Raw genomic sequence first — 57,416 nt, forward strand, 5'->3', positions numbered from 1 at the left:
AGCGACAACGGCCCCAGCTACATCGCCGGCGAACTGGCGGAATATATCGAGGCCAACAAGATGAGCCACGTCCGCAGCGCCCCGATGCATCCCCAGACCCAGGGCAAGATCGAGCGCTGGCACCAGACCCTCAAAAACCGCATCCTGCTAGAAAATTACTTCCTGCCCGGCGACCTCGAAGCCCAGATCGAGGCCTTCGTCGACCACTACAACCACCAGCGCTACCACGAGAGCCTGGCCAACGTGACACCTGCCGACGCCTACTTCGGCAGGGCTCCGGCCATCATCCAACAGCGCGAAAGGATCAAGCGACAGACCATCAAATATCGGCGCTTGCAGCACCGCAAGCTCGCCGCTTAAAATCCCCCCAGACGAGGCCCGAACTCCGCTAATCTACGCCGCCAGTTGCGCCAAATGTTCTGACGACGGACATTAAGCACATCGTGGACGCTCAAGTTGATGGCGGCGGCGGGAAGGTTGCGCTCTTTCCGTTGATCGCGGTCGCCCAGATATAGCTCGTGATGAAGAAGTTTGGGCCCGACGCGATGAGGGGCTGGTGCGGCGGGGGAGGCTGAGAGAAATCGGAAGCCCAAGCTGGCGTTAGCAATGATGCCGAAATCAACCCGATGGCGAGATTGCGCACGGTTTTCCCTTGGCATTTCACCGTCGCCGACACGCTCCCGCGAGCAGGGGCCGTTGCACGAGGGGGCATGGCCGACCTCCCCGGGAGGCAGATCGTTAGCGCAAGCCGACACCCGCGCCCGGCCGATCGTCTCGGACCGACAGATGGACCTTGTCCGGGTCATTTCGGACATTGGCCGGTCGCCGGTCTTGCCATTTCGCGCCAATCGTCAAAGCGTTTGCGGTTGGAAGCAAGCGCCAGGAGTTGCAAAGGTTGTGTTGCAAACTTTCTGGAAACCCTCTGATGCCATGAGGCCAACTCCATTTTCGGAGCGTGTTTCATGTTCAATGGCCGCCATTTCGATCGCTCCGTGATCCTGCTATGCGTGCGGTGGTATCTGACCTATGGCTTGAGCTTGCGGGATCTGAAGGAGATGATGGCCGAGCGCGGCATCAGCGTCGACCATTCAACAATCCACCGCTGGGCGAGCAATTACATTTGTAGTGCTCTTTATCTGCAGGAACTATCATCCGTCTTCGCTACAATCCAATGCCGCCCCGTCTAAGCCACCTTCGTAGTCTACAACGAACAGGGGAGACGCAACTCAGGTTCTCGTAGAGAGTAGCCAAAAACATTGCAGCGCGCTTCTAGAAGCCGCTCGGTGCCAATTGACAAGCCTGACATATCGCGTTTCCAGTCGTCGAAATAGCGTTTATTGATCCCGGTATGAACGCTTTGCCTCAGATCAATAGAAGGCACATCCAACCAAGAAAAGATTCTATTTAGATGTAACTTTGGATTATCAACCAGATCTTCATAATGCAAAACATAATAATGACGCAAATGAGATCGATCCCGTAGAAACCGCTCATAGCATACCAAAGCGTGTTCGATAAGCCAAGGAACAGGTTTAGTGTTCCAACCTCGCTGCCTAAGGGCATATGAAGTCGCGATAGGATGGCGTAAAATAATCAAGAACCGCGAATCGGGAAAGCAATATTGCAGATAACGCGTCCGGATCAGATTTGCTGGTGACTTCTCTACGAACAATGGCCTCGATGAATCCCAATGAATTCCCCATTGCTGCCACAACCGTTCGGCATCAACCGGATTTGCTAGAGAATGACTTTCGTCCATCGCCGAGCCCGTGTAAAATCCGAAATTTCCTACACCGCCGAGCTCCTGATCAATCGGATATACAGTTTGCAGATGTTGCCCTTCATCGTGCGATGCGCCGGTGCTCTCAAAACCGCTGATCATCGGATGAGAGCGCAGGATGCTATGGAGCAAAGTTGTTCCACTTCTGTGTACTCCTCCGATAAAAACGATTTTTTTATCAATACGTCGCACAGTCTCTCATCCGCCTAGATTTTCAGTCCGCCCCAACTACCCAGTGTATTGCGCCCGCAGACTTAGGGGGCCGTAAATTTTGTGAGAATACGACAGCTTTGCTAGCGGCAAATTTGGCACATCCCGACGTCGCGGCTACTTCGGTTATTCGTTTGCATGTATGATTTCAACCTGCGGAAGCCCCCAGCACTGCGCATTCATGTCCAGCGCCATTATCCCCAGGCCCTCAGTTTCAATCTCTCCTCGGCCCCAATAGGGATGGCGGGGTCGGATCCTCGGATTGGCGACACCGTAAGGAAATGGTGGAAAGATCAATCCGTCGCGATGTAGGTCTGCTTTGACGAGAAGCATCGTTCCTCCAACTGCATCTAGGCGAACGACGTCCCGGTCTCGCAGACTATCCATCGTTTTAGTGCCGTGGTCGCACCAGGCGTTTAAATCGAAACTCGGACCCCCTCGCTTCTTCACGCAATGCGGATGGACGATCTCAAATTGCGTAGCTAACAATTGTTGAATTATATCTTCAGGAAAATCTATGACGTCGGCATCGAGCCACAAAACCCACTCCTCGTTGCGGAGTGCACGAAAGAGCACTTGATTGCGAGCTCGTGCCAGGATGCAGCGTCTAAATTTCTGGATTTCAGGAGCCCATCTCGGCACTCCTGTCGGAATTCGGAAACCGAAATCTCGCTTGACCATCGTCACCGCGGCAGCGCGGAGTTGAAACACAGATTCAAGTCCAAGAAGAGCTTCCCAGGTCCCATCCAAGCTATCACTTTCGAGGAAGCCGATCGATAAACTGTCTTTGGGCCAATCCAATCGCTCAATACGTTGGACATACCCATCCAGATGAGCACGGGCATTCTTGATCGGCGTCAATATTAGGACGGATGGACGGCTCGTTGCGTCCTCTGCGGTAGCCGCTGCGAAGGTCGATGTCACGTTTTTGTACCAATGCTAGGATAGACGAAATATGCTGCGATGATCTTTGCGCGCCCGGCTAATGCGCGTAGCCCTTGGAAGTCCTGTCTCGGAGAGGAGACTGGCGACTTACTCCCCTCCATGGCTCGTTCCGACCTGCAAGATCAAGTCGATCGGTCGACTCGCGCGTATATTGGGCTATCCAAAAGTGTTAACATGTGACAATTTCTCCAGAAGAAGATAATCGCAATATATAGTCTTGTTCCATTGATATTGCGCTATCACATCGATTGTCTATTCTCACGACAAATCGTTTCTTCGATATTTTATACCCAATTTCACTCTGATCTTTCGCTAAAAAATACTAGATCGGAAGGCGCAGTAGCTTAAAGGGATGGCAATATATTGCAACGTGAGTCGATATGCGTCCGGTTGCGACAGGGTGCGCTGCACTGGATGAGAGTAAATACGGCCCACGTACCCGTAAATCACATCGCGTGAGGCTGCAACACACCGCCCTTAAGGAAAGGATATAATTAAACCCTCACGAGCTAGAGATACGAGGCAGGCCTCGATATCTGCGCTCGGCTTGGTTTTTAGGCCAAACGATTTTTGAAAGTACTCAACAATATCATCATCACTGTGTTTCCCATCGCAAAGTTCAAATACGATGGCAGCAGAAATATTTAAAAAATGGATATATTCGCCGTCCTCGCCGTAAATTACATACCCATCAGGCGTATTCCTGCATTCGAAACCCAAAGCTTTCTTATAGAATCTTGAATTTTCTCGTGTCACGCAACCCTCCTATTATTGGTCGTCAAGCTTCGTCGGCGACGTACAGATCTGCAAAATCAGTTATTCACAGTCACGATATCGATGAACCCAACTTATATGGGCGGCTCCTCTAGCCAGTAATGCGGCTTATGAACTTTTTTCCGCAAAAGCTTTGAAAGCCCTGGCCGGACAGCTTTGCTCGTCGGCTTGATCTGTCGTGGACGCATCGCCTTTATTCAGGCCGGCCTCAGCATTAGGCACCGCACGCCCGTTGATGGACAATACCCGTTCAACCACGCGCCCGTCGCCATCTACGCGGATCGTCGCGGCGATTTCGCAGGTTTCGTTATGCGAGCAATGTCTCTGAGCGCTCGCCTTGGCCGGGATGTCAGCCTCAAGAAAGCAGATCGACCGTCCATCCTTTTCCACGGCCGAGCCAGCCATACCAGATCCGGAACTAAAAACACCGGTATAGACGAAGCGCTTAAGCTGGGGTTCGGCCGAAGCGGTGCCAATAGAACACAACAAGCATCCAAACAGGTAGGCGATAAAATGAAGTCGTGTCATCGATTCCCCCTACGGAAGCCGAATTTTCTTACCTAGGCATGACAAGACATATATTTCTCAAAATCCCTGGATTTTGCAATATCTCGTGAGGCCCGTCTAAATGACGGATCGTGGTGTTTGGGGGACACTTCGTGGTCGTGCGCGGCGGCGCCATGCAGATCCGAGCGCAGATCGAGTTCGAGATATTCCAGTCGCAGATCGTGCGCCCTAAGCGCGGCCGCGCTTGAAAGGATTGAACTGTTGGGGCCTGGACGGCAATTCGCCAAAATGGGCTCAGTTGATTGGCATGATGTTTTGTTGCCTGAGCCCTCTTTCGAGGTTGCCGGTGGGCGCGCGCCCCTAGGCAAAGGCCGCGAATCCTTGCTCGGATCGGGTCGCGGCTGTTTCGATCGAGTCGCATCTATTTCGAGAAGTGACGCAGGCGCACGTGGTGACCTGCTGGTTGGGTTGCAAGCTTTCTGAAAACCCTCTGATGCCATGAGGCCAACTCCATTTTCAGAGCGTGTTTCATGTTCAAAGGCCGCCATTTCGATCGCTCTGGGATCCTGCTATGCGTGCGGCGGTATCTGACCTATGGCTTGAGCTTGCGGGATCTGAAGGAGATGATGGCCGAGCGCGGCATCAGCGTCGACCATTCAACAATCCACCGCTGGGTCGTTCATTTTTCACCTGCGTTGCTGCAGCGGTTCAACCATCGGAAACGGCAGGCCGGAAGCAAGTGGCACATGGACGAGCCGAAGGGCAGCGCGGAGCAGCAAGGCCTATATCAAGCTCCGCAGTCAGTGGATGTACCTTTGCCGCGCCATCGACAGCGTCGGCGACGCCGTTGAATTCTCGTTCAGCCAGCACCGTGATCTGCTGGCGGCAAAGCGCTTTCTGCGCAAGGCGCTTGCAGCGCCATGGTCGACCCGATCGTATCGTCATCGACGGGAGCCAGGCGAACCGGAAGCGATTATCTCTTGCGATGCCGAGAGCCGTTTGCAGGATCGATCGCACCGAGCATTGAAGGGGATCCGCATCCACAAGAGCCAATATATGAACAACAGGATTGAACAGGGGGCCACCCAAGGCATTGGGCTGGTGATGGTTCGCGCCTTCGTGCGCGAAGGGGCTAGCGTTTTCCTCCTTGATCGGGACGAGAAGCTGCTTGCCGGTGTCGGTGAGGAACTGGCGGGGCAGGGGGCGCCAATCGCCTATCGGGCCGTCGACATCGCCGACGAGCAAGGCATTGCACCGGCCGTTTCACAGGCGGCGTCGGCGATCGGCGAGATCAACGCACTCGTCAACAATGCCGGCATCAACGTTTTCGCCGAGCCATTGCAGACCACGAACGAAGAGTGGCAGCGATGCTTCGACGTCAATCTCAAGGGAGCCTGGAATTGCTGCGAGGCGGTCCTGCCGGGAATGATCGCGGCGGCGGTGGCGTCATTCTCAACATTGCCTCGACACACGCCCTCACCATCATTCCCCATACCTTCCCCTATCCCCTGGCAAAGCACGCCTTGCTCGGCATGACCAAGTCGCTGGCACTGGAATATGCCGGCCGCAATGTGCGAATATGCCGGCCGCAATGTGCGGGTGAACGCGCGCGAGCCCGGTTATGTCTCGACCCAGAAGGTGATCGACTACTGGAACAGCTTCCCCGATCCCGAGGCCGCCAAGGCGGAGACGCTGAAGCTGCACCCGGGCGGGCGCATCGCCACGCCTGAGGAAATCGCGCTTGCCGCGCTCTTCATGATTTCCGACGAATGTCCTTTCATGAACGCGGCCTGCCTGACCGTCGACGGCGGCCTCTGCGTCCAGCAACACCCCTGAGTATCCGGCGCTCTACGATCAAGAGTCTCGGCGATCTTTGCGCCGATGCAACCACTCCTGCCACGTCCGAAATATGCTCCATCGATGACAACGAAAATCTTTCGGCTTTGCCGGAGGCCATGCACTCGGCTGTTCACGGGCGCTTGCCCCCGAAATAACGAAATTCCTCCTAAGATATTGATAATACGGTAGAAAACACACTTTCCTGCGGCGTCTCTGCATGCAGGGAAGCCGCCGCCATGTCGGCAGCACCGAGGCGACGTCCATGGATCTCGGCCGAAAAGGAAATTTGGATATCGTGTCATGCTACAAGTGATGATTGACTCATCATACCAGTAGATCTATAAGCCACCCGAACTCGGGAGGAAATCTGCATGACGACGATCGCGCTCTTTGGCGCCGGCGGAAAAATGGGCTACCGGCTGGCCAGCAACCTCAAAGCGTCGAGCTTCGAGGTCCGGCATGTCGAAGTGAGCGCAGCAGGCCAGGAGCGCCTCAAGACCGGTCTCGGCCTTGACAGCGTAGCGCCGGATGCGGCTCTGGAAGGCGCCGATGTCGTCATCCTCGCCGTGCCTGATACGCTGATCGGCAAGGTGGCCGGCGGCATCGTCGACAAGCTCGAGCCCGGTACCATGGTGGTGGTGCTCGACGCTGCCGCACCTTTTGCCGGACATCTGCCCGATCGCCCGGACCTGACCTATTTCGTCACCCACCCCTGTCATCCTCCGATCTTCAACGACGAGACGGAGATGGCCGCCAAGAAGGACCATTTCGGCGGAATCGCTGCCAAGCAGCATATCGTCAGCGCCCTGATGCAGGGCCCGGAGAGCGCCTATGCGATCGGCGAGGAGGTCGCCAAGGTGATCTGGGCGCCGGTCATGCGTTCCCATCGTGTCACCGTCGAGCAGATGGCGTTGCTGGAGCCGGGCCTGTCGGAGACCGTTTGCGCAACCCTTCTGGTGGTGATGCGGGAGGCCATGGACGAAGTCGTGGCCCGGGGTGTACCGCACCAGGCAGCTCGCGACTTCCTGCTCGGCCACATGAACGTGCTCGGCGCCGTGATCTTCGACGAGGTCAAGGGCGTGTTCTCCGATGCCTGCAACAAGGCCATCGCCTTCGGCAAGCCGGCCCTGATGCGGGACGATTGGAAGCGCGTCTTCGAGCCGAACGAGATCGCCGACAGCATTCGCCGCATCACCTGAACAAGACCCTGCAGCAGCCGTCACCTTTGGTGGCGGCTGCTGCATTCGACCGGGCTTTTCGACGAGCAGTCGAGCAGCCAAACGTCGGCGTCCTCCACAAAAGAACAAACAGGAGGGGACGCCTGGCCTCATGGGGAGGAAAAATGAGTCCGAATACCCTCGCGATCAGCTCTATCGAAACATCGGCCATCCGTAAGGCCACCTGGCGCCTGGCGCCGTTCCTCGGGCTGATGTTCTTCATCAATTTCCTCGATCGGACCGCGATTTCCTTTGCCGGTCCGCACGGCCTGACGACGGATCTGGGGCTCACAGCCACTCAATTCGGGTTTGCCGCCGGCATCTTCTTCATCGGCTATATCCTGCTCGAAATTCCCAGCAACCTGGCCCTGCACAAATTCGGCGGCCGCCGCTGGCTTGCCCGCATCATGGTGACCTGGGGCATAGTTTCACTGCTGTTCACCTGGGTCAGCGGCGTCACCGAACTCTATGTCCTGCGCTTCCTGCTGGGCATTGCAGAAGCTGGCTTCTTCCCGGGCGCGATCCTCTATCTCAGCACCTGGGTGCCGGCCCGCCACCGGGCCAACATCCTCGCCCTTTTCTACATCGCGCAGCCGATGACGACCGTGATCGGCGCGCCGCTGGCTTCCTCCCTGATCCAGGCCCATGGCTTTTTCGGCCTCGAGGGCTGGCGCATCATGTTCTTCGGCGTCTCGATCCCGGCCGTCCTGGTCGGCATTGTCACCTGGTTCTATCTGCCGGATTCACCCAGGGACGCGAAGTGGCTCAGCCCGGAGGAGAAGGCCTGGCTCACCGGCGAACTCGCCCGTGAGGACAGCACCAAGCGCGAGCCGCACAATGGCTCGATCGCAGCGGCCCTGTCGAGCGGCCGGGTCTGGATGCTGGCGTTCATCTATTTCGGCATGATCTATGGCCTCTACGCGCTGGCCTTCTTCCTGCCCACCATCGTTTCCGGCTTCGAGGCGAAGTTTGCCACCAAATTCACGGTCTTTCAGGCCGGGTTGGTCATTGCCGTTCCCTACCTTCCCGCGGCCATCGCGCTCTATCTGTGGAGCCGGGATGCAACCAGGCGCGGGGTTCGGGCCTGGCATATCGGTATTCCGGCCCTGATCGGCGCGATCAGCATTCCGTTGGCCCTCTACATGCCATCGCCTGAGACCACGGTTGCCTGCATCACCGTAACGGCCTGCGCCATCTTCTCGGCCCTGCCGAATTTCTGGTCCCTTCCAGGGCGTTTCCTGTCGGGCGCGGCGGCGGCCGCCGGCATCGCCCTCATCAATACCATCGGCAATGTGGCCGGCTTTGCCGCACCCTATGTCACCGGCGCGGTCAAGGACTACACCGGCCTCTACCAGGCCCCGATGATCATCGTGGGAGCCTTCATGCTGCTCTCGGCCATCCTCGCCTTCCTCGTCGGACGGGAGATCAGGAAGGGCGGAGAGGTCTCGCAGGCCTACGCACCCCTCAAGCCATGAGGGCGCATTCGCACCGATAGCCAAGAAAGACCCGCCGGACACAACCGGCGGCCATTGCGGACTGAACCGTCGACAGACAAATGGGAGGACGACATGAGCTTGAAACGACTTTTACTGGGCGCTGCGCTTGCCGGCGTGATGGCATCGGCGGCGATGGGCACGGCCCTGGCCGCCGACCTCATCGCCATCATCACGCCCTCGCACGACAACCCCTTCTTCAAGGCGGAAGCGCAGGGCGCCGAGGTCAAGGCGAAGGCGCTCGGCTACGACACGCTGGTGCTGGTGCATGACGACGACGCCAACAAGCAGTCGCAGTTGATCGACACCGCCATCGCTCGCGGCGCCAAGGCCATCATCCTCGACAATGCCGGTGCCGCCGCCACAGTGGCCGCCGTGCAGAAGGCCAAGGATGCCGGCGTGCCCTCCTTCCTGATCGACCGCGAGATCAATGTGGCCGGCATCGCCGTCGCCCAGATCGTCTCGAACAACTATCAGGGCGCCCAGGCCGGCGCGCAGGAGTTTGTCAAGCTGATGGGCGAGAAGGGCAATTATGTCGAACTGGTCGGCAGGGAGGCCGACACCAATGCCGGCATCCGCTCCAAGGGCTATCACGACGTCATCGACGACTATCCCGACCTCAAGATGGTTGCGCGCCAGTCCGCCAATTGGAGCCAGACCGAGGCCTACAGCAAGATGGAGACCATTCTGCAGGCCAATCCCGACATCAAGGGCGTGATCTCCGGCAACGACACCATGGCGATGGGGGCGATCGCCGCGCTGCAGGCCGCTGGCCGCAAGGATGTGATTGTGGTCGGCTTCGATGGGTCCAACGATGTGCGCGACTCCATCAAGCAGGGCGGCATCAAGGCTACGGTCCTGCAGCCTGCCTATCTCCAGGCCCAGACCGCCGTCGAGCAGGCCGACACTTTCATCAAGACCAAGAAGGGCCCCGCGCAGGAAAAGCAGCTGATGGATTGCGTGCTGATCACGCCCGACAATGCCGGCAAGCTCGAAACCTTCGCGCTGGCAAATTGACGCTGCGATGAAAGATGCCCGGGGCTGCCTCGCTGGGGGCGTCCCAGGCCTGTTCCTGATCCCGACAATCGAGGCCGGAGCCAAAATCCATGCCCAGGCTTGCCAACAGGCTGATGATCGCCGCCATGGCGCTCACCCTTGCAGCATGCAAGATCGTGCCGACCGTCGAGGTTGAGGCCGCCCGACAGACCGGCGCTTCGGGCGCAGGACCCGTCTTCGACCCGGACAAAGCTGTCGATGCGATCTGGTCAGCCAAGGTGTTGCCCTATCTCACGGCGAAGGCGGGCGACTTTGCCGTCGTCCGCGACCTGGTCGCGAGGAACGCGGACGAGGCCGGGCAGAAATACGGCTATCGTGCCAAGGAAGGCACCGTGCCCTGGGCCTATGTGGTCAAGGCCGAAGGCCGCATCGTCGCGGCGAACACCGGTTCGCGCGCCGCCACCATCGACGTCGATGTCGACAGGGACGGCAAGGCCGACATGGTGGTGCAGATCGGTCCGGCCCTGCGCGGCACGACGCTGCGCGACAGCCTGGATTTCGTGTCCTTCAACGCCTTCACGAACCAGATCGAATACGCCCAGTTCGGCAAGGCCTTCAACGCCAGGGTCAACGCGGACGTACTGCAGGCCCTGCCGCGCGAGCACCTGGTCGGCCGCTCCGTGACGGTGCTCGGTGCCTATGTGTTCGAGCCGGGCGGCAAGCCACCGCTGGTAACGCCCGCCGAACTGAGCCTCGGGGCAGCGTCATGACGGGGGAGGGCCACCCTGCGACGCCCGATGACGACGTGGTGCTGCGCCTTGAGGGCGTGTCGAAGGTCTATTCCGGGACGGTTGCCGTCAGGCATGCCGATTTCGATGTGCGGCGCGGCGCCGTGAACGTGCTCGTCGGCGAGAATGGCGCCGGCAAGTCCACGCTGATGAAGATCATAGCGGGGGTCGTGCAACCCACCGACGGGCGCATCCTGCTCGATGGCAAGCCTGTTACCTTCCGGGATGCCGGCGAGGCAGTGGCCCATGGCATCGGCATGGTGTTCCAGGAGCTCAACCTGTTCGGCAATCTCTCGGTCGCCGAGAACATCTTCGCCGCCCGCGAAATCGTACGGCTGCCCTTTGGCATCGACCATCGCGCTCAGGAGCGCCGCGCCGCCGAATTCCTGGAGCGGCTCGAGGCAGGCATCGATGCCCGCACGCCGGTGGAGGATTTGCGCATCGGCCAGCAGCAGCTGGTCGAGATCGCCAAGGCGGTGGCGCAAGATGCCCGCATCCTGATCATGGACGAGCCGACCTCCGCCCTCAGTTCCGCTGAGGTCGAGATCCTGTTCCGTGTGATTGCCGACCTCAAGGCGCGGGGCGTCGCCATCGTCTACATTTCCCACCGGCTGGAAGAGCTCATCCGCATCGGGGACTACATCACTGTGCTGCGCGATGGCCGCGTCACCGGACAGGAGCGCATCACCAATGTCGATGTGCCCTGGATCGTGCACCAGATGATCGGCTCCGATGCCAAGGACTTCGCCAAGACCGAGGATCACCCGCTCGGTCCGGAAGTCTTTCGCGCGGAGGATATCTGCCTGCCACGCGTGAGCGGCGGATTCGCCGTCGACCATGTCTCCCTGTCGGTCAGGCAAGGCGAGATCGTGGGTATCTACGGATTGATGGGAGCCGGGCGCAGCGAATTCTTCGAATGCGTGATGGGACGCCACCGCCACGCCACCGGCCGCCTCTTCGTCGACGGCAAACCGGTGGCGGAAAAGGACGTGACGGGGCGCATCCGTCGGGGCCTTGCCCTGATCCCGGAAGACCGCCAGCGCGAAGGGCTGGTCAGCATCCTGTCGATCGCCGCCAACCTGTCGATGGCGGCCCTCGGTCGCTTCCTCGCCGGCTTCCATATCCGGCGAGCCCGCGAGCAGGGCGCCATTCGCGCTGCCGTCAGGGACCTGTCGATCAAGGTAGCCGATCCCGAACTGGAGGTGAGCTCCCTGTCAGGCGGCAATCAGCAGAAGGTGGTGATCGGCAAGGCGCTGATGACCGGCCCGAAAGTGTTGCTGATGGACGAGCCTAGCCGCGGCATCGATGTCGGCGCCAAGGCCGATGTCTTCCGCACCATGAGGCGGCTCGCCGCCGACGGCCTCGGCATCCTGTTCGTGACTTCCGACCTCGACGAGGTGATGGCGCTGTCCGATCGCATCGCCGTGATGAGCAACGGCAAGCTCACCGCCCTCTTCGAGCGGGCCGAGGCCACGGCCGCCAAGGTGGTGGCCGCCTCCGCGCTCGGCCATGGCCCTGTTCCTTCCCCCTCTTCTACAAATCACGGAGCGCCGGCATGACAGTCGCGCAGGACACCTTGAACCATCCGTCCGCCGGAAACGGCTCGCTTGCCCTGAACCTGATGAAGCTGCGCACCTTCATTGCCCTTTTCGCGGTGCTGATCTTCTTTTCGCTGGCGGCGCCGAACTTCCTGAGCACCGCCAATCTCATCTTGATGTCGAAGCATGTGGCGCTGAACGCGTTCCTGGCGATGGGCATGACCTTCGTCATCGTCACCGGCGGCATCGACCTGTCGGTCGGATCGATCGTGGGCCTGTGCGGCATGGTCGCCGGCGGGCTGATCCTCAATGGCCTGGACCTGCGCATCGGCTACACCATCTTCTTCAACATCTATGAGGTGATGGCGATCACACTGCTGGTGGGTATCCTGATCGGCGCCGTCAATGGGCTGCTGATCACCAGGCTCAACGTCGCGCCCTTCATTGCGACGCTCGGAACGCTCTACATCGCCCGCGGCCTGGCGCTTCTTTCATCAGATGGCGCAACCTTCCCCAATCTGGTCGGGCGCCCCGATTTCGGCACGCAGGGCTATGCCATCCTGGGGGCTGGGCGTCTCCTCGGCTTGCCGGCCTCGGTCTGGATCCTCGCCGTGTTGGCGCTGGCTGCCGCCTATATGGCGCGCTGCACGCCGCTCGGCCGCCACATCTTCGCGGTTGGCGGCAATGAGCGAGCCGCGGGTCTGTCGGGCATCCGGGTCAACCGGGTGAAGCTCTTCGTCTATATGTTCTCGGGCTTTTGTGCCGCCGTCGTCGGCCTGGTCGTTTCCTCTGAATTGATGGCTTCGCACCCCGCCACGGGTGAAAGCTTCGAACTCAATGCCATTGCCGCAGCGGTACTCGGGGGCACCTCGATGTCCGGTGGCCGCGGCACCATCGGCGGCACCATCATCGGTGCCTTCGTCATCGGCATTCTTTCGGACGGGCTGGTGATGATGGGCGTCAGCGAATTCTGGCAGATGGTGATCAAGGGCCTGGTGATCGTCATCGCCGTGGTGGTGGACCAGGCGCAGCGCCGGCTGCAGCAGCGCGTTGCCTTGCGCCAGATGGCGAGGCTGGCCTGATGGCGTCCTATCGCGGTGCCCTGGTTGGTTGCGGCTTCTTCGCCATCAACCAGCTTCACGCCTGGTGCGACGCCGAAGGAGCCGACATCGTCGCACTCTGCGATCGCGATCCGGTGCGCCTTGCCCAGGCCGGTGAGCGTTTCGGCATCGACAGGCGCTACGGCGATGCCGAGCAGATGCTTCGGGCTGAGAAGCCGGACTTCGTCGATATCGCCACCACCGTGGCGAGCCATCGCCCGCTCGTCGAGCTCGCGGCGAAGATGGGAATTCCCGTCATCTGCCAGAAGCCCTTCGCGCTTTCGATCACGGATGCGCGTGCCATGGTCGAGGCTTGCCGCCTCGCCGGCGTGCCGCTGATGGTGCATGAGAATTTCCGCTGGCAAAGTGCCATCCAGGCCGTCAAGGCTCGCCTCGACGCCAATGTCATTGGCCAGCCCTTCTGGGCGCGCGTCTCCTTCCGCTCCGGCTTCGATGTTTTCAGCGGCCAGCCTTATCTTGCCGAAGGCAAGCGTTTCATCATCGAGGACCTCGGCATCCACATCCTCGACATCGCCCGCTTCCTGTTTGGCGAGGTGACGCGGCTGAGTGCACGCACCCAGCGCGTCAATCCCGACGTCAGGGGCGAGGATGTCGCGACGATGCTGCTCGACCATGAGGGCGGTCTCTCCTCGGTGGTCGATTGCAGTTATGCCACCAGGCTGCCGGTCGATCCTTTTCCCGAAACCCTCGTGGAAATCGATGGTTCGACGGGTACGCTGCGGCTCGGCGCAGGCTATCGGCTCGTCGTGAACGGGCCTGGCGGGCAGGAGAAGGTCGATCTGTCGCCGCCTCTGCTGCCCTGGGCCTCGCGTCCCTGGCACAATATTCAGGAGAGCGTGCTCGCCATCCAGCGCCACTGGCTGTATTGCCTGCGCAACGGCAAGGAGCCTTCCACCTGCGGGCGGGACAATATCGCAACGATGGCCCTGGTCGAGGCGGCCTATGCCAGCGCGTCCACTGGCCAGACGATCGAGATGGCCTCGATATGACGCCGCGCAACCATTGATGCGCGACCTGTCCGTGCTGCCGACGCCCCGCAGCGTCGTTCAGGCCGACGCCGTGGTCTGGTGAACGTAGAGCGAGGCGGAACGATCGAGGTGCCTGACCATCGCCTGTTCCGCCCCGTCCGGATCATGGGCGATGATGCGGTTGAGGATGTCCTCGTGCTCGGACAAGGTGTAGTTCTCCTTGCCGGTCCAGATCAGCAAATCGGTGTGGTACTGCTTCAGCCAGCCGAGCATGGCCTCGCTCATCGCCTCGAACAGCGGGTTGCCGGAGATGGCGGCGATACGTGTGTGGAACAGCATGTCCGCATTGATGAAGGCATCCGCGTCGCCAAGGCTCGCGCGCTGGCGGGCCAGGGCTTCCTGCAGGCCGGCAACCGCCTGCGCATCGGCCTTCTGCGCTGCCTGGCGCACCATGCCCAGTTCGAAGAAGCGGCGTGCCTCCTTCAGATGCTCCAGCGAGGCCGGGGAGCTCGACAGGAGCACGCTGGCAGCATCGTCGACCTGCTGGAAGATCGACCTGGCGGTGGGCTGGCGAACGCGCGCCCGCTCGCCGTGGGAGATGGTGAGCAGGCCGAAGATGCTGAGCTGTTGCATGGCTTCGCGGATGGCGGGACGGCCGACACCGAGGCGGTCCATCAATTCGCGCTCGGAAGGGAAGGGGTCCCCCGGCTGCAACTCTCCGCTGGTGATCAGCGCCTTGAGGCGGTCGAAAACCTCATCGGAGAGCTTGCGACGGACAATGCGTTGATCGGGGAGGGGCATGAGGCATTCCGATTGAGGCAGTAGGTTCGGCGGTCTTTGCCGTCTGTTCTTCCGTGAGGCAAGGCCGCTGCTGCAACAGTGCCACCGCTGTCCGGAAACAGACAAGGCGAATTTCCGTTGCTTCGACTTAAGTCATGATATACTCATCATACCTGTTAAGCAATTCCAGGCCGGGCGCTGCGAGCGCCCCAGACTGAATGGGTGCCATGTCCGTCATCCGCATGACCTATCGCATCGAGACGGCTGGCGACATCGAGAAGCTGGCCGCCAAGATTGCCAGCGATCAGTCGACCGGCACCTTCGTCAGCCTGCCGGGCGAGACGCCGGAGCTCAAGGCGCGTGTCGCCGCGCGCGTCGTGGCGATCCGGCCGCTGGAGGCCCTTGAGGTGCCGTCGATCCCCGATCCCTCCACGCAGGCCGGCGCCGTGTACAAGCGTGCCGATGTCGACATCGATTTTCCGATCGAGGCGATCGGCACCGATCTGGCGGCGTTGATGACGATTGCCATCGGCGGCGTCTATTCGATCAAGGGATTCAGCGGCATCCGTGTCACAGGCATGCAATTGCCCGCGGTCTTCGCGGCTGCCTATCCCGGCCCGCAATTCGGTACGGCCGGCACGCGACGGCTGACCGGTATCGTCGACCGGCCGGTGATCGGTTCCATCGTCAAGCCAGCGCTGGGGCTGCGCCCGCCTGAATCGGCCGGCCAGGTGCGCGAACTCGTCGAAGCCGAGGTGGACTTCATCAAGGATGACGAGAAGCTGGCAAGCCCGGCCTATTCCAGCCTCGAGGATCGCGTGAAGGCGATCATGCCAGTCATCCTCGATCATGAGCAGAAGACCGGCAAGAAGGTGATGTATGCCTTCGGCATCTCGCACAGCGATCCCGACGAGATGATGCGCAACCACGATATCGTCGTTCGGGCCGGTGGCAATGCCGCTGTGATCAACATCAACTCGGTGGGCCTCGGCGGCCTCTCTTTCCTGCGCAAACGCTCGCATCTTGCCTTGCATGCCCATCGCAACGGCTGGGATATCCTCACGCGGCACCCCGGCCTCGGCATGGATTTCGAGGTCTACCAGCAATTCTGGCGACTGCTCGGCATCGACCAGTTCCAGATCAACGGCATCCGGGCCAAATATTGGGAATCGGACGAATCCTTCGTGCGCTCTTTCAAGTCGGTGACGACGCCCTTGTTCGAGGGCGACGTCTGCCCCATGCCCGTCGTGTGTTCGGGCCAATGGGGCGGTCAGGCCCCGGATACCTATGCCCGCACCGGCCGGACGCTCGATCTGCTCTATCTGTGCGGTGGTGGGGTCGTCAGCCATCCCGGCGGCCCGGCAGCGGGTGTGCGCGCCGTTCGCCAGGCCTGGCAGGCGACCGTGGAGGGCGTGCCGCTCGAAACCTATGCACGCGAGCATCGCGAACTCGCGCAGTCCCTGCAGAAATTCGGCGCCGACACCGCTGCGTCCTGAAGCTTCCGAGGAAAGAACGATGCCGGGCTTGCTGCTCTCCTATTATGGCGATGATTTCACTGGGTCCACCGATGTGATGGAAGCGCTGGCCTCGCATGGCGTGCGTACCGCCCTGTTCCTGCAGCCGCCTTCTCCGGCGCAGCGCGAGCGCTTCGGCGAATGCGATGCCATCGGCCTCGCCGGGACCAGCCGCAGCCAGAGCCCGGCCTGGATGGATGCCGAGCTCACGCCGGCTTTCGAATGGCTGAGGCAGCTCGGTGCCGCTACCTGCCACTACAAGGTCTGCTCCACCTTCGATTCGAGCCCGGCTGTCGGCAATATCGGCCGCGCCATCGAGATCGGCAGCAAAGTCTTCGGGCAGCGGCAAGTCCCGCTGGTGATCGGTGCACCCCAGCTCAGGCGCTACACCAGCTTCGGTACTCTGTTCGCCGCCTATCAGGGCCAGGTCTACCGCATCGATCGCCACCCGGTGATGAGCCGCCATCCGGTGACGCCAATGGATGAGGCGGACCTGCGCCTGCACCTTGCCCGGCAGACGCAAAGCGGCATCGGCCTCGTCGACGTTGCGGCGCTGGCGGCAGCCGATGTCGACGATACCGTCGATGCCGTCCTGGCGAAGGGCGAGGACATCGTGCTTCTCGATGTCAATGACGATGCCACCCAATTGCAGGCGGGGCGCCAGCTCCTGCGCCTGCAGTCGCGGCTCGGGCCCTTCGTGGCCGGTTCCTCGGGAGTGGAATATGCGTTGCTGCAGGCCTGGCAGGAAGCCGGCCGGATCGGGGGGAAAGCCTCCTTTTCCGCGCCGGGCGTGGCAGATCGTATCGCCGTTGTGTCGGGGAGTTGCTCGCTCACCACGGAACGGCAGATCCGCCACGCCGTCGCCCACGGATTCGACGGCATTGCCCTTGATCCGCGCGCGCTCATCCATCATGGCGAGGCTGCAATTGCAGAGGCCGTTGCCGCCGGCCTCGAAGGATTGGCCCAGGGGCATAGCGTGATCCTCTATACCGCCCTGGGGCCGAGTACCGATGTCGGCGACGAGCTCGGGACCGAGGGAGACCGCAACCGCATCGGTCTCGCTTTGGGCCGGATTCAAAAGGCTCTGGTCGAGCGCGCCGGCCTGCGCCGTGCCGTCATCGCGGGTGGCGACACTTCGAGCCATGCTTTGCGCGAACTGGGCGCCTTTGCCTTGACGACGAGGCTGCCCTTGCTCTCCTGTCCTGGGTCTCCGCTCTGCACCGTTCATGCGGATGCCGCCGCCTTCGACGGGCTTGAGATTGCCCTCAAGGGTGGCCAGGTGGGTGGCGACGACTATTTCTCGATGATCCGCGAAGGTCGCGCGTCGGTTTCATCCCACTGCACGACAGTAGGGTCATCCCCCATCTGCTAAGCAGCGCTGCGTGCCACCTCGCGTCCCCGCTCACTCCTACGAATGCAGGAGTGAGCTGAGGGTGACCGCGTATACTTTCGTGCTGAGGGTTGTGTCGCAGATTTTTCGGCAAGGCTGCACTGGCATGAGATCGCTCCTCAGCAATTTGGGGACCCCCTCATGTTCAAAGGTCGCCATTTTGACCGATCTCTGACGTGTTATGCCTGCGCTATGGCTATAGGCGCGTGCACGTCCTTCTCGTGCGTGACGGCTGGGCGATCAATATTAAGCGAACACCCAGACTTTACAACGAGTTGGACCTGCAGTTGCGCAACAAGACCCCGAAGAGGCGTGTGAAGGCCAAGCTCAGAGAGGACCGATCGGAGGCAACGCGTTGCGACCAGACCTGGGCGATGGATTTCGTCCATGATCAATTAGCGACCGGCAAGAAGCTACGCATTCTCACCATTGTCGACATCTGGTCACGGTTCTCGCCAGCCGTCGATCCCCGCTTCAGCTATCGGGGAGAAGATGTCGTCCTGACGACGTTCGATCTCTTAGTCCGCAATAGCCGCCGAAACTAGGCCCCGTGCAATGAGCGGGAGAAAGTCTGGGGGAGAAAAGCGTGGAAACGGCGGCGTTTGGCGGCAAAAAGTTCGAACAGCGCCCGATTTTAGATTATCGCCGTATTTCAAAGTGACGCGCTACGAGTCTCCCTCTGGAAGCAGGCACGCTCAGATGGTCGACCGGACTATATGTTCCCCATGTTTCGGCTCATACGAACAGAGCGCTGACTTTTTCTCCGTTCGACGAACCTCGCCTCCCCAGGCGATACTCATCAGGGGAGCGGTGCTGAAGGCCCGGGCGACCCCGCTGCGCGCGAAGCGTATCCACGATCTGCGGCACGATCTTTTCCATGCCGAACGGTGCATCTGGGCGGCCAAGGCCTCTTCACGTTCCGACACGAGGAGATGACAAGTACAGTTCAAGCGTCATTTCGATCGATGAGGCCATCGTCCATCACCTCCGAATCATGGAAGCCCATCGATTCAGAAGCCATCTAAAATCACCAGTTTAATGCCAAGACTACAGTTTTTCAGCAAAGGCTTCCTGCATTGCCCGCAGAATGATGAGGGCAGAAGCTGCGCCGGGATCCATATGGCCCAGGGAACGTTCCCCAAGCCGCGCGGCGCGGCCGCGGGTTGCGACCATGGACCTTGTTGATTGCGCGCCTTCTGTGCCGGCCTCCACAATATGGCGCCACATCTGCCCAGTGGTCAGGCCATTTGCATTGGCATGAACGGCGATTTCCATGGCCGGAATCCACGTGTCGAGCATCGTCTTGTCCCCGCGCTGCCCTTTGCCACGTAATTGGATACCTTTGGTAATGGCTTCGACGATAGCGGCCTGTTCCGGCAGGTCGAGGGACAGTTGGTTTTTCAAGGCCTTGGATGCGTTTTGAAAAGCCGCGGCATAAAGGGGGCCGGTGGATGCGCCGACGGCATCGAGAAAGGCGGAGGCCGCTGCCGCAAAGACATCGGAGGGTGATGCCTGATCGAGATCGAGTTTTGCAAGGGCGCCGTTGACGGCCGAAAAGCCCAGAGCCATGCTGATCCCGTGATCGGCGTCGCCGATGGCGCCGTCGAGATCGGACAGATATTCCTTCTCCGCCTTTATCGACAGGGCAATTAGCTGGAACATCCAGCCGAGGCGGCGCGCTGCGGTTTCCGACATTGTATTGATCTCCCGAACAGCGTGGAATTCTCATTGGGCCGCAGGTAGCGGCCCTTTTTCGGTGATCCGAAGAAAGGCCGTATCGCAAGGATGCGACAGGAGATCGGATAGTTCCTGATCCAGATGCAGGATGGATATGGACGCACCGTTCATGTCGAGCGATGTGCAATAATGGCCGACCCAGTTCGCTACGATGCTGATCCGCTTGGCGCTGAGGCGCTCTTCCACGCGCTTGAACAGGATGTAGAGCTCCATCAGGGGGGTCGAGCCGAACGAATTGACGAGAACCGCCACCCGGTCACCCGGGCCGGCGGTCATCTCGGAAAAGACCTTGTCCATGATGCGGTCGACGATTTCGTCGGCTTGCATCATCTTCTCGCGGATAACGCCCCGCTCGCCATGAATGCCCATGCCGATTTCCATCTCGTCAGGGCCGATCTCGAAGTTGTGCCGGCGAGTTTGCGGCAAGGAACACGGTTCCAGCGCGACCCCCATCGTATAGGTGCGCCTGTTGGCTCTGCGCGCAATGGCCTCGCATTCCTCGAGCGACAGCCCGCGATCGCAGGCGGCGCCGGCAATCTTGAAGACAAAGAAATTGCCCGCCACGCCGCGCCGTCCGTCGCGATCCTCTACCGGTGAGGAGGAGATATCGTCGGTCGTCAGCACCGTCCGTGTGGGGATGTTCGCCTCCTGTGCCAGCTCGGCCGCCATTTCGAAGTTCATCACGTCGCCGACATAGTTGCCGTAGACGAAAAGGACGCCGGCTCCGCCTGAGGCAGCCTTTGCGCATTCGAGGATTGGAACAGGGGGAGGCGAGGAGAAGACGTTGCCGACCGCGACTGCGTCGGCCAGCCCCTTGCCGACATAACCGAGAAAGCAGGGTTCGTGGCCGGAGCCACCGCCGATGACCAGACCGACCTTGCCCGCACGTGGACCATTGCGCGCAACCAGGGCACGCTTCGAGCCGTTGATCGGCACGATATGAGCGGCATGGGCCTTGACCACCCCGTCGAGCATTTCATCCACGACATCGTCCGGGTTGTTGAGAAATTTCTTGATGTGGGTGCGATTGTGGCTGGGCGGGGCAGCCTCGGATTCCTGGCGCAAGCGTTGGGCGGGCCTGTTGTGGATCTGCGCAACGCCATCGGCGTTGAGGATGCCACGCCCGGTCGCCGCATCGGTGATCAGCACGCTGACATAGCCGCCTCTCAGCGCCGCCAGAATTGCCGGCACCTTGTCGAAACCGCCGGCAACCGCAATGCGCATGTCGCTATCTCGCAGCCGATCGAGCGAAATGCCGATAGTTCTGTCGTCTAGAGGTCCCGAAACGGGCTGACCATGGGAGTCGATGAAACGGCCTGCAATCACGCCGACGGCATTTCTGGCCAGATAGTCCTGGATCGACACGTCCTCAAAGAATCCGCTGGTATGGATCGTCGAATTCGGCCGAAGGGACGAAATGCCGAAAAGTGCCTTGTTGGCTCGGGTCAGTGCTTGAAATTGCTCGGCAATGACCGGTTCGTCCAAAAAAGCCGATTTGACCTGCGCATTCGACACGATAGCCGGCGCGGTGATGTTGATGAGATGAGCATTCGTGGCTGTGGCGACCGCCGCCGCGCACAGCTCCGGCGTGTAGGCGAAACCGGCTCGCGTGCCGCCGGTTGCCTGGACGACCGTCACATCCTGCAGATTGGAGATATGCAGGTTTTGGGCAATGGATAGGATTGTGCGCCCCCATGCGACGGCGACCGTATCGCCGGATTTCAGCAGCTTCGCAACCGCTTGAGCGCCGGCGGCTCCCAGGCGGTCGATCAAGGTTCGCGATCCGTCGTCATTGGGCACGACGAGGCAGTCGGTCAATCCGAAATGCTGTTTCAGCTCCTGCGCGATTACCAGCGAGCTCAGCCGCGAAGGCTCGATGGAAATGCTGACGATTCCACGGCTGCGCGCTTCGGCAAGGTAGCTGTTGACCGTTGCGCGTGAGATTCCCATTATCTCGGCGATATCGCCCTGTGTGCGCCCGTCCTCGTAATAAAGCCAGCATGCCCACACATAGGGATCGTCGCCATATCGCAGCGGTATGACATCGGCCAATTCCGCCTGACCAGGCTTGGCCATCGCGGTTTTATTACTCGGCGCCATCTTGTTTGCCATCGCTCCTGCGTCGGTCGGGAAGGCTTGCAGGACAATGCCTTTGTCTCGTTTTGAGAAAATTCGAAACAAAGGGCGGCCCAACTTTCCAAGCATAAAGTGGGGCCGCCATGTTGCGCAAATCGGCTGTCCCTTATTGCAGTTGCTCGCGGGCGCGAAGTGACAATTCCTTCAGAATGATGGCACAGGAGGTTGCCCCAGCGTCCAAGACGCCGCGGGAACGTTCGCCCAGACGGCTGGCGCGTCCGATCCTGGCCACCAAATCTATTGTGGAATCTCGCCCCTTTTCCGCGGCTTCGACGAGCTCATCCAGCGCTTCGGCAAAGGATCTGCCGGCCATGTTCGCGTCATCGAACGCGGCAAGGGCAGGAACGAATGTGTCGAGAAGCGTCTTGTCGCCGACCTTGGCTGCGCCGATGGATTGAATACCTTCTAGGCCTGCATGCAGCATACGGCTGAAGGCGGTGGCATCGATGGCGTCGACACCGTCGATCTTTTCGGCGAATTCCGTAAACATGACGCCATAGAGCGGTCCCATCGAGCCACCGATTTCGGTCATCAGGACGGTGCCAAGCGTGTCGAGCGAGCCTGAAAGGGATGCGTTCTTGCCCTTGAGCCGCTCGGCAGCCAGGTTGAAGCCTTTCGCCATGTTGACGCCGTGATCGCCATCGCCGATCTTGCCGTCGATTTCGCTGAGAAAGGCCCGATTTTCGATAATGCGTTCTGCCATGGCCAAAACGATGTGGCCGGCTTCTGCATTGTTGAGGGTTTGCATGAGGCGTTCTCTTTACAAGATTGCAGTGCAGCGCACGTCCGTATCGAGCAGTTCCTTCAGTTCGTCGTCAAGAGCCATGACCGTCAAGGTTGCGCCGATCATTTCCAGAGAGGTGAAGTAATTGCCGATATAGGTACGATGGATTTTCAGGCCGCGTTTGACGATCTCGGATTCGATCGTATCGTTCAGGATATAGAGTTCGTTGAGCGGTGTCGCGCCCAGGCCGGAAACCAGTACGGCGACTTCGGTGCCTTCGGGAAGATCGTGGTCGTCGAGAACGATTTCGCACATGTCGCGGGCGATCTCGGCCGCGGATTTCAGCGGCTCCACGCGGACGCCCGGCTCGCCGTGATGGCCAATGCCGACCTCCATTGTGCCCGGGGCGATCTCGAAATTCGGATGGCCGACGGCAGGCAAGGTACATGGACCAAGCCCCACGCCGATCGAGCGGCAATTGTCGATCGCCCTTTGCGCGGTGGCACGGACGGCTTCGAGCGAGGCCCCCTTTGCCGCCTTGGCGCCGCCAACCTTCCACATGAAGATTTCGCCAGCAACGCCCCGGCGTTTTTCGCGCTCTTCGCGGGACGCCGAGCAGACATCGTCGTTGGCGACGACGGTCGCCACTTCGATGCCATCCTTGGCTGCGAGCCGGATCGCCATCTTCACGTTCATGTTGTCGCCGGCATAATTGCCGTAGAGCACGACGACCCCTTTGCCACCATCGGCTTCGCGGATGGCGTCATGGAAGCTTTTGGCCGTGGGCGAGGAGAACAGCTCGCCAACGGCGACGGCATCGAGCATGTTCTTGCCGGTATAGCCGATGAAGGCCGGCTCGTGGCCGGAGCCGCCGCCCGTGATGACACCCACCTTGCCGGCATGGGGGGCATTCCTGGCGGCGATGACACGGGGATTGTCGGCGAGGCGAACAATATCGGAATGGGCCTTGACGAAACCCTTCACCGTGTCTTCGACGACTTCGTCGGGATTGTTGACGAAACGCTGCATGATTTCTCCTATGGGTTCCTGGAGCGCTTCGGCTCAAAGGATCGTGTAGCCGCCATCGATTAGTAGATCGGCGCCGTTGATCATATCCGCACCGGCGGAAGCGAGGAAAACGGCCGCAGCCGCGATTTCCTCGGGAAAGGCGAATCGACCGGTGGGAATGCGTTTTCGGGCGGCCTCGCCCTTCTCTCCCGCCCAGGCCTTTTTGCCCAGTTCGGTGAGCACGATGGTGGGGGAAAGCGTGTTGACGGTGATGCCGTATTTGCCCCACTCGGCCGCAAAGGTCTTGGACATGCCGATGACGCCGAATTTCGAGGCGCAATAGGCCACATGCTCCTCGATGGCGACAGTGCCCGCCTGCGAAGCGAGATTAATGATCCTGCCGCCCTTGCCGGCGCTGATCATTTCCCGGCCGACAGCCTGCGTGACCAGGAAGCTGCCTTTGAGATTGATGTCGATCGTCCTGGTCCAGTGGTCCAGGGACAGATCCTCGGCCGGAGCCAGGAACACGACACCGGCGCTGTTGACCGCGATGTCGATGCCGCCAAAAGCCGCCTTCGTACCCGCGATCGCGGCGTTGACGGACGCAGGATCGGTGACATCGCATACGAATGCTTGCGCGCCATTCCCAAGCTCCGCCGCCTTCGCGGCGGCAAGTTCGGCGTTGATGTCGAGAACGGCGACCCGGACCCCCTTGGTGGCGAAAGCCCCTGCAATGGCCGCACCGATGCCGGAGGCGGCTCCGGTGATGAGGGCGATCTTGCCGGAGAGCGGGAAGGTCAGGTCGATTTGAGGCGCGATATCGGTCATGTCGATGGGTCCTGGCGGCGGAAGGCGCGGGGCAAGGCGATGCCCCACGCGTAAAAATCACTTGCTGCGGGCAGCGAGCAGCTTGTCGACATTGTCGGCGGTGACGGGCGTCCACGGCACGTTGTATTCCTTGGCGCTGCCATCCTTGAACGGCATGCTGGGATACTGGGCCCAGATATCGGATTGCGGCTTGTAGTTGCCCTTCCTTGCCTGGAAGATGGCAAGGTCCAGGGCTCCCTGCGCCTGGGCGCGGGCGTCCTGCAGGATCGAGGTCATCGTGCCCTGCTTGACAGCATTGAGCGCATCGGTGACGCCGTCGATGCCGGCAATCGCAAAGTCCTTAACATTGAGCTTGGCTGCCTTGATGGCTTCGATCGCGCCGAGCGCCATCTCGTCATTCTGGCCGATGACGCCATTGATCTGGCCGGGATGCGCCGTCAGCCAATTCTCCATCAGGGTCTGCGCCTCGGCGCGCGACCAGTTGGCGGTCTGGTCCTCGAGGATCTTCACATTGGGGCACTCGGCCAGCGCCTTCTTGTTGCCTTCGAGACGGGAGATCTGCGCCGACTGGCCGATCGGGCCTTCGATGATGACGACATTGCCCTTGCAGCCGATCTTGTCGAGCACGCTCTTGGCTTCCAGATAGCCCGAGACCGTGTCGTCGGAGCCGACATAGGACGACAACAGGTCGGAATGGACGCGTGTGTTCGAGCCGACGACGGGAATGCCGGCATCATGCGCGGCCTGGACGGCGGTGGCACCGGCCTCGATGTCGATGGGCACGAAGATGATCGCGTCGAATTTCTGCGTGATCATCGTGTTGAACTGTTCCTGCTGCACGAGCGCATCATAGCGCCCATCGAATACGGTCAGTTCCACCTCCCCATTCTTGACGGCAGGATGCTCCTTCAGCGCTGCCGTCCAGATCTGCATGAACTCGGCGTTGAGGCCGTAGGGGGCCGCACCGATCTTGATTTTCTTGTCCTGCGCCAGGGCAGGCGTCACCAGCAACGCCGTGGCCGCGGCCAGGGCGACAAGCAGTTTCCTCATGGTCGTTCTCCTCCGAAAATTGCCGCAGCCATGACGGCACGCGGTTCTGGATCGCGGGCGCGAGCGTCCGGATGGCACGGGCTTACTCGCCCTGGTTTCTCTTCTGATCCAGCATCACGGCACCGACGATCAGGGCGCCCTTGAGAACCTGCTGGTAGTAGGATTGGATGCCCATCAGATCGAGGCCGTTGTTCATCACGCCGATGATCAGGGCGCCGATCAGTGTGCCGGTGATACGACCGACACCACCCGACAGGCTGGTCCCGCCGATCACCACGGCCGCGATGGCATCGAGTTCGTAGGCGATGCCGGCCTGGGGCAAGGCGGAACCGGTGCGGGCCGCCAGCATCATCCCCGCCAGTCCCGAAAGTCCGCCGGAGATGACGTAGACGCTGAAACGGATGCGGGCAACGCTGATGCCTGACGTCTTGGCGGCATGCGGGTTGCCGCCCACCGCATAGATGTAGCGGCCGAAGCGCGTACGGTTCAGTACCCACCAGGAGAGGGCGAAAACCAGAGCGAGCAGGACGACCGGCGCAGGAATGCCGAACAGGTTGCCGGTGCCGATCCAGCGGAATTCGGGCGTGAGGGCAGGCACGGGCCGGCCCCCGCCATAGATGAGCGTCAGGCCACGCGCTGCCGAAAGCATGCCGAGGGTGGCCACGAAGGCGGGGACGGCAAAGCGCGAGACGATGATACCGGCCACGGCGCCGCAGGCGACACCGACGAGGAGGCCCGCAGCCAATGCGAGGTAGAACGGATAAGGCGCGCCCGGCAGGCCCGCCGTTGCCGAGGTGGTGGCGAAGCTGGCGGCAATGATGCCAGTGAGCGCCGCGACCGAGCCGACCGACAGATCGATACCTCGGGTGAGGATGACAAAAGTCATGCCGACCGCCAGCACACCGTTGATGGCGGTCTGCAACAACACGTTGGAGATGTTGCCGGCGGTGAGGAAGTACTGGTTGGAGACCGATAGGATCAGGGCAAGCAACAGGAAGGCGATGAAGATGCCGTATTCCTGGACGATCAGCCGGCGATGCTCCCTGCCGGGCCAGATGCTGGTCGAAGGATTCTCGTTAGCGGACACGTGGATTTCCTTTTTGTGCCAGGCGATACGCCGGGGCGCCGATCTCAGGTGGACAAATGCACGAGCGACTGCGCGTCCGTTTCTTCACGCCGGTGGATCCCGGCGGACCGTCCCTGCCGCATCACCAGGATGCGGTCGGACATGCCGAGCACTTCGTCTATTTCGGATGAGATCATCACGACCGTGCCGCCTGCCGCCGCGAAATCGCAGATGATGCGGTAGATCTCGCGCTTGGCGCCGACATCGACGCCGCGCGTGGGCTCGTCCAGCAGGAGAAGCTTGGGCTGGCGCAAGAACCACTTGCCGAGCACGACTTTTTGCTGGTTGCCACCCGACAGGCCGGAAACCGGCATGGTATCGCGCGCGGCTTTGATGCCGAAACGCGCGATCATGTCTGCCGAGGCGGCCCGTTCCTGCCGGCGCTGCATGATGAAACCCGGGCTCAACTCCGGCAAGCTCGCCAGACAGATGTTGTTGCGCACGCTGTCGGAGAGATTGAGGCCGGTGAGCTTGCGATCCTCGGTGACGAGCGCGATGCCTGCGCGCATGGCATCGGCGGGACGGGAAATGGTGAGCGGCTGACCGTCCAGGGCGATGCTGCCGGCTGTCGGCTTGTTCAGGCCAAACAGGCAGTCGAAGATCTCCGTACGCCCTGATCCCATGAGACCGTAGATTCCGAAGATCTCGCCCCGTCGCACGGAAAATGAAATGTCGTCGATCTTACCGGGAGCCGTGAGGCCGCGAACCTGGAAACTGATGTGGTCGTCGGGAACGTTGGTCTTGACGTATTCTTCCCCGAGCTCCCGGCCGACGATCATGCGGATCAGCTCGGGCCGGGTGATATCGGCCAAGGCACCGCTGCCGACATAACTGCCGTCCCGGAAGACGGTGTAGGAGTCGGCGATCTGGAAGATTTCCGACAGCCGGTGGGAGACATAGACGACACCCTTGCCGGCGGCCTTGAGCTGCTCGATGGCCGAGAACAGATGCTGAGCTTCCTTCTCGCCGATGGCGGAGGTCGGCTCGTCCATGAAGATGACCTCGGCATCGTGACTGAGCGCCTTGGCGATCTCCACGAGTTGCATCTGCGCCACCGAGAGATTCATCATGTATTGGCTGGCACGGATATTGAAGCCGAGCTGATCGAACAGCGCCTGCGCCTCCCGGTTCATCTTGCGGAAATCGATGCCGCCGAAGCGCGCCGACGGTTCGCGCCCGAGGAAGATGTTCTCGGCCGCTGTCATGTGGGGAACCGGGCTGAGTTCCTGTTCGATGATGGCAATGCCGGAGGCAAGCGCCTCGGCCGGACCGGAGAACTCCACGGCCTTGCCGCGGCGGCGGATCGCGCCGGCGTCTCTCCGATGCAGCCCCATCAGGATCTTCAGGAAGGTGGACTTGCCCGCGCCGTTGCCGCCGCACAGGGCATGGACGGAACCCGCATGGAGCTTGAAGGCGCCATTTCGCAAAGCAGCAACGCCGCCGAAGGACTTTTTGAGCCCCTCTACCTCAAGCAAGAGATCCACGCTTCCTCTCCTCATATGCGCACGCCGCCTGGCCGGCGGGGCACATCAACGTCACGAGGTCCAAGCTCGAGCGTCGATATTGACAATTGTCAAATAAGGATCGACAAATGTCAATAACTGCAAAAACGAACAAGAGCCGTGGCCGTCGGGCACCGGCATGTCTCGGGAGGGAACCATCGATGAAGATTGCTCTCGGCGCGGATGGCGCGGGAAAGCCCCTGCTTGATGTCATCGCGCATCATCTGGCCGGAAGGGGCGACATTACGGTTACGGATCTGAGCCGGCCGGGCTACTACGCCGACATCTCAAAGGTCCTCGCCGAAAGCGTGGTCAACGGCGAATACGATCGGGGACTGTTGTTCTGCGGCACCGGAATCGGCGTGTCGATTTCGGCGAACAAAGTGCCAGGTATCCGCGCCGCCCTGACCCATGACACCTATTCAGCGGAACGAGCCGCAAGATCTAACAATGCTCAGATTATTGCCATGGGCGCCCGTGTGATTGGCCCGGAACTGGCTAAAGCCATCGTCGACGTTTTCCTCGCATCCAGCTTCGATCCAAACGGCCCATCGGCGGACAACGTCAAGGCGATCGATCGTTTGGACGCGAGGAGGGGAAATGCATCCAATACATGAGGTTGCTGCACCTCAGCGGGTGAGTTGACCTATCCGCATTTGTCATAGCGAACGATGGAGTGCGGCAATGGACTATTGCGCAATCGACAAAGAAGCTGCTCCGCCGGCGGACTTGGCCGGCCTCGCCGGTAAAACATGCTCTTCGGAGACGGGAGGAAAAAGTGTCGTCATATAGCCTGAACCGGCAGGCGCCCTTTCTGCTGTTGATCAATTGCGCGGTGCTCGCTGCCGGGGCTCTATTGGCGGGCTCCAGTTTCATCGACAGCTACAATCTGCAATCCATGGCGTCGCAGGTTCCCGAACTCGGCCTTCTGGCGCTGGGCGTCATGTTGGCCATGATCTCGGGCAATGGCGGCATCGATCTGTCGGGCATCGCCCTGGCGAACCTTGCCGGCATCGCAGCCTTTCAGGTGACAAGCCATTTCATCGTGGCCGATGACGCACCGCTGCTGTTCTTCTGGGGCTTCATCGGTCTGGCGCTTCTCGTGGGCCTGCTCGGCGGCTTCGTCAATGGAAGCGTGATCGCCTATGCGCGGCTCACACCCCTGATCGCCACACTGGGGACGCAGCTGCTGTTCACCGGCATTGCGGTGTTCCTGACCAACGGCTCCGCGATCACCATGGGCTTTATCGAGCCGCTGGATGATTTCGGCAACATGCCGGTACTCGGCATTCCCCTGTGCTTTGCGTTGTTTCTGGCAATTGCAGCCGGCCTGGCGTTTCTCTTGAAATATACGCCGTTCGGCATGAAACTCATGTTGCTTGGAAGTAATTCCAAGGCGGCACGGTATGGCGGCATCAACGAAAAGCGCATGCTGCTTGTTACCTATACCCTCTGCGGCGTGCTGTCTTCCGTTGCCGGCGTCATTATCGCGGCCCGCAATTCCTCGGTGAAATGGGATTACGGCGGCTCTTATGTGTTGATCGCCATTCTGATTGCCGTTCTGGGCGGCGTTAGGCCCGAAGGTGGATACGGCAAGGTGATCTGCGTGCTGCTGGCTGCGACGGCGCTGCAGATTCTCTCAAGCCTGTTCAACTTCATGAACATTTCGAATTTCTTCCGCGACCTTGCCTGGGGCGTCTTGCTGTTGGCCCTCCTGGCCTTCTCACGGATGCATCTGGGCGTCTGGCTCAAGCCGAAGCGACGATAGCTCGGTTCGCGATCGGCTCGGCACCGTGAAGATCCCATAGAACCGGTAATGCCGATCTTAGAAAACGATTTTGCTTAAAATGGAGGAAACTATGAGCAAAATTACCAAACTGGCAGCTTGTACGATGCTGGCAGGCGTGTTGATGGCCGGGGCTTCGTTCGCTCAGGACAAGCCATCCATCGTGACGGTGGTCAAGGTCACCGGCGAAAACTGGTTCATCCGCATGAATGAAGGCGTGGATGCGTTTGGGAAGGACAATCCCGGCTTAAGCGCCAACCAGATCGGCCCCGCCAAGGCGGATGCGGCTCAGCAGGCCCGCATCATCGAAGATCTCGTCGCGAAGAAAGTATCGGCGATCGCAGTTGTTCCGATGGACCCGTCCGCACTCGAAGGCGTGCTTCGCCGGGCCTCTCAGCGCGGGATCAAGGTCATCACCCATGAGGGGGATAGCCTCAAGAATACCGATGTCGACATCGAAGCCTTCGACAACAAGGCCTTTGGTGCGCGTATCAACGAAAAGCTCTCCGCCTGCATGGGCAAGTCAGGCAAATGGACGTCCTTCGTCGGCTCGTTGGGCAGCTTGACGCATAATCAGTGGGTCGATGCCGGCGCGGAAAACGCCAAGAAATATCCGGGCATGGAACTGGTTGCCGCCAAGAACGAATCCTTCAACGATGCCAATCGCGCCTATGAAAAGGCCAAGGAGATCTTGCGCAAATATCCGGACATCAAGGGTTTCCAGGGCTCCTCTGCCATTGACGTGATCGGTATCGGCCGGGCTGTGGAAGAAGCCGGCCTTCAGGGCAAGGTCTGCGTCTATGGCCTTGGCCTTCCCAAGGATACCGGACCTTATCTGGAAAGCGGCGCCGTCAATCAGATCTTCTTCTGGGATCCCAAGGACGCCGGTTACGTCATGAACAAGGTCTCCGAGATGGTCCTGAAGGGCGAAGAGATCAAGGACGGGGTCAATCTCGGCGTGCCGGGCTATGAAAAGATGACCGTCATAAAGGGACCGGGCAAGGGCATCATCATGCAGGGCCAGGCCTGGGTGGATGTCGACAAGTCCAACTACAAGCAGTTCCCGTTCTGACAACGAGCATCGCTCACCGATGCGTCTTCCGATGGGCGTCGATCCCGTCCTGGAAGGCGCATCGGGGAGTTTTAGGAATTTGCCATGCACGCGACCGATCCTACGCCGCGCCTTTTGCCGCCGTTTCTCGAGGTTAGAAACGTCAGGAAGTCCTTTGGCGGCGTTATGGCGCTGAAGGATGTCAGCCTGACGATCGAGGGGGGGCAGATCTATCACCTGATGGGGGAGAATGGCTGCGGCAAGAGTACGCTGATCAAGATCCTTTCCGGCGCCCAGCTTGCCGACGAGGGGCAAATTCTGATCGATGGCCAGTCGACCGGAAGTAGAGCCGGAGATCTGGGCGCGATCGGGGCGCTACGGGCCGGCATCGAAACAGTCTATCAGGACCTGTCGCTCCTGCCCAACCTCTCGGTTGCCGAAAACGTCGCGTTTACCGAGCAACTCGTCGAGGCGTCGGGACGTCTGGTTCGCAGACTGAATGTCACGGCGCTTCATGAAACGGCGCGCCGGGCCTTGGCGGAAGTGCATCTTCCGACCGGTAGTGATTTTCTCACGCGTCGCACGGACACGCTGCCGCTTGCAACGCGCCAGCTGATTGCCATCGCCCGCGCTATCGCGTCCGAAGCGCGCCTGGTCATCATGGACGAGCCAACGACGTCGCTTACGCGGCAGGAAGTCGAGAATTTGCTGGGCGTTGTCGAGCGGCTACTCGCCAAAGGTGTCGCGGTTTTGTTCGTCACGCATAAGCTCGACGAGTGCAAACTGCTCGGGGGCCGCGCAATCATCATGCGCGACGGGCTGAAGGTCGCCGAACTCGATGTCGCCGATCACAGCAAGGCTGAATTCAGTCAGTGGATGACGGGCCGCAAGATCGGCGAGACACGCTATCGCACCGATCCCAACCTTGGCGACGTTCTGCTCCAAGTCGAGAAGCTCGAGGATGGCCGGGCTTTTCGAAATATCTCGCTGAGCGTGAGAAAGGGCGAGATACTGGGCGTCACGGGGCTGTTGGATTCCGGCCGCAACGAGCTCGCTCTCGCGCTGGCCGGCGTGAAGCCGGCGGTTGGCGGCAAGATACGCTTGGCCGGCAGGACGATCGCGCCCCAATCGACGCTGCAAGCCATACAAAATGGTATTGGCTATGTGCCCGAGGATCGCCTTACCGAGGGTCTGTTTCTTGAAAAGTCGATACAGGACAACATAACGCTGCCGATCCTGGATCGACTGCGCAATGCGCTCGGCATCCTCAGTTCCCGCAGCGCCCGTCGCACTGCGGAAGCCAGTGTTACCGACCTGCAGATCGTCGCGCCGGATGTAACGGTTCCGGTGCAGTCCCTTTCCGGCGGCAACCAGCAAAGAGTGCTCATCGGGCGGTGGCTTACCATCAACCCGAAACTGCTCATCCTGCACGGGCCGACCGTTGGCGTGGATGTGGGATCGAAAGACACGATCTTCCGGATCATCCAGCGCCTGGCCGATGAGGGCATGGGCGTCATCATCATCAGCGATGACCTGCCGGAGCTTTTGCAGAATTGCGATCGCATTCTCGTCATGCGCCACGGCTGCATCGTGGCCGCGCACGAGGCCGAAGGGCTGACTGAAGACGCGATCTATCAGTCCATGGCCGGCACGTCGAAGGAGATCGCGCAATGACCGAGATTGTATCCGCGACCGCTACCGCCCCCCAGCGCCGCGGCGTCGCACGCCGCTGGTGGGATTTGATGGGGCGCCGGCCCGAACTCTTCACATTGGTGCTGACGATTGCGACCTGCCTGGTCGTGATCGCCGCCAATCCCGACTTCCTCCAGATGAGCAATATCGTCGACATACTGCGCGCGTCGGTGGTGCGCGGACTGTTCGCGATGGGGGTGCTGGTCGTGCTGGCTTCCGGGGGCATCGACGTATCGTTCACGGCGATTGCCGCTTTCGTGATGTATGTCCTGACCATGGTCGTAACGAACTGGTTCCCGGGCATGCCGATGACGGTCATCTTGATCCTTGCGGCTCTCGGCGGTGCGGCCTTTGGAATCGTAAACGGGCTGCTCGTACAAAAACTCCAGGCACCGTCGCTGATCGTCACGATCGGCACCCAATATGTCATCCGCAGTTTCTTGCTGACATTCATCGGGACCGCTCTGTTCATGAACATCCCGTCCGCGATGGACGCTTTCGGCAAGGCTTCGCTGTTCACCCATCGCGCCTCGAATGGCGTTGTGTCCGTGTTGCCGGCGACGGTTCTGGTTCTGGTCGTTGCCGCTTTCATCACGTGGTACATCCTGGAACGCACGCTGATGGGCCGCGCCATTTTCGCCATCGGTGGCAATTCCGCGATTGCCGAACGTCTGGGTATCAATCTGTTTCGCGTGCGGGTGTTCGTGTTTGCCTATGCCGGGCTGCTCGCCGGCATTGCAGGTGTAATCCACGTTTCGAGCAATCGCCTCGCCAATCCGTTCGATCTTGCCGGCATGGAGCTTGAAATCATCGCGGCCGTCGTTCTGGGCGGCGCACGCATCACGGGGGGCTCCGGATCGGTGATTGGGACCCTGCTCGGCGTGCTGTTGATAACGCTGGTCAGCAACGTACTGATCTTCGTGGGTATTCCCAGCACGTTGCAACTGGCCATCGTCGGCATTTTCATCCTGATCGCAGGCACCATTTTCGCCTTGCGTAATCGCAGCTAGCAGGCGCCTGCAGCGCAGCCCCCCATGTATCTTATTTCAAGAGGTTTCCATGTCTCATGATGTGTCAGTCATTGGGCTTTACATTCTCGACGTGCTCGGGCGGCCGGTTGATGCCATTCCACCTGGCGGCAATGTGGAGTTCATTGACGAAATCAGGCTGACGGTTGCGGGTACCGCCGGTGGGACGGTGGTGGATCTTGCAAAGCTTGGGTTGAATTGCCTCGCAGTCGGTGCCGTGGGCGACGACGAGAAAGCCGATTTCGTTCTTGCAACACTTCAGCGCTTCGGCGTCGATACGGCTCAGATGCAGCGCCTGACAGGTGTGCAGACATCGTCGACCATTTTGAATATTCGGCGCAATGGCGACCGGCCGGCGCTCCATGCGCGAGGCGCCTCCGATCATTTCGAGATTGCCGAGAGCGATCTTGATGCGGTGCTGGCTCCGGCGATCATTCACCTTGGCGGTACCGGATTATTGGCCAAGCTCGACGGCGAGCCGAGCCGCAAATTGCTGGCCGAGGCAAAAGCGCGTGGGCGGACGACAACGTTCGACCTGCTCGGTGCCAATGACGGCACGCTCGATCTTATCGCACCCCTGTTTCCCTATATCGACTATTTCATGCCCTCCATCGAGGAAGCGCGGCAGATTTCCGGCGCGTCCGGCATTGAGAGTGCGGGCCGGTTCTTCCTCGATCGCGGCGTGAAACATTGCGTGTTCACGCTTGGCGGTGATGGCGTGTGCTTCATGGACGCTCACGGCGAGATCGTTCGCCAGCCGGCCTTCCAAATCGAGGTCGTGGACACGACCGGGTGCGGCGATGCGTTTGATGCTGGTTTCATCACGGCCCTGCATCGCAGGATGGACCTGAAGACCGCTTTGAACTTTGCCCAGGCATCGGCGGCACTGGTGGCGACGGGTCTCGGCTCCGATGCAGGCATTCGGTCGTTCGAGGACACATTGGCCTTCATGAACACCATGCCGATCAAACATTGAAGACTGAAAAGGAAACATGCCGGAAATCCGGCCCTTCATGATCCCGGAGGCCGGCGGCAGGCTCAGTCAAGGATGCGCTTCGTTCGGGCGAGCAGGGGGGCTTTTGCCGAAAGCGCAGCCGCGAGGCTTGGATCCCCACCAGCGAAGATCTGCAGAACGACGACCCCGCGCCTGCCGCGCAGGCGGGGCGATATAATTCCGCGCCGCTCTGGCCAGCGGTCTGCATGATCGAAACGGCCTCGACCCATCCTGCGTTCGACCTGATCAAGGGCTGTCGCCCGGTGCTTCGTGCATGCCAGCGCGTTTAGGGCAACGTCAAACGCCGCCGCTAGGCCGCTGATAGAGCCGGGCGATCCTTCTCCAAATCCTGCAACGCAAAGACCGTCAACACGGACACCCTGCCGTGAGGCGCCCGATGCCGATGATGTGTTCGTCCGAAAACCTCGATCGTTTCATGGCCCGTCTCCTCTGTCAGAGAGCAGGCTAACCTCAAGGCGAGGACTTTCCAGGGGAGCAGGTCACCGTGAGCCTGTCTGATCCCTTCTGTTTTTGCGGACTTTCACCGAAGCAACGTCCATTTCGGATGTATTCTTCGCCAATCACGAGGCAGGCGATCGCTTGAATCTGAGGATCAGGCTTGCCGGAGGCGACGCTTTCTCGCCGCGTCGCTCGGCACGGCTGTCACCGGCCCGCGGCCGGTCCTTCTAATTCTCAGCTAAGGCAACCCCTTCTACCATGGCTCGCGGCGAGGCGGTGTCTACGGCAGGTCGAGAAAGTTCCTTTTCAGCGATGGCAATATTGGAATTGGTTTCCCTAGGTGTCGCGGCACCCGCGCTAGGTGCCGCGTTCCTCGCCTCCGTCGTCGAGGTGGTCGAAGCGTTCACCATCGTCTTGGCGGTAGGCACCTTGCGGGGGTGGCGTCCGGCTTTAATCGGTACAATGGCCGCCCTTGTCGTCCTTGGCCTGCTGATCGCTGTCTTCGGCCCTTTGATAGGTCTTATCCCGCTTCAGGTTCTGCAGCTTGTCATCGGTATTCTCCTCTTGCTGTTCGGCATGGGGTGGCTGCGGAAGGCTATCCTGCGGAGTGCCGACATCATCCCGTTGCATGATGAGGACGCCATTTTTGAATCGGAATCCGCTCGGCTGGCGGCCGCTTCCGGGCGTGAAGCCCTCTCGTGGATCGCAGGGTTGACGGCCTTCAAGGCTGTTCTTCTCGAAGGCCTTGAGGTGGTTTTTATCGTCATAGCCGTTGGTGCTGGGCGTGGCCTGCTGCTTCCCGCTGCCTTGGGAGCGCTCGCTGCGTGTTTGGTGGTACTCGCAATCGGGTTGCTGCTGCGAAAGCCTCTCGCCCAGGTTCCGGAGAATACCCTGAAGTTTGGTGTCGGCGTGATGCTTTAAGCATTCGGTGTCTTCTGGACGGGTGAGGGCATGGGGGTACCGTGGCCGGGCTCGGTCCTGCGATTGCTTGGCCTGTTGCAGGCGCCTTTTTCGCATATCGGCCTTATGGAACGACCGATCGCTTCCTCGCGCTCACCAATCTCCTGCCGATCAAATTCCTCCGGTCTTTTCCGAACCAGCCAGATGGGAGCCTCGACACGTTCGTCGCGCAGGCGCTTTTTTATAGTTCCGATCGTATGTCCGCTTCGTAGCGAAACATCTGCTGAACATCGTGAGTGCGGCAGGCAACTCGAGCCACATCACCGCGCCGATCCAGATCCCGCGCGCCATTTGGAGGGGTTCATTCAGGCTTGAATCCGACCACCATCGAATCCGGTCCCAGCAATGGCTCGACGCGTGTGGACACGAAGCCTGCTTCTCGCATCCAAGTCTGGCAGTCCGCACCAGTATAGTCGAAGCCCCCACGAGTTTCGATCAGCATGTTCAAACTCATCAGAAGGCCGAAGGCATTCTTGCGGCGTTCGTCATCGATGACGGCGTCGTAGACGATCAGGGCGCCACCTTTCGGCAAGGCGGCGAAGGCTTTTTGTATTAGCAGCTTCTTCTGGGCGAGGTCCCAGTCGTGCAGGATATGTCCCATCACGATCACATCCACGTTCGGCATGGGTCCATCGAAAAAACTGCCAGCCTGAAAGCGTATGCGCTCGGTGAGTCCTTGTTGCGCGACGAATTCGTCAAATATCGGCTGTACGGCGGGCAGATCGAAGCCGATCGCGCGCAGATGCGGATGGCTCCGCGCGACCACCACGGGCACCATGCCCTGCGCTGCACCCACGTCGGCAAAAGTCGCATATTTCGACCAATCGAACTTGGCTGCAATCGTATGTGCCGCGCCGGCGCTGATACCGCTCATGGCCTTGAGGAAGCCACTCAGGCGCTCGGGTTCCGCGTAGAGGGCCGCAAAGAAGTCTTCGCTGTGTTTGCCTTCGTTTTGGGCTTCGCCTGTGTGCAGGGCCTCGGTAAGCGAGCCCCAGAAACCGTAGAGCCGGGCATTGGCCATTTCGAGGATACCGCCGATATAGGACGGCTTCGCTTTGTCGAGGAAGAGATCCGTATCGGGGGAATTGCGATAGATGCCATCGTCGCGCTCAAGCATCCCAAGAGCCACCAGGGCATCGAGGAAATCGCGAACCGCACGGGGATGCAATTTCAACTTGGTCTGCAGCGTCGGCAGATCGGCCGGTCCCGTAGCGAGTTCTGTGAAGACACCGAGTTCGACCGCACTGAGCAATGTCTTGGAGGCCCAGAAGCCCATGCCGAGCTGCATGATATTGTCTGGTGTCGTCGCGCCCATCGTTTGTCCCCCCATGGTTTGTGTCGTTGGACTGCTGTCGAACGGTAGAGACGGAAAGAATAGGAACGAGCATCCTTGGATGCGGATCGTGATCAGGTGCCGGCGGTTGCCGACGACATCCTAGCGCCGTGCAAAGATGATAAGGTATTTTGTAGTTTTGTGAAATAATTAAAAGCCGTATGCGCGTGAAATAAAAATAATTTAGAATAATATAGATGTGTTGGCGTGGACTAAAATTATCCTTGAGGGCAATATTGTGTGTGATTACTATATTTTTTATTTGAATATATGAGGATATTGTTTGTTTTAACAGAAAGTAAATTTATGGTGTGTGAATGGCGCGTGACCTAGAAGTAAGGGTTGGATATAAAACTCTCGCCTTTTTGTTTTCTGGCAGCAACAATTGAAGGCGGTCGGCAATCCAAACGTAACTACGGAATCGAAAGGCAATCCCATCACGTTGCATGGCGTCCAGCGCTGGAGGAAGTTCGTCTCTAAAGCGATTGCTCCTGGGGCGCGTGGCTTCGCGATGTCGAAGCAGTTCGCTTCGCCAATGGCCACGCCCGAATGAGATCTATAAGGGCTCGGAGCCTGGCCGGAATATGTCGGCGTCCGGCGAAGTAAAGGCAAGGCCCCGGATAGGGCGGTGTCCAGTCTTCCAGAACCACCATCAGTCGGTGGGCGGCAATATATTCTGCGACCACCGGCTCGGCGAGATAAGTCAGGCCAACGCCCGCCAATGCCGCTTCCAGCATCAGGCTGCTTTCATCGAGTGTCAGCGTACCCGGCACATCGATCAGCATGGTTTCACCCCGACGCTCGAACTCCCAGCGGTACAGCTTTCCGCTCGCCATACGAGCACGGATGCAGCGGTGACGGCTGAGGTCGGTCGGCACCTTGGGCACACCCCGCCTCTTGAAATAATCGGGGGTGCCGACGACCAGCGAGCGGATCTCCGGGAGTATGGGGACAGCAATCATGTCGGGAGGTACTGCCTCGGCGAGGCGAATGCCGGCATCGAAGCCTTGCCCGGTGACGTCGACCAGTGCGCCCTCTGTGACAATCTCCACCTCCACGCGGGGATAGAGGCTGGCATATTCGAGGAACAATGGCGTCAGGAACATTCTTGCCGCACCGAGTGAGGTGTTGATGCGCAACGTGCCGGTAGGCTCGGCACTGTGTTCGCCGGCGTGATCGATCGCGTCTTCGATGGCCGTCAGAGCCGGCGTGATCTCCCCAACGAACTGTTCCCCCGCCGGTGACAATGCGACGCTACGGGTCGTCCGGTTGAACAGCCTTACGCCCAGTCTTTCTTCCAGTGTCGCGATGGCGTGGCTAAGCGCGGAAGAGGATATACCGAGTTCTCGCGCCGCAGCGCGGAAACCGCCCGAGCGGGCGACCGCAGCGACCGCTTCCAGTTCGACCAGGCTGGCCTTTGCCATTGCGCGATATCCTTCATCAGACTGTCCCGCTTTGGCCTTCTTATCAGATCAGTGGTCGTAGGACATATAGGCCTTCACCAGCCTTCAATATGGAGCCCTTTCCAATGCGCAATATCGACACGATCTATATCGATGGCGCCTTTATCACGCCGCAGGGCGAGGAGCGCTCGTCCTTGTTCAATCCGGCCACCGAGGAGCGGATCGGCACCGTCCGCCTCGCGGATGCGCGTGACGTTGATACGGCCGTCGCTGCCGCCAAGCGCGCCTTTTCCGGCATGGCGCGTACGTCGAAGGCCGAGCGCATCGCCATGCTCAAGCGGCTTTCCGCCGTCGTGGCCGCTCGCAGCGATGATCTCGTCGCGACGATGACCGAGGAATATGGCGCACCTGCCATTTTCACAAGCTTTGCCGTGCCGCATGCAGCGTCCGTTTTCCTCGACATGGCGGAGACACTGGAGGGATATCAGTTCCGCCGCACCATCGGTCGCGCGGAAGTAGAGATGCGCGCATCCGGCATCGCCGCTGCGATCACGCCCTGGAACAGCAATTACGGCTTCATCTGCTCCAAGCTCGCAACCGCAATCGCGGCCGGCACCACGATCGTCATCAAGCCTTCCGAGATGAGCGCGCTCCAGACGCAACTCCTCCTGCAATGCCTGCATGAGGCCGGACTGCCGCGCGGTGTGTTCAACATTGTCAATGGCATCGGTTCAGTGGCAGGCGCTGCCCTCAGCGCGCATCCGGACATCGCAAAGATCAGCTTCACCGGCTCCACCGCCAGCGGCCGGGCGATCCTCGCTGCGGCGGCCCAGACGATCAAGCGGGTAACACTCGAACTGGGCGGCAAAAGCCCGACCATCATTCTCGACGATGCCGATCTGGATCGCACGATCCCGCAGGTACTGATGACAGGTTTCGGCAACAGCGGGCAGGCCTGCATCGACGGCACGCGCATCCTCGTGCCCGAACGCCGTCTCGACGAGATTTTGGAGCGACTGAAGGCGGCAGGCGCCGCGATGAAGGTCGGCCCCGCCAATGATCCCGGCGTCCAGATTGGCCCGATGGTCAGCCTGAAACAGTGGGAACGCGTCCAGTCTTACATTCGGCTCGGGCAGGAAGAAGGAGCCACATTGCTCATCGGCGGTGAGGGGCGCCCCGATCACCTTGATCGGGGCTGGTTCGTCCGCCCGACCATCTTCACAGGCGTCACCAACCAGATGCGGATCGCGCGCGAGGAGATATTTGGACCGGTGCTTTGCGTGATCTCCTATCGGGACGAGGCAGAGGCCATCGCGATCGCCAACGACACCGATTACGGGTTGGCGGCCTATGTCCAGTCTTCCGATCCGGAACGGGCACGCCGGGTCGCGGGACAACTGGAGGCCGGACGTGTCGCGATCAATGGCGCCCCGCACGAGCCGCTTGCGCCTTTCGGTGGGTTCAAGCAGTCGGGCATTGGCCGCGAATTCGGGCCATTCGGATTGGAAGCCTTCCTCGAACCCCGCGCGATCATCACCTGAAGCCTACCGACTTTCGAGGGAAGGTGCGGTCCTCCTTCCGTCACTGATGCAAAGCGATGGCTTGGTCGAGTCGGCCGGCGGCGCAGACGCTGTCTTGTGGGGGCTTCTGCCTTTCTGCCCCCACAACGGCATGAGGCTCAGGCGTGCCTCAGCCAAAGGTAAACGCAAAGGCCTGGGCGCCCGGATCGAGAAACTCGATCTGGAACGTTTGATCGCCAATCGGCTCATCTTGTCGAACCAGTTGGTAGAGGCGCTGGCCAACGATTGTGCCGTTACCCTCGGCATCGATATCTACTCCGTGAGCCGCACCCGGTGCCTTGCCGTCGATCAGCACCCGAAAACGTACAAGCTTGCTGTCGGCGCCAGGACCGAGAACCAGATGCAGGTCACGAGCATGGAAGCGAAAGGTGATGCCACCGTTGGCGGCATTGAGAGAGGCGCTCTCTTTCTCGACCGTCCAATTTCCGCTGAGCGTCCACTGATTGATGTCGAGACTACCGGCTTTGGCATAGACCCGCGGTTTGTTGACGATCATCCCCGACGGCGACAAGAAATTGTCCGCACGCTCATAGCCGATATAGGTCTCGGGAGAGACGACGTTGACGGTATCGGCTGCTGCCTCTACCCCTTGGGCCGACAGCCTACTACCGAAACGTCTGCAACAGAACCAAAGCGCCTTCCGACGCTAAGCGCCGCGATCGAACCCGTCATCGGCCACTGCAAGAGTGACCACCGCATGGGTCGCAACTTCCTCGCCCATTCCTCAGGCGACGCCCCCAACGCCGTTCTCGCCGCCGCACGCTACAACTTCAGCCTGCTCCTTAAATGGCTCTGCCTGCTTTGCGCCCTCTTCCTGGCCGCGCTCGGCGGCTCACGAGCACGCGCAGTCAACTGCACCCGCCTGAACGCGACTACTTCACGGGCGACTTTCTTGAAGATCTAGCGAACGCCCGGATTGCCCTTGGCGTAGGTGAGAACTTCTTAGCCGTCCGCCTCTTAGCCCTTTCTCCTCAGCGCCAATTGCTTTCCCGCTCCGAGCTCGGTGCGAATTCCGGTGGCACCACCACCATCGGATTCTCGCCCGGAACATAATTGTCCACCAGCGCGTAGCCCTCGGCGATGATGGTCTCGACGTTCTGACGTGTCATAATCACGTCGAAGGGCAGGTGGGCTGCGAACGGATCCCAGTCGGAACACACCGTGCTGACCTCGCGCATGGCTTGGCGCGGTACCTGCAGGGAGAATTGCACGAGCCCTTCGAAAGAGGTGATGGAGTTGATGAAGAGGCCGTCCGGCATGCGGCCGAGCGCTTCGAAGTGAGCAGTGAGGGCTTCCCGAGCCGATGAAGGACGATAGCCGCAGCAGGCGACTTCAAGCACTATTTCCTGCCCATTGGCTGCCACGGCGTCGCGAAAGCCGTCGATACGGCGGTCGGTGGCATGCTCTCCGGCAACGCCGCCGAGAAAGAGCAGGTCACGCGGTGCTTTCCGACGCTTTCGTAGTTTGGCGATCAGTTTTTCGGTGAGGGCACGCGCACCCCCGTAATTGTCGGTGACCACCGAGGGCGCATCGCTGCCGGGTAAGTCGAGATTGACGCAAGGAATGCCCGCAGCCCGGCACAGGGCATTGAGCGGCTTCGTGTTGCGCACGCCGGCGATGAACAGGAACTCGACCTGTTGGGACAGCAAGGTACTGGTGACGCTGGCCTCGATTTCCTCGTCGCGCCGCGTGCTCACCACAATGGGGCACAGGCCGCGCTGGCGCGTATCAGCCTCGAAAGCCTCGGCAAGGCCGGCGAAGAAGCGGTTGCGGTAATGGGGGATGATCATGCCGGCAAGGCCGGAGCGCGACAGGCGCAAGCCCCTGGCCTTCATGTTGACGGCGTAGCCGAGTTCCTGGGCTGCCTTCAGCACGCGCTTGGCGGTTTCTTCCTTGATGCGATAGCGCTTCCAACTGTCGTTGAGCACGAGGCTCACCGTGGACGGGGAGGCCTGGGTCGCCTTGGCGATGTCATAGATGGTGGATCTACGTGTGCTTGGCGAGCGCGCCATCGTCCCCTCGCTGGCTATATCGAGTTCGGTACTTTCTGAAAATGCATGCTAAATCCTTTCAGCTATCTTGACAATCTGTGCTGAATGGATTTAGCTAAGAAAGGCTTCGGGAGCAGCTAACGCCGTCGCCGGCAAAACAAATTGGGAGGACTCTCGTGACTTCGCATTCTGACTCCATCCGTGCGTCGAAGATCAGCCGCCGCACCTTTCTCTCTGGCTCGGCCCTCGGGGTTGGCGGCTTGCTGATACCGGGCGTGCTCGGTGGCGCCCGCGCATCGGCGGACAAGCCGGTCATCGGCGTAGTGGTGAAGATCGGTGGTATTCCGTGGTTCAATGCCATGGAGGCCGGTATCAAAAAGAAGGCGGCCGAGCTCGGCGTCGACGCTTTCATGGTCGGCCCTACCAGCGCCGACCCGGCCCTGCAGGTTCGTGCGATCGAGGATCTAATTGCCAAGAAAGTCGATGTTATCGGTGTCGTTCCTAACGATGCCGAGGTGCTCGAGCCCGTGCTCGACCGCGCCCGCAAGGCGGGCATCAAGGTGATCACCCACGAGTCACCGAAGCAAAAGAACGCCGACTACGACTTCGAGCTGGCGTCCGCGAAAGGCTTCGGCGAGGCCTACGGCAAGCGTCTCGTGGACGCGCTGGGCGGCAAGGGCGAATATGCGGTGTTCGTCGGATCGCTCACAGTGCCGCTGCACAACGCCTGGGCCGATGCGGCGATTGCTTATATCAAGGCGAACGCACCCGACATGAAGGTGGTCGGCGACCGGTACGGTGTGGCGGAGAACGTCGATCAATCGCGGAGCACGGCTCTCGACTTGATTCGCGCCAATCCGAACCTCAAGGCTTTCCTCGCCTTTGGCAGCCAGGGCCCGATCGGGGCGGCGCGCGCGGTGAAGGAGAAGCATCTCGACGGCAAAGTGCTGGTGCTCGGCCCGTTCTCGCCTGGCCAGGGCCGGAAGCTCGTGCATGATGGTGTTTTGACCGGTGGTTTCATGTGGAATCCGGCGCTCGCGGGAGAGATTTTTGTCACCCTCGGCCAGATGGTTGCCAAGGGCGAGCCGATCAAGGACGGGAGCAATATTCCCGGTCTCGGTGTCGTGCATCCGGATGGCCACAATCTTATTGTGAACGAACTGGTAGAGCTCAACAAGGACACGATCGACGATCTGGCGAAGATGGGCCTCTGACCCCTCGACGTATTTGCCTGGAAACACACCCGGTGTCGCCGCCGGGTGTGCTCCCGATGAAGCCCTCATTCCGTGAGCTTTCAGACAATGGCCAATGTCCATGCAACTGCGGCAGGAGAGTCCGCGGCGGCGCCCGCTGTTCCCTTGCTGAAAATCGAGCATGTCTCCAAACAGTTTGGTGGTATCAAAGCGCTCGATGACGTCCGCTTCGACATCATGCCGGGAGAGGTTCTGTGCCTCGCAGGCGAGAATGGCTGCGGAAAGAGTACACTGATCAAGATCATTACCGGCGTGTATCAGCCCGAGCCCGGGGCGGTGATGAGCTTCATGGGGCGCCCGATTGCCGACCTGAGCCCGGCCGGTGCGCGCGGCCTCGGGATTCAAGTCATCTGGCAGGATCTTGCGCTGTTCGCCGAAATGTCGGTGGCGGAGAACATCGGTTTCGAGCGCAATCTCGGCGGCCGTCCGCGCCTCGTGAATTACGGTGCGATGCGCGCCGACGCGCAGAGAATCCTCAAGCGCCTCGGCGTCACGCTCGATCTCGACGCGCCGCTACGCACACTGCCGATCGCCCAGCGCCAGATCGTGGCCGTTGCCCGTGCGCTGGTGACCGAGGCCACGCTCGTCTTCATGGACGAGCCGACCGCATCGCTGAGCCACGCCGAGACCGAAGCGCTGCTCGACATCATCCGGCGCCTTTCCGCCGAAGGCATATCGGTCGTGCTCGTGAGCCATCGGCTCGCTGAGGTGCTCGATGTCTGCAGCCGCGTCACGGTGATCAAGGACGGCAAGCTCGTCGGAACATTTCCGACCGCCGGCATGACCCAGACCCGGCTCACCGAACTCATGACCGGCAAGACCTTCGACTATGCCGTCAGCCGCCGCGATCTCTCGGCCAAGAGGCCGGTGCTCGAAGTCAAGGGCCTGTCACAGGGCCGCGAATACAAGGACGTGTCGCTGACGGTCCGCGAAGGTGAGATCGTCGGGTTGACCGGGCGGCTCGGGTCGGGCCGCACGGAATTCGCGCTGAGCCTGTTCGGCATGACACAGCCGGACCAAGGCGACATACGTCTCGACGGCAAGCCCATCCGCTTCGCCAGCAATCGAGACGCTATCGATGCCGGCGTCGCCTATGTCTCGGAAGATCGGCTGACGCTGGGACTGATCCAGCCGCAATCGATCGAGGATAACGCCGTCATCTCGGTCCTCGATACCCTGCTCGATCCGAAGCCGCTTCTGTCTTTCAGGAAACGGGATACGCTGGTCAGCAAATGGATCAGGGATCTCGGCGTCAAGATCGGCAAGCCGGGCAATGCCATTTCGACCCTCTCCGGCGGCAACCAGCAGAAGGTTGTCCTCGCCAAGTGGCTATCGACCAAGCCCCGCCTGCTAATCCTCGACTCGCCGACGGTCGGCGTCGATGTCGGTGCTCGCGCTGGCATCTTCAACATCGTGCGCCAGCTTGCCGACGAGGGGATGGCGATCCTGCTCATCTCCGATGAAATTCCGGAAGTCTATTTCAACTCGGACGTGGTGCTGCACATGCGTGACGGCCAGATCGTCGGCCAATATCGGCCGCAGGACGTTGAAATCGACGCAATTGAGGAGGCCGTTCATGCGTAGCCTCGGCATCGGCTCTACCGAGCGCTGGCTCATTCTCGTGATTCTCGTCATGGGCGCATTTCTCAGTGTCTCGACCTCGACTTTCCTGACACTGTCCAATCTGTTCGATCTCCTAAACGCGAGTTCGGTCAACATTATCTTCGGCGTCGGCCTGCTGGTGGTGCTGATTGCAGGCGGCATCGATATTTCGTTCGCCGTCGCCGCGTCGATCGTCCAATATCTCACGGTGCTCGCCCTAGGGGCCGTTGGCGGCGGAAACTGGGTGCTCGGCTTCATTCTGGCGGGCGCCATCGGCTCGGCGCTCGGTTGCTTCAATGCTTTCTGGATCTATCGGTTCCGCATCGTTTCGATCGTCGTGACGATTGCGACCTATAATCTCTTCTTCGGCCTGCTGATGTTCTTCACCGGCGGTTCGTCGCTCTACGACCTTCCAGACTGGCTGACCGATCGGATCACGATCATCAGCTTGGATACCGCCGACGGCCGCGCGGAAATCACGATCCTGGTGGCGGTGATGGCCGCGTGTGTCGTTGCCACCTGGCTGCTTCTCAGGCGGACCAGCACCGGGCGGCAGCTCTACGCGATGGGCGACAATACCGAGGGTGCGCGGCGCATCGGCGTCAGCCTCGGCGCCATGCACTATCTCGCCTTCGGCTGGCTCGGCCTCATGGCGGGCATCGGGGGGCTCATGCAAGCGCACTACGCGCAGGAGGTCGTCCCCACCGCGCTCTACGGTCGCGAACTCGATGTACTCGCCGCGGTCGTTCTCGGCGGCGCGCGGCTCGGTGGCGGGCGCGGCTCGATCCTCGGCGTCATCCTCGGCATCATCCTTGTGGCGATGACGCAGAACGGCCTGAACCTGCTCGGCATCTCGCCTTATGCCTTCAAGATGATCATCGGCGTGATCATCCTCGTCGCCATCACGCTTTCGAGCGAGGGTGTCAGCAAACTCATCGGAAACTGGCGCGCTGCGCCGACGCGGAGGACGGCCCAGTGACCACTCAAAACAAGACGAGCGGCACGAACCGGCTCTTCGATCCCGAAATCGGAGCGCTTCTTGCCCTGCTGGTCTTCGTCTGTCTTGTCTTCGGCGTGTCGTCGCCGAGCTTCCTGAGCGGCACGACCTTCACCTCGATCGCCTTCCAGCTACCCGAACTCGGGCTCCTGACGCTGGCGATGCTGATGCCGATCATCTCCAACGGCTTCAACCTCTCCGTCACCTTCACCGCCAACCTGTCGGGACTCGCAATGGCGGCGGTTCTGCACGCCTTCGGCGGCGTCGATGCCGGGCCGTTTGCCATCGCGCTCGGCATCCTGGCGGCGCTGGCGACGGGAGCGGCGATCGGCTGGCTTATGGGCCTGATCATCGCCACCACCGGGGCGCATCCGATCCTGGTGTCGCTCTCGATGATGATCTTCGTGCGGGGCCTCGGTGAATTTCTGACTCGCGGCGGTGACATCTCGGGCATGCCCGATGCCGTCCAGGCGATAGGGCAGGGAACCCTGCTTGGCATACCGGCACCGGTGTTCGTCTTCGTCGCAGCGGTACTGATCTGGTATGTCGTGATGTCGCGGACCCGCCTCGGCTTCGCGACCAGGATGATCGGCTCGAATCTCGAGGCGACGCGCTATTCGGGCATCTCGACGCACCGCTCGCTCACGCTGATCTATACGTTGTCCGGCCTCATGTGCGGTCTTGCCGGTATCGTCATGCTGTCTCGCTTCAACTCGGTGCGCGTTGGGCACGGCGAGGCCTACCTGCTCATCACCGTGCTCGGATGCTTCCTCGGCGGCGTTTCTCCGAACGGAGGTTTCGGTCGTGTACTGCCGGTCGCGATCTCGCTCGTCATCCTGCAGGTGATCGCCTCGGGCCTGAACTCGCTGGGTGCCAACCAGCACTTGGCGACCGCGCTGTGGGGCGGCTTCCTGCTACTGGTCATGGTCGTGCGCTCGATCTGGGCGAACGGCTTCCCGCCATTCATGTTCATGAGACGATGAACTCGCCCGACCATGCTCACTCGTCACGCCCGGCTGTCGAGGGGCCGTTCGCCGGAGAACTGCCCCAGTCGTCGTCGTGCCAACAGCGCTTCCCATCATATTGGAGATACAAATGAAGTTCGGCATTTACTACTCGTACTGGGAACAGGAGTGGAGCGCGGACTGCCTGAAATATGTCGAGAAGGTTGCCAGGCTCGGCTTCGATGTGATCGAGATCGCAGCGCATCATCTGAACAGCTATAGCCCGGCTCACATTGCGGAAGTTGCCCGCGCTGCTCGAGAGAACGGGATCACGCTTACCGCGGGAATAGGTCCGTCCCGCGAGAGGAACCTGTCCTCCCCCGATCCGGCGGTTAGGAAGGCAGGCCGGGCCTTTTTCGAGGAGACGCTGACGAACCTCGCCAAGCTCGACATCCACGTCATCGGTGGCGCTCTCCATTCCTACTGGCCGATCGACTATTCCAAGCCCGTTGACAAGGCAGGGGATTGGGCGAGAGGCGTTGAGGGTATTGCGGGTCTGGCCGATTTCGCCGGCAATCTCGGCATCAATCTGTGCCTCGAAGTGCTCAATCGGTTCGAGAACCACGTTCTCAACACCGCCGAAGAAGGGGTGGCTTTCGTTCGCGAAGTTGGCAAGCCCAACGTCAAGGTGATGCTCGACACGTTCCATATGAACATCGAGGAGGACAGTTTCGCACAGGCCATCCGAACTGCGGGGCCGTTGCTCGGTCATTTCCATACCGGCGAAAATAATCGCCGCGTTCCCGGCACGGGCCGTCTGCCTTGGCACGAGATCGGGACGGCACTGCGCGAGATCGGTTACAGCGGTGCGGTCGTGATGGAGCCCTTCGTCAAGATGGGCGGCCAGGTCGGCAACGACATCAAGGTCTGGCGCGATTTGAGCAATAATGCGGATGAAGCCAGGCTGGACGAGGATGCGCGCCGGTCGCTGGAATTCTCGCGGTTCGTGCTCGGCTGACTGGCAATGTCGCTGGCTTTCGTTCGGGACGGCGCCTGACCTTGTGGGGCCGGCATTCGGCAGGATGCGATTCACATTCATCCGTTGGAAGCAACGGACGATGAGAAGGACATGCCGATGACTTTGCATCAACAGGCGATCGCCGAAGTGGCAGGGCCGCTCAACAAGCTCGACGAGGCTGCCGTCGACAGTGCCGTCCGGACATAACATCCGCCAGGCATGTGAGCGTCTATGCGGGAGGCCGCGAGGGCCTTCAAGTCCGCGGCTTTGCCATGGGCCTGTTCCATCTCGGCCTCTCGGTGTCCGCCGATCATGACTTCCAAGAAACCATGATCTTCCCGCCGCTGGATTGCGGCCGCCAGGAAGGCGGCCGCATATGCTGCCGAGCTTCAGAACAATGTAACGACGCTTTTTAGCGTGATCCACAGACCCCAGAAAAGCAGGATGGCGACGGCGGCCCAGGCAAGCAGGGCCTTGAAGCAGGGCCTTGAAGCCGGGCCTGGCGACGATCCTTTGCCGATCGAGAAATCCGGCCCTTCTTGGTGCAGACAATATATCCTCTCGTGTGCCCGCATCGGTTGTCATGACACCCCCCGTCTTCGCAGCACCTTGTCGGCTGCGTTTGCCGATTTGATCCGGCCCATCGTTTGGTGGGGCCGATGCTTGGCTCAAGGCCATCGACAAGACGCCAGCAAGACGCATGCCATTCAACATGGTAAGCAATATCAAAGAGTTACTGGAATGTTGGATGGTGGCTACGGGCAATCTGTCCCAGGCGACGAACAAAATGTCCTGCCAAACCGGGGTGTGCATGACCGCAAGCCACGATGATCCGAACGCAAATCCAGGCGTCACCGAGCGATATGAGAACCCAAGCTATGGGCCGATGCGGAAACCCCTCGAGCCCCCACAGGGTCGGGACCGCTTCCGGAACCCGCCGCCCTGCGTGCCAATCGTGCCGGGCGCGCGAATGCCGTCGCCTTGATATGTTCGGACGTTTTGTCCGAGCTGGAGACGACAACCTGTCCGATATTGGTCGGTACGGCACGGCAACAAAGCGAATTGCCGACCGTTTTCGCTTTGGCACGCGTGTTGCTTTGCAACTGGCAGTGCAACAACGCCTGTCTTTCGGCGGGCAGGGATATCGCTGTGTCCTTGAAGGAGGAAACCTCGGACGGATGGTTGATCTCGGTTGACCGCTCCGGCCTGCTCGGGCGCGAAACAGGCCACCAACGTCCTGCCGCCCCGTGGAGCGCAGGGTCCATAGCACGCAACGACAAATCCGCCAGCAAACGCACCATGCGTTCTGTTGAACAGGGAGAAGACGATGAATTTGCAGCGGCTACAAAGCAAAGCAAACCACGACAATTTCATAATTCAGGATGCGGATATCGATCGCTCATATGACCCGCCGAAGCCCGTGCCCGCAGGCTCGGCCTGGATTCTGTGCGTCATCAATATCACCGACGTCGAATATGAGTATGCAGCGATCGCGGCGCATGGCGGCTCCTATGGCAAGTGGTTCAGGATCCCGGCCACCGGAAAGACCTGCCAGACAGACTATGACGAGTGTATGCGAACGGGAGGATGGAAGGTCATTTTGAACCTGCCGAAGGCGCCGCCGCCTTTCAGCCTTCGACTGGCAACAGGCCGTGACGAAATCGGCAATGCGACGGGAATGGAATTTCTTGGGATCGAGCCAGATGATACGTGCGATGGGGGCGTGGTCGGAATTGACCGCCTATTCTGACGCTGGATCGATACGATACTGGATTGGCTGGCGTGTTGGTGCTGCTAACAAAAGCTCGCTTGCAAACCGGAAGCGGAGGCGCAGTATTCCGATCTGCCCGTTCCTTCTCATGCGGTGGGAATCTCGAATGGCAGTTTTGCGCATTGCGCGACTTATTTTGCGCTGTAGCGTGACGGGCCCCATCGAAGAGTTCGTTGGGGAGGGGCCGCCGCGAAGCTCCAGAACGGACAATGGCTATGCCGTCGAACAAAACAGTCTGTCGTCGCGCTTGATCGCAAGTGCGTATGGAATGTCTATGCAGGTGCGACGGCAACAGAGGCACGCTCAACGATCTCCGTCGGCAGGATGATGCGTCTCGCCTCAACGTCGCTTCCGTTCAACCGCTCGACCAGCAACCTGGCGGCCGCTTCGCCGAGGCGATAGACGGGTTGGCGCACGACGGTGATGGGGGGCGTGGTGACGGACGTCCAGTCAGCATCATGGAACGACACCAGCGACAAATCATCGGGAATGCTAAGATCCAGTTCGCGGCGGGCCTTGAACACCTCGAGGCCGATCACGCTGTCTGAGGCGATGATCGCCGTCGGGCGCTGCGAAGATTTGAGCATCGCGGTCGCGATGCGGTGCGTTTGTTCCGGCGTGGTTGCCCCTACATGCACCCAGCTTTCCATGCCTTCCAGGCCTGCTTCGCGACAGATGCCGAGAAAGCCCTCGATGCGTTGGCGTACGGAACCGGTACTGATGTCGAACGGGTTGCTGAAGCGATGGTTCGGCGTGTCGGAGGCTGTAAGATAGGCGATGCGGCGATGGCCGAGCGCGATAAGCCGGCGCGTGATGCTCTCGGCGGCGTGCCGATCGTCGGTGGTCACCGTGTCGACGGATAGGCCTTCAACGGCGCGATCGAGCAGGACGAGCGGACGACCTGAGCGCTCGATATCGCGTAGGTGCTCGATATCGTTGTCGCGCGCGGGCGAAACGATCAGCCCGTCTACCCGCTTGGCGACCAGTGTCTTCACCGCCGCCTTTTCCGCCGCGATCTCCTCGCCGGAATTGGTGAGAATGACATCGAAGCCGGCAAGGCGTGCGACATCGGTGATGCCGCGCACCGCCGAGCTGAAGAAGGGGTTTTCGATGTCGCCGACCACGACGCCGATCGTGCCGGAGCGACCCGTGGTCATGCTGCGTGCCAGCTCATTCGGCCGGTAGTCGAGCATCTTGGCGGCAGCAAGGACCTTGATCCTTACCTTGTCGCTCACCGTGCCATATCCGCCCAGAACACGCGCCGCAGTTGCTTTCGAAACGCTGGCGACGCGCGCCACGTCGGCGACGGTCACGGAGGGCACCTTGCCATGATCCTGATCCATGGCCTCAGCTTTACAAGACATATTGACGACCGGTCAATGCAGATATAACAATCTAAAAATCAAAAGAGACCGGTCTCAATTAAAAAGAGACCGGTATCATATAAAAAATATATCTCATCCGCGCGGTAAGCGATGGAGGGCCGGACGCACGGCCGAGCACCATAGTCCGGTGCACGATTATGCGTCTGTCCGTCCGGCAAATGACCATCAGAGCAGGAGAACAAGACCGATGACCCATGCAACTACAACCCCCGGGATTCTGGGCCGGATACGGACCGCAGTCCTGGTCCTGGCGCTTGCCATCACCGGTGGCATGGCCTCAGCCGCGCTGGCCGACGACAACCCGCTCGGTCTCATCGATGCCAAGACGATCAGCGTCGGCACCATGGGTGACGCTAAACCTTACGCCTTCACCACCGCCGACGGCGGCTTTACAGGCTTCGACATCGAACTCTTTCTCAATGTCGCCGAGCGCATGGGCTACAAGAAAGATCAGGTCGTCTTCACCGGCCAGGAATTCTCCGCGCTCATGCCTTCGGTCGCCAATGGCCGCTTCGACATTGCTGCCGCAGCGATCGGCACGACCGACAAGCGCAAGCAAACCGTCGACTTTTCCGATGGCTATCTTGCAGGTTTCCTCAGTGTGTTGGCGTCAGATGCCGGCATCACCGATGCGAGCGGTCTCAAAGGCAAGCGTCTCGGCGTGGTGCAGGGCACGCTGCAGGAAATTTATGCCGAAAAGAATTTCGCCGGGACCGACTTGGTGAAGTTCCCCGACAACAATTCGGCTGTAGCAGCGCTCAACAATGGCACCATCGACGCCCATTTCCTCGACTATGAGGCGGCCAAGGACTATTCGGCCCGTTATCCGGCCTTGAAGGTTGCGGTCAACATCCCGAGTTTTGACGCCCCGGCCGGCTTTGTCATCCGGAAGGGGAATGATGCGCTGCGCACTGCGCTGAACAAAGCACTGCATGAGGCCATGCAGGATGGCACCTGGAAGAAACTGCACGAAAAGTGGTTCCCCGACACGCCAATGCCGGCCGACTATCTTCCCAAGCCATGATGCCACTTTGCCGGTCCGAACGCGCCGGCCGGACCGGTCTTTCATTCAAGGGACTTCCCTATGAACTGGCTTGAAAACCTTCGTCGTAGCTTCCTTGACTGGAATGCGATGGCCGAGGTGCTGCCGACCATGATCACGGTCGGCCTGAAGAACACGCTGATCCTGGCCGCAGCCTCCACCGTACTGGGCGTGGCGATCGGCATGGTATTGGCGATCATGGGCATTTCGCGCTCACCCTGGCTGCGCATTCCCGCCCGCGTCTACACCGATGTCTTTCGTGGTCTGCCGGCTATCGTCACCATCTTGCTGATTGGGCAGGGTTTCGCCCGCCTCGGACGCGATCTGTTCGGCCCATCGCCTTATCCGCTCGGTATTCTGGCGCTCAGCCTGATTGCTGGAGCCTATATCGGAGAGATTTTTCGCGCAGGGATCCAGAGTGTCGATCGCGGCCAGATGGAAGCCTGCCGGGCCTTGTCGATGAGCTACGGCGAAGGCATGCGGCTCATTGTCGTGCCGCAGGGCGTGCGCCGCGTTTTGCCGGCACTGGTCAACCAGTTCATAGGTAATGTGAAGGACTCAAGCCTGGTTTATTTTCTCGGCCTGCTTGCGTCCGAACGCGAGATTTTTCGTGTCGGCCAGGACCAGGCGGTGGTTACGGGTAATCTCTCGCCCCTATTGCTTGCAGGAGTTTTCTATCTCGTCGTAACAGTGCCGCTCACCCACCTGGTCAACTATATCGACAACCGCTTGCGCGTTGGCAAACAGCGGCCCACGGCCGTCTCCAGTGGACTGGAGGAAGTCAGCGAGTTGGAAGGTGTCAAGCGCGGCGAGATCAGCACAGTCTTCAAGGGAGGCAGCCTGGACGTGAGCGGCCTCGGTATGGCTTATGGCGAACTGGAGGTGCTGAAGGGCGTCGATCTTGCGGTCAAGCCCGGCAGTGTCACTTGCATCGTTGGCCCCTCGGGGTCGGGCAAGTCGACCCTGCTGCGCTGTCTCAACCGTCTGGTCGAGCCGAAGAGCGGCGACATCCTGCTCGATGGCAGCAGCATCCTTGCCATGAAGCCGGAAAAACTACGCCGCCGCGTCGGCATGGTGTTTCAGCATTTCAACCTGTTTCCGGATCACACGGCGCTGGAAAACGTCATGTTGTCGCCAAACCGGATAAAAGGCCTTTCGGCGCAAGAGGCCGAGCGCATTGCCAAGGCGCGGTTGGCGGATGTCGGCCTTGCGAGCCGCCAACACCATCGGCCCGGTGGTCTTTCCGGAGGCCAGCAGCAGCGCGTCGCCATTGCCCGTGCACTTGCCATGGAACCAGAAGTCATCCTCTTCGATGAAGTGACCAGCGCCCTCGATCCCGAACTCGTGAAGGGCGTGCTCAACCTGATGGCCGATCTCGGCAAGCGTGGCATGACCATGGTGGTCGTCACGCATGAAATGGGCTTTGCTCGGCGTGTTGCCGATCAGGTCGTCTTCATGGACGAAGGCTGCATCGTCGAGGCTGGTCCTCCGGATAGCATTTTCGATACCCCGCAAAGCCCGCGCCTCAAGCGTTTCCTTGCCGAAGTGCTGTGAATGCTCGACCAAAGTCCCACGATGACATCGCCATATGACCCGCGCCGTTTGAAAAGTCCGATGTTCTTCAAGGCCCCCAGACGACGCGGGGCTCTTGCGGACGCCGGAAGGTGCCCCAGTCATTTTCATCGCATGATTAGCTGATCGAAAGACCCGACTATGACCGATACCACCATCACCTCGGCCGTCATCATTGGCGCCGGCATTTTTGGCGTTTCCACGGGGATGCAACTCGCCCGGCGTGGCATTCGCGTCACCATCCTCAATGATGGTCCGCCGGCCAACGGCGCCTCCGGCCGCTCGCTCTCCTGGCTGAATTCCGCCCGCATGCGCTCTGAACCCTATCACCTTCTGCGCATGGCCGGGATCGACCGTTACCGTACGCTGTCGGTCAGGTTTCCAAATGCGGACTGGCTCCGCTTCGAAGGGGGCCTGACCTGGGATGCCAACGATACGAGCAACGAAATCGAGGCGGCATATTGCCATGAAGTTTCCATCGGCTATGACGCCCTGCGGCTTTCGGCTGGCGAGGTCGCCCGTGTTACGCCAGGCGTCGATGCGAGCGCGATCACGCCACAAGGCGCGATCTTCAATCCGGGGGAAGGCTGGGTCGATCTGCCAGCCTTGATCGGCGTGCTCCTCGAGGAATTCGCTGCGCGAGGCGGTGCGCTGGTGACGGAGGAGGGCGCGGCACGCGTCCTGGTCGAGAACGGCCGGGCGGTCGGTGCGCAAACTGCCGCAGGCAACCGCTTTCCGGCAGACGCCGTCGTGCTCGCGACCGGGCCTGCAGTGCCGAGGATGGTCGAGGAAAGCGGCCAGACGATCGGTGACGGAACCCCGGTCGCATTACTGGTCCAGACCAAGCCGTTCGTCCATCCGCTGCGCGCTGTTCTCAACACGCCGCGAGTCGCCGTCAGACCGGCGCTTGGCGGCACCTTTTCGCTGGACGCCGACTGGGCGGCGGACCAGGGGGTGAAACTCCGTCCAGATGGCGGATATGACGTCGACGGGTCGGTGGTTGATGCTCTGCTGGCCGAGGCAGCCAAGGTGATGGAGGGCAATCCGAAGCTTGAAGCCGCCTCCATTGACGTGGGCGGCAAGCCGATCCCGGGCGATGGCGAGCCGGTGGTGGGCGCCCTCGAGGCCATCCCCGGCTATTATGTTGTCTTTAGCCACAGCGGAGCAACCTTGGGCCTCATCGTCGGTGAACTGCTTGCTTACGAGGTGGCAACAGGCGCCGAGCATCCCATGCTCGCCACTTTTCGCCCTGAACGCTTCGCGGCGCGGTAGGTAGAAGAGGAAGCATCCAAACTCGTCGCGTTCGACGAGTTCGGATGCTCGCCGCCGCGCTGCAATATTCGCTGCGATGAATGGGGCTTCGATATGGCACGACCGATGCCGCGTCCAGCGCCGGTGACGAGCGCCACCTTGCCGTTGAGACCACCCATTTTCATCTCCATTTGACAGTGTTGGTGAGCTCTCCACGTGAGGCCGGCGCATAGCCGACACGGTCGAACCACTCGTACATCTTGGCGCCTTCCTCACCCATGCGTTGACGAATGACGTCCAGCGGCACCTGGAAATAGCTGAACGGGCGGCCGGTGACACGCGAGAGGATGGCGACGACGCCGTTGCCTGTGAGTTCGTCGCCCGCGAGGTCGAAGCGCTTGCCGGAAAAGCGACCTGGGTCCTCGAGGAGGCGAACCGCGACGGCTCCCATAGTGGGGACGGCCGATTTCGCGGCTGGTCGAGTGGTGCCGGTGCTGCCGCAATATACGCGCCGCAACCTCTCCATGAGCGTCGTCTACCCCAACCGGGCTCACCTGCCATTGGCCGTTTCGGCTTTCATCGATGCCGTCGTCGGCAGGATACGTGCCGAATTGCTCAGCGAACAAGGATTGACGTAGTCCGCGCCGGCGGCCGAGGCTTTCGACGGGCAAGCTCGCCATGCGGTTTGCCGTCTCCCGATCCGCGCTGTACTGGAAAAACCCCCGACCGCTTGCGCGTCGGGGGTCTTGCTCGGCTGATTGCGGTTATTTCGTGCCGTTGGCGGCCTGCTCGATGAGCTTGGCGACGACCCTGGGCTGCGAGACATAGACGGCGTGGCTGCCCTTGGTCTCGACCACGGTGGCGCCGGCACGCTTGGCCATCAGGCGCTGGGCAGGCGGGGGGATCATGTGGTCATCGGTGGCGACCAGATAGAAGCTGGGCTTTTCCTTCCAGGCCGGGACGGTGACGGCGCCCGCGAGTGCTTCGACACCCCATGGCACCTGGGAGTCGGCCATGAAGCCCGCGGTCCTGGGGGCGACGTCGGCTGCGAAGGAAGCTGCGAACTTGGCCTTGTCGAGGAGCAGGAAACCGTCGACCGGCGGCAGGATCGGCGGAACGGGCGCGCCGGCCGGCGGGTTGGCGATCAGGCTGGAAACGGATTCGCCCTTGTCCGGGGCGAAAGCGGCGATATAGACGAGCGCCTTCACCTTCTGGTCGGTTCCGGCTTCGGATACAACCACGCCGCCATAGGAGTGGCCGACGAGGACGACCGGGCCGTCCTGCTGGGCAATCGCCCGCTTGGTGACCGCCACGTCGTCCTTGAGCGAGGTGGTGGGATTTTGCACGATGGTGACGTTGTAGCCGTCCTTCTTGAGGATGTCGTAGACCCCCTGCCAGCCCGAGCCGTCGACGAAGCCGCCATGGACAAGCACGACGTTCCTGGTGGCGGGGGCGGCATGGGCCGGGGTGAGGGCGCTGGCGGAAAGGGCGATGGCAGCGGCGGCGGTGAGGGTCTTGATCATGTTCGGTCTCCCTGTGATATGTTGCGACAATCATTATCGTGATAATGATTCTATACGCACTCCCGATTTCCCTGTAAAGATATTTTTTATCGCGATAATGATTTTCGTGGAACGGGGCCGTTGCCCCAGGCTCTCGTGGAGGCTGCCATGACCGATGACACCACTTTGCCGCTGGACAGCCAGCTCTGCTTTTCGATCTACTCGGCTTCGATCGCCATCAATCGGGTCTACAAGCCGATGCTGGACGGGCTGGGCGTGACTTATACCCAATATCTCGTGCTGAGCACGTTGTGGGAAAAGGACGGCCTGACGATCTCGGCGATCGCCGAGCGCCTGGCACTGGAACCGAGCACGATTACGCCGGCGGTCAAGAGGCTGGAGGCGGCCGATTTTCTCGGGCGCAAGCGCAGTACCACCGATGAGCGGCTGGTGGAGGTCCACCTCGCCGCCAAAGGTCGCAATCTACGGACCAGGACAGGCTGCCTGACCGATGCCTTGCTCAGGCATTCCGGCTTCACCGTGCCGGAGATGATCGACCTCAATCATAAGGTCCAGAAGCTGCGCGATGGCATGCGCCAGGCGCTCGCCTAGGAAGGACCATGCGGTCATGAGGTCGAGCGCATCAGCTGTGCGATGAAAGAATAGCCTGGATTGCTGCCGTCTCTTTCGCGGCATTTTCCTTCTTGCGCCGCTGCTTGGGCCGAGACGGCATCACACCCAGATCCAACAGGCGCCGCTCGATCGCGAGTGCATAGATGACATTAAGAACATTGCGATCGGTTAGCGTCGGGTCGCTGAGTGCCAGCATGA

General features: G+C 60.6%; 49 protein-coding genes and 6 pseudogenes (1 of these 55 running past the window's edge). 34 read left to right on the plus strand and 21 right to left on the minus strand.

Features of this window, described 5'->3' with window-relative positions:
* On the plus strand, positions 1 to 360 hold a 360-nt coding region (locus ACZYTC_RS33300), incomplete at its 5' end, for an integrase core domain-containing protein (RefSeq protein ID WP_488991674.1).
* A 602-nt stretch (positions 361 to 962) separates the two neighbouring features.
* Positions 963 to 1,118 (plus strand): annotated as a pseudogene (locus ACZYTC_RS33305) (IS6 family transposase); the annotation flags it as partial.
* 83 nt (positions 1,119 to 1,201) lie between these two features.
* Here ACZYTC_RS33305 and ACZYTC_RS33310 read toward each other — a convergent pair.
* The 4 genes from ACZYTC_RS33310 to ACZYTC_RS33325 form a co-directional block, all read right to left on the minus strand.
* Positions 1,202 to 1,972 (minus strand): sulfotransferase family protein, encoded by a 771-nt coding sequence (locus ACZYTC_RS33310; RefSeq protein WP_488991675.1) that lies wholly within the window; start codon positions 1,970 to 1,972, stop codon positions 1,202 to 1,204.
* A gap of 144 nt (positions 1,973 to 2,116) precedes the next feature.
* Positions 2,117 to 2,914 (minus strand): glycosyltransferase family protein, encoded by a 798-nt coding sequence (locus ACZYTC_RS33315; protein ID WP_488991676.1) that lies wholly within the window; start codon positions 2,912 to 2,914, stop codon positions 2,117 to 2,119.
* 498 nt (positions 2,915 to 3,412) lie between these two features.
* Entirely contained in the window at positions 3,413 to 3,691 is a 279-nt protein-coding gene (locus ACZYTC_RS33320) for a PqqD family protein (RefSeq protein WP_441774245.1), read from the minus strand.
* A 126-nt stretch (positions 3,692 to 3,817) separates the two neighbouring features.
* Complete coding sequence (locus tag ACZYTC_RS33325; RefSeq protein ID WP_488991677.1) at positions 3,818 to 4,237, minus strand: hypothetical protein; 420 nt, start codon at positions 4,235 to 4,237, stop codon at positions 3,818 to 3,820.
* A gap of 509 nt (positions 4,238 to 4,746) precedes the next feature.
* Between ACZYTC_RS33325 and ACZYTC_RS33330 the strand changes: the two are divergent.
* The 9 genes and pseudogenes from ACZYTC_RS33330 to ACZYTC_RS33370 all read left to right on the plus strand — a co-directional run.
* Positions 4,747 to 5,293: pseudogene (locus ACZYTC_RS33330) on the plus strand (IS6 family transposase); the annotation flags it as partial.
* Positions 5,273 to 6,052 (plus strand): annotated as a pseudogene (locus ACZYTC_RS33335) (SDR family oxidoreductase). The pseudogenes ACZYTC_RS33330 and ACZYTC_RS33335, both read left to right, overlap by 21 nt.
* A gap of 374 nt (positions 6,053 to 6,426) precedes the next feature.
* On the plus strand, positions 6,427 to 7,254 hold the full coding sequence (locus ACZYTC_RS33340) for a phosphogluconate dehydrogenase C-terminal domain-containing protein (protein WP_488991678.1): 828 nt from the start codon (positions 6,427 to 6,429) through the stop codon (positions 7,252 to 7,254).
* 143 nt (positions 7,255 to 7,397) lie between these two features.
* Positions 7,398 to 8,747, plus strand: a complete 1,350-nt coding sequence (locus tag ACZYTC_RS33345) for an MFS transporter (RefSeq protein WP_488991679.1) — start codon at positions 7,398 to 7,400, stop codon at positions 8,745 to 8,747.
* 93 nt (positions 8,748 to 8,840) lie between these two features.
* Positions 8,841 to 9,782 (plus strand): D-ribose ABC transporter substrate-binding protein, encoded by a 942-nt coding sequence (locus ACZYTC_RS33350; RefSeq protein ID WP_441774248.1) that lies wholly within the window; start codon positions 8,841 to 8,843, stop codon positions 9,780 to 9,782.
* Between the two features lie 89 nt (positions 9,783 to 9,871).
* Positions 9,872 to 10,531: a DUF2291 family protein gene (locus ACZYTC_RS33355; protein WP_488991680.1), complete on the plus strand. Its 660-nt coding sequence runs from the start codon at positions 9,872 to 9,874 to the stop codon at positions 10,529 to 10,531.
* Complete coding sequence (locus tag ACZYTC_RS33360) at positions 10,528 to 12,108, plus strand: sugar ABC transporter ATP-binding protein (protein ID WP_488991681.1); 1,581 nt, start codon at positions 10,528 to 10,530, stop codon at positions 12,106 to 12,108. The genes ACZYTC_RS33355 and ACZYTC_RS33360 overlap by 4 nt, the downstream gene beginning before the upstream one ends.
* Positions 12,105 to 13,169, plus strand: a complete 1,065-nt coding sequence (locus tag ACZYTC_RS33365; protein ID WP_434961248.1) for an ABC transporter permease — start codon at positions 12,105 to 12,107, stop codon at positions 13,167 to 13,169. Before ACZYTC_RS33360 ends, ACZYTC_RS33365 begins: the two co-directional genes overlap by 4 nt.
* Positions 13,169 to 14,197 carry a Gfo/Idh/MocA family protein gene (locus ACZYTC_RS33370; RefSeq protein ID WP_488991682.1) on the plus strand — a complete coding sequence of 343 codons (1,029 nt, stop codon included), beginning with the start codon at positions 13,169 to 13,171 and terminating at the stop codon, positions 14,195 to 14,197. The genes ACZYTC_RS33365 and ACZYTC_RS33370 overlap by 1 nt, the downstream gene beginning before the upstream one ends.
* Before the next feature lie 57 nt (positions 14,198 to 14,254).
* Here ACZYTC_RS33370 and ACZYTC_RS33375 read toward each other — a convergent pair whose 3' ends face one another.
* Entirely contained in the window at positions 14,255 to 14,977 is a 723-nt protein-coding gene (locus ACZYTC_RS33375; protein ID WP_441774253.1) for a transcriptional regulator NanR, read from the minus strand.
* A gap of 206 nt (positions 14,978 to 15,183) precedes the next feature.
* Between ACZYTC_RS33375 and oiaX the strand changes: the two genes are divergently transcribed.
* From oiaX to ACZYTC_RS33390, 3 genes and pseudogenes are all read left to right on the plus strand, one after another.
* A complete protein-coding gene (oiaX, locus tag ACZYTC_RS33380) occupies positions 15,184 to 16,452 on the plus strand; it encodes a 3-oxo-isoapionate-4-phosphate decarboxylase OiaX (protein WP_441774254.1) in 1,269 nt (422 codons plus the stop codon).
* Positions 16,453 to 16,471: 19 nt separating this feature from the next.
* Positions 16,472 to 17,842, plus strand: coding sequence for a four-carbon acid sugar kinase family protein (locus ACZYTC_RS33385; protein ID WP_488991683.1), 1,371 nt, complete (start codon positions 16,472 to 16,474; stop codon positions 17,840 to 17,842).
* A 203-nt stretch (positions 17,843 to 18,045) separates the two neighbouring features.
* A pseudogene (locus ACZYTC_RS33390) lies at positions 18,046 to 18,366 on the plus strand (IS3 family transposase); the annotation flags it as partial.
* Between the two features lie 541 nt (positions 18,367 to 18,907).
* Here the strand turns inward: ACZYTC_RS33390 and dhaL (ACZYTC_RS33395) are convergent.
* The 8 genes from dhaL (ACZYTC_RS33395) to ACZYTC_RS33430 form a co-directional block, all read right to left on the minus strand.
* On the minus strand, positions 18,908 to 19,555 hold the full coding sequence (gene dhaL, locus ACZYTC_RS33395; RefSeq protein ID WP_434961243.1) for a dihydroxyacetone kinase subunit DhaL: 648 nt from the start codon (positions 19,553 to 19,555) through the stop codon (positions 18,908 to 18,910).
* A gap of 30 nt (positions 19,556 to 19,585) precedes the next feature.
* Positions 19,586 to 21,697, minus strand: a complete 2,112-nt coding sequence (locus tag ACZYTC_RS33400) for a bifunctional sugar-binding transcriptional regulator/dihydroxyacetone kinase subunit DhaK (protein WP_434961242.1) — start codon at positions 21,695 to 21,697, stop codon at positions 19,586 to 19,588.
* 142 nt (positions 21,698 to 21,839) lie between these two features.
* Positions 21,840 to 22,481: a dihydroxyacetone kinase subunit DhaL gene (gene dhaL / locus ACZYTC_RS33405; protein ID WP_434961241.1), complete on the minus strand. Its 642-nt coding sequence runs from the start codon at positions 22,479 to 22,481 to the stop codon at positions 21,840 to 21,842.
* 12 nt (positions 22,482 to 22,493) lie between these two features.
* Positions 22,494 to 23,486, minus strand: a complete 993-nt coding sequence (locus ACZYTC_RS33410; RefSeq protein WP_441774257.1) for a dihydroxyacetone kinase subunit DhaK — start codon at positions 23,484 to 23,486, stop codon at positions 22,494 to 22,496.
* Positions 23,487 to 23,519: 33 nt separating this feature from the next.
* Complete coding sequence (locus ACZYTC_RS33415) at positions 23,520 to 24,293, minus strand: GolD/DthD family dehydrogenase (RefSeq protein ID WP_434961239.1); 774 nt, start codon at positions 24,291 to 24,293, stop codon at positions 23,520 to 23,522.
* A 57-nt stretch (positions 24,294 to 24,350) separates the two neighbouring features.
* Positions 24,351 to 25,343, minus strand: a complete 993-nt coding sequence (locus tag ACZYTC_RS33420) for a substrate-binding domain-containing protein (protein ID WP_434961238.1) — start codon at positions 25,341 to 25,343, stop codon at positions 24,351 to 24,353.
* Positions 25,344 to 25,425: 82 nt separating this feature from the next.
* Complete coding sequence (locus ACZYTC_RS33425; RefSeq protein ID WP_434961237.1) at positions 25,426 to 26,430, minus strand: ABC transporter permease; 1,005 nt, start codon at positions 26,428 to 26,430, stop codon at positions 25,426 to 25,428.
* A 44-nt stretch (positions 26,431 to 26,474) separates the two neighbouring features.
* On the minus strand, positions 26,475 to 27,953 hold the full coding sequence (locus tag ACZYTC_RS33430; protein ID WP_488991684.1) for a sugar ABC transporter ATP-binding protein: 1,479 nt from the start codon (positions 27,951 to 27,953) through the stop codon (positions 26,475 to 26,477).
* 179 nt (positions 27,954 to 28,132) lie between these two features.
* On the opposite strand from ACZYTC_RS33430, the gene derI reads away from it, so the two are divergent.
* From derI to ACZYTC_RS33465, 7 genes and pseudogenes are all read left to right on the plus strand, one after another.
* Positions 28,133 to 28,588: a D-erythrulose-4-phosphate isomerase gene (derI, locus tag ACZYTC_RS33435; protein WP_434961235.1), complete on the plus strand. Its 456-nt coding sequence runs from the start codon at positions 28,133 to 28,135 to the stop codon at positions 28,586 to 28,588.
* A gap of 161 nt (positions 28,589 to 28,749) precedes the next feature.
* Positions 28,750 to 29,739 (plus strand): ABC transporter permease, encoded by a 990-nt coding sequence (locus tag ACZYTC_RS33440; RefSeq protein ID WP_441774259.1) that lies wholly within the window; start codon positions 28,750 to 28,752, stop codon positions 29,737 to 29,739.
* 91 nt (positions 29,740 to 29,830) lie between these two features.
* Positions 29,831 to 30,829 carry an autoinducer 2 ABC transporter substrate-binding protein gene (locus ACZYTC_RS33445; RefSeq protein WP_441774260.1) on the plus strand — a complete coding sequence of 333 codons (999 nt, stop codon included), beginning with the start codon at positions 29,831 to 29,833 and terminating at the stop codon, positions 30,827 to 30,829.
* An 84-nt stretch (positions 30,830 to 30,913) separates the two neighbouring features.
* Positions 30,914 to 32,482: a sugar ABC transporter ATP-binding protein gene (locus tag ACZYTC_RS33450; protein ID WP_441774261.1), complete on the plus strand. Its 1,569-nt coding sequence runs from the start codon at positions 30,914 to 30,916 to the stop codon at positions 32,480 to 32,482.
* On the plus strand, positions 32,479 to 33,510 hold the full coding sequence (locus ACZYTC_RS33455; RefSeq protein ID WP_441774262.1) for an ABC transporter permease: 1,032 nt from the start codon (positions 32,479 to 32,481) through the stop codon (positions 33,508 to 33,510). Before ACZYTC_RS33450 ends, ACZYTC_RS33455 begins: the two co-directional genes overlap by 4 nt.
* A gap of 49 nt (positions 33,511 to 33,559) precedes the next feature.
* On the plus strand, positions 33,560 to 34,504 hold the full coding sequence (locus ACZYTC_RS33460; RefSeq protein WP_441774263.1) for a carbohydrate kinase family protein: 945 nt from the start codon (positions 33,560 to 33,562) through the stop codon (positions 34,502 to 34,504).
* A gap of 789 nt (positions 34,505 to 35,293) precedes the next feature.
* Positions 35,294 to 35,980 (plus strand): annotated as a pseudogene (locus tag ACZYTC_RS33465) (COG4280 domain-containing protein); the annotation flags it as partial.
* Between the two features lie 262 nt (positions 35,981 to 36,242).
* Here the strand turns inward: ACZYTC_RS33465 and ACZYTC_RS33470 are convergent.
* Entirely contained in the window at positions 36,243 to 37,256 is a 1,014-nt protein-coding gene (locus ACZYTC_RS33470) for a methyltransferase (RefSeq protein WP_441774264.1), read from the minus strand.
* Positions 37,257 to 37,750: 494 nt separating this feature from the next.
* Positions 37,751 to 38,698: a LysR family transcriptional regulator gene (locus tag ACZYTC_RS33475; protein WP_434961229.1), complete on the minus strand. Its 948-nt coding sequence runs from the start codon at positions 38,696 to 38,698 to the stop codon at positions 37,751 to 37,753.
* Between the two features lie 104 nt (positions 38,699 to 38,802).
* Between ACZYTC_RS33475 and ACZYTC_RS33480 the strand changes: the two genes are divergently transcribed.
* A complete protein-coding gene (locus ACZYTC_RS33480) occupies positions 38,803 to 40,218 on the plus strand; it encodes an aldehyde dehydrogenase family protein (RefSeq protein ID WP_441774265.1) in 1,416 nt (471 codons plus the stop codon).
* Positions 40,219 to 40,366: 148 nt separating this feature from the next.
* Here ACZYTC_RS33480 and ACZYTC_RS33485 read toward each other — a convergent pair whose 3' ends face one another.
* Positions 40,367 to 40,858 carry a hypothetical protein gene (locus ACZYTC_RS33485; RefSeq protein WP_441774302.1) on the minus strand — a complete coding sequence of 164 codons (492 nt, stop codon included), beginning with the start codon at positions 40,856 to 40,858 and terminating at the stop codon, positions 40,367 to 40,369.
* 51 nt (positions 40,859 to 40,909) lie between these two features.
* Between ACZYTC_RS33485 and ACZYTC_RS33490 the strand changes: the two are divergent.
* A pseudogene (locus tag ACZYTC_RS33490) lies at positions 40,910 to 41,161 on the plus strand (hypothetical protein); the annotation flags it as partial.
* Between the two features lie 67 nt (positions 41,162 to 41,228).
* On the opposite strand, the gene ACZYTC_RS33495 reads toward ACZYTC_RS33490, so the two are convergent.
* On the minus strand, positions 41,229 to 42,269 hold the full coding sequence (locus ACZYTC_RS33495) for a LacI family DNA-binding transcriptional regulator (protein ID WP_488991685.1): 1,041 nt from the start codon (positions 42,267 to 42,269) through the stop codon (positions 41,229 to 41,231).
* 239 nt (positions 42,270 to 42,508) lie between these two features.
* On the opposite strand from ACZYTC_RS33495, the gene ACZYTC_RS33500 reads away from it, so the two are divergent.
* From ACZYTC_RS33500 to ACZYTC_RS33525, 6 genes are all read left to right on the plus strand, one after another.
* Positions 42,509 to 43,462: a substrate-binding domain-containing protein gene (locus tag ACZYTC_RS33500; RefSeq protein ID WP_488991706.1), complete on the plus strand. Its 954-nt coding sequence runs from the start codon at positions 42,509 to 42,511 to the stop codon at positions 43,460 to 43,462.
* Between the two features lie 87 nt (positions 43,463 to 43,549).
* The gene (locus ACZYTC_RS33505; RefSeq protein WP_488991707.1) at positions 43,550 to 45,085 is read left to right on the plus strand and encodes a sugar ABC transporter ATP-binding protein; all 1,536 of its coding nucleotides are present in this window, start codon (positions 43,550 to 43,552) and stop codon (positions 45,083 to 45,085) included.
* Positions 45,078 to 46,082 (plus strand): ABC transporter permease, encoded by a 1,005-nt coding sequence (locus tag ACZYTC_RS33510; RefSeq protein WP_441774267.1) that lies wholly within the window; start codon positions 45,078 to 45,080, stop codon positions 46,080 to 46,082. Before ACZYTC_RS33505 ends, ACZYTC_RS33510 begins: the two co-directional genes overlap by 8 nt.
* Complete coding sequence (locus tag ACZYTC_RS33515; protein WP_441774268.1) at positions 46,079 to 47,083, plus strand: ABC transporter permease; 1,005 nt, start codon at positions 46,079 to 46,081, stop codon at positions 47,081 to 47,083. Before ACZYTC_RS33510 ends, ACZYTC_RS33515 begins: the two co-directional genes overlap by 4 nt.
* A gap of 112 nt (positions 47,084 to 47,195) precedes the next feature.
* On the plus strand, positions 47,196 to 48,062 hold the full coding sequence (locus tag ACZYTC_RS33520) for a D-psicose 3-epimerase (protein WP_454817247.1): 867 nt from the start codon (positions 47,196 to 47,198) through the stop codon (positions 48,060 to 48,062).
* A gap of 1,327 nt (positions 48,063 to 49,389) precedes the next feature.
* The gene (locus tag ACZYTC_RS33525; protein ID WP_488991686.1) at positions 49,390 to 49,812 is read left to right on the plus strand and encodes a hypothetical protein; all 423 of its coding nucleotides are present in this window, start codon (positions 49,390 to 49,392) and stop codon (positions 49,810 to 49,812) included.
* Positions 49,813 to 50,105: 293 nt separating this feature from the next.
* Here the strand turns inward: ACZYTC_RS33525 and ACZYTC_RS33530 are convergent, their stop codons facing one another.
* The gene (locus ACZYTC_RS33530) at positions 50,106 to 51,176 is read right to left on the minus strand and encodes a LacI family DNA-binding transcriptional regulator (protein WP_488991687.1); all 1,071 of its coding nucleotides are present in this window, start codon (positions 51,174 to 51,176) and stop codon (positions 50,106 to 50,108) included.
* A gap of 313 nt (positions 51,177 to 51,489) precedes the next feature.
* On the opposite strand from ACZYTC_RS33530, the gene ACZYTC_RS33535 reads away from it, so the two are divergent.
* The 3 genes from ACZYTC_RS33535 to ACZYTC_RS33545 all read left to right on the plus strand — a co-directional run bounded on the left by ACZYTC_RS33535 (position 51,490) and on the right by ACZYTC_RS33545 (position 55,104).
* Positions 51,490 to 52,242, plus strand: coding sequence for an ABC transporter substrate-binding protein (locus ACZYTC_RS33535; protein WP_434961373.1), 753 nt, complete (start codon positions 51,490 to 51,492; stop codon positions 52,240 to 52,242).
* A gap of 60 nt (positions 52,243 to 52,302) precedes the next feature.
* Complete coding sequence (locus tag ACZYTC_RS33540; RefSeq protein WP_488991688.1) at positions 52,303 to 53,814, plus strand: amino acid ABC transporter permease/ATP-binding protein; 1,512 nt, start codon at positions 52,303 to 52,305, stop codon at positions 53,812 to 53,814.
* Between the two features lie 159 nt (positions 53,815 to 53,973).
* A complete protein-coding gene (locus ACZYTC_RS33545; RefSeq protein WP_488991689.1) occupies positions 53,974 to 55,104 on the plus strand; it encodes an NAD(P)/FAD-dependent oxidoreductase in 1,131 nt (376 codons plus the stop codon).
* A gap of 160 nt (positions 55,105 to 55,264) precedes the next feature.
* Here the strand turns inward: ACZYTC_RS33545 and ACZYTC_RS33550 are convergent, their stop codons facing one another.
* Positions 55,265 to 55,534 carry an NmrA family NAD(P)-binding protein gene (locus ACZYTC_RS33550; RefSeq protein ID WP_488991690.1) on the minus strand — a complete coding sequence of 90 codons (270 nt, stop codon included), beginning with the start codon at positions 55,532 to 55,534 and terminating at the stop codon, positions 55,265 to 55,267.
* Between the two features lies 1 nt (position 55,535).
* On the opposite strand from ACZYTC_RS33550, the gene ACZYTC_RS33555 reads away from it, so the two are divergent.
* Positions 55,536 to 55,721 (plus strand): type 2 periplasmic-binding domain-containing protein, encoded by a 186-nt coding sequence (locus ACZYTC_RS33555; protein WP_434961218.1) that lies wholly within the window; start codon positions 55,536 to 55,538, stop codon positions 55,719 to 55,721.
* Between the two features lie 126 nt (positions 55,722 to 55,847).
* Here the strand turns inward: ACZYTC_RS33555 and ACZYTC_RS33560 are convergent, their stop codons facing one another.
* Positions 55,848 to 56,606, minus strand: a complete 759-nt coding sequence (locus ACZYTC_RS33560) for an alpha/beta fold hydrolase (protein ID WP_488991691.1) — start codon at positions 56,604 to 56,606, stop codon at positions 55,848 to 55,850.
* A gap of 147 nt (positions 56,607 to 56,753) precedes the next feature.
* Here ACZYTC_RS33560 and ACZYTC_RS33565 point away from each other — a divergent pair, with 147 nt between their 5' ends.
* The gene (locus ACZYTC_RS33565; protein ID WP_488991692.1) at positions 56,754 to 57,197 is read left to right on the plus strand and encodes a MarR family winged helix-turn-helix transcriptional regulator; all 444 of its coding nucleotides are present in this window, start codon (positions 56,754 to 56,756) and stop codon (positions 57,195 to 57,197) included.
* A 31-nt stretch (positions 57,198 to 57,228) separates the two neighbouring features.
* Here ACZYTC_RS33565 and ACZYTC_RS33570 read toward each other — a convergent pair whose 3' ends face one another.
* On the minus strand, positions 57,229 to 57,416 hold the 3' portion of the coding sequence (locus ACZYTC_RS33570) for a hypothetical protein (RefSeq protein ID WP_488991693.1). 133 nt of this gene lie beyond the right edge of the window; the window shows 188 of its 321 coding nt (coding positions 134-321); its start codon lies beyond the right edge, outside the window; its stop codon occupies positions 57,229 to 57,231.

The organism is Labrys sp. F242 (assembly GCF_057813875.1).

Excerpts from the sequence above, each read along its gene's own strand:
- ACZYTC_RS33325 (WP_488991677.1), bottom strand. The coding sequence starts at position 4,237 with ATGACACGACTTCATTTTATCGCCTACCTGTTTGGATGCTTGTTGTGT.
- ACZYTC_RS33415 (WP_434961239.1), bottom strand. The coding sequence starts at position 24,293 with ATGACCGATATCGCGCCTCAAATCGACCTGACCTTCCCGCTCTCCGGC.
- derI (WP_434961235.1), top strand. The coding sequence starts at position 28,133 with ATGAAGATTGCTCTCGGCGCGGATGGCGCGGGAAAGCCCCTGCTTGAT.
- ACZYTC_RS33360 (WP_488991681.1), top strand. The coding sequence starts at position 10,528 with ATGACGGGGGAGGGCCACCCTGCGACGCCCGATGACGACGTGGTGCTG.
- ACZYTC_RS33355 (WP_488991680.1), top strand. The coding sequence starts at position 9,872 with ATGCCCAGGCTTGCCAACAGGCTGATGATCGCCGCCATGGCGCTCACC.
- ACZYTC_RS33540 (WP_488991688.1), top strand. The coding sequence starts at position 52,303 with ATGAACTGGCTTGAAAACCTTCGTCGTAGCTTCCTTGACTGGAATGCG.
- ACZYTC_RS33400 (WP_434961242.1), bottom strand. The coding sequence starts at position 21,697 with ATGGCGCCGAGTAATAAAACCGCGATGGCCAAGCCTGGTCAGGCGGAA.
- dhaL (WP_434961241.1), bottom strand. The coding sequence starts at position 22,481 with ATGCAAACCCTCAACAATGCAGAAGCCGGCCACATCGTTTTGGCCATG.
- ACZYTC_RS33345 (WP_488991679.1), top strand. The coding sequence starts at position 7,398 with ATGAGTCCGAATACCCTCGCGATCAGCTCTATCGAAACATCGGCCATC.
- ACZYTC_RS33470 (WP_441774264.1), bottom strand. The coding sequence starts at position 37,256 with ATGGGCGCGACGACACCAGACAATATCATGCAGCTCGGCATGGGCTTC.
- ACZYTC_RS33495 (WP_488991685.1), bottom strand. The coding sequence starts at position 42,269 with ATGGCGCGCTCGCCAAGCACACGTAGATCCACCATCTATGACATCGCC.
- ACZYTC_RS33535 (WP_434961373.1), top strand. The coding sequence starts at position 51,490 with ATGGCCTCAGCCGCGCTGGCCGACGACAACCCGCTCGGTCTCATCGAT.
- ACZYTC_RS33420 (WP_434961238.1), bottom strand. The coding sequence starts at position 25,343 with ATGAGGAAACTGCTTGTCGCCCTGGCCGCGGCCACGGCGTTGCTGGTG.
- ACZYTC_RS33450 (WP_441774261.1), top strand. The coding sequence starts at position 30,914 with ATGCACGCGACCGATCCTACGCCGCGCCTTTTGCCGCCGTTTCTCGAG.
- ACZYTC_RS33375 (WP_441774253.1), bottom strand. The coding sequence starts at position 14,977 with ATGCCCCTCCCCGATCAACGCATTGTCCGTCGCAAGCTCTCCGATGAG.
- ACZYTC_RS33340 (WP_488991678.1), top strand. The coding sequence starts at position 6,427 with ATGACGACGATCGCGCTCTTTGGCGCCGGCGGAAAAATGGGCTACCGG.
- oiaX (WP_441774254.1), top strand. The coding sequence starts at position 15,184 with ATGTCCGTCATCCGCATGACCTATCGCATCGAGACGGCTGGCGACATC.
- ACZYTC_RS33525 (WP_488991686.1), top strand. The coding sequence starts at position 49,390 with ATGAATTTGCAGCGGCTACAAAGCAAAGCAAACCACGACAATTTCATA.
- ACZYTC_RS33365 (WP_434961248.1), top strand. The coding sequence starts at position 12,105 with ATGACAGTCGCGCAGGACACCTTGAACCATCCGTCCGCCGGAAACGGC.
- ACZYTC_RS33410 (WP_441774257.1), bottom strand. The coding sequence starts at position 23,486 with ATGCAGCGTTTCGTCAACAATCCCGACGAAGTCGTCGAAGACACGGTG.
- ACZYTC_RS33445 (WP_441774260.1), top strand. The coding sequence starts at position 29,831 with ATGAGCAAAATTACCAAACTGGCAGCTTGTACGATGCTGGCAGGCGTG.
- ACZYTC_RS33505 (WP_488991707.1), top strand. The coding sequence starts at position 43,550 with ATGGCCAATGTCCATGCAACTGCGGCAGGAGAGTCCGCGGCGGCGCCC.
- dhaL (WP_434961243.1), bottom strand. The coding sequence starts at position 19,555 with ATGTCGGAAACCGCAGCGCGCCGCCTCGGCTGGATGTTCCAGCTAATT.
- ACZYTC_RS33370 (WP_488991682.1), top strand. The coding sequence starts at position 13,169 with ATGGCGTCCTATCGCGGTGCCCTGGTTGGTTGCGGCTTCTTCGCCATC.
- ACZYTC_RS33480 (WP_441774265.1), top strand. The coding sequence starts at position 38,803 with ATGCGCAATATCGACACGATCTATATCGATGGCGCCTTTATCACGCCG.
- ACZYTC_RS33350 (WP_441774248.1), top strand. The coding sequence starts at position 8,841 with ATGAGCTTGAAACGACTTTTACTGGGCGCTGCGCTTGCCGGCGTGATG.
- ACZYTC_RS33520 (WP_454817247.1), top strand. The coding sequence starts at position 47,196 with ATGAAGTTCGGCATTTACTACTCGTACTGGGAACAGGAGTGGAGCGCG.
- ACZYTC_RS33385 (WP_488991683.1), top strand. The coding sequence starts at position 16,472 with ATGCCGGGCTTGCTGCTCTCCTATTATGGCGATGATTTCACTGGGTCC.
- ACZYTC_RS33560 (WP_488991691.1), bottom strand. The coding sequence starts at position 56,606 with ATGATCAAGACCCTCACCGCCGCCGCTGCCATCGCCCTTTCCGCCAGC.
- ACZYTC_RS33530 (WP_488991687.1), bottom strand. The coding sequence starts at position 51,176 with ATGGATCAGGATCATGGCAAGGTGCCCTCCGTGACCGTCGCCGACGTG.
- ACZYTC_RS33460 (WP_441774263.1), top strand. The coding sequence starts at position 33,560 with ATGTCTCATGATGTGTCAGTCATTGGGCTTTACATTCTCGACGTGCTC.
- ACZYTC_RS33550 (WP_488991690.1), bottom strand. The coding sequence starts at position 55,534 with ATGGGAGCCGTCGCGGTTCGCCTCCTCGAGGACCCAGGTCGCTTTTCC.
- ACZYTC_RS33455 (WP_441774262.1), top strand. The coding sequence starts at position 32,479 with ATGACCGAGATTGTATCCGCGACCGCTACCGCCCCCCAGCGCCGCGGC.
- ACZYTC_RS33545 (WP_488991689.1), top strand. The coding sequence starts at position 53,974 with ATGACCGATACCACCATCACCTCGGCCGTCATCATTGGCGCCGGCATT.
- ACZYTC_RS33510 (WP_441774267.1), top strand. The coding sequence starts at position 45,078 with ATGCGTAGCCTCGGCATCGGCTCTACCGAGCGCTGGCTCATTCTCGTG.
- ACZYTC_RS33475 (WP_434961229.1), bottom strand. The coding sequence starts at position 38,698 with ATGGCAAAGGCCAGCCTGGTCGAACTGGAAGCGGTCGCTGCGGTCGCC.
- ACZYTC_RS33565 (WP_488991692.1), top strand. The coding sequence starts at position 56,754 with ATGACCGATGACACCACTTTGCCGCTGGACAGCCAGCTCTGCTTTTCG.